The organism is Pantoea sp. AG702, from assembly GCF_003182295.1.
Taxonomy (GTDB): domain Bacteria; phylum Pseudomonadota; class Gammaproteobacteria; order Enterobacterales; family Enterobacteriaceae; genus Pantoea; species Pantoea ananatis.
This window is the reverse complement of sequence record NZ_QGTU01000001.1, coordinates 57,672-114,961: the sequence shown is the minus strand read 5'-3', so window position 1 is coordinate 114,961 and position 57,290 is coordinate 57,672. Positions and strand designations below refer to the sequence as shown.

Here is a 57,290-nt window from a genome sequence, read left to right as displayed (position 1 = left end):
ACGCTGGAAGAGATCGACTTTAACGGCAAGCTGGTTGCGCTGTTTGGCTGTGGCGATCAGGAAGATTACGCAGAGTACTTCTGTGATGCCATGGGAACCATTCGTGACATCATCGAACCTAACGGCGCCATCATCGTGGGCCACTGGCCGACCGAGGGTTACCACTTCGAAGCGTCAAAAGGCCTGGCTGATGACAACCACTTCCTGGGTCTGGCTATTGATGAAGATCGCCAGCCAGAGCTGACCAACGAACGCGTTGATAAATGGGTTAAGCAAATTTTTGATGAGCTGCAGCTCAAAGAAATCATTGAAGCCTGATCGCGCTGAGCTCAGTGTGGACGCAGGTTCACACTGGGCAAACGGCTTTTCCTATAAAAATAATAGCTACATTTTTGTAACTTTCCCCATTTAATCTGTAGAATACCCGCATCGATCATCTGCTTATTTCCCTGGAACTGAGATGACAAAACGCGAAATGCGACTCGTCCGCTTTCCATGCCATGCGCAGCGAACATCGCCGCTGGCGCATCGCAAGGACATCGGTTTTCATTTCAGCGCATCAGTTCTATAATGAGACGCAAATGAGAATGGCGGTCGATCGACATACAGGCTACGTGCCACAAGAGTGACTAAAGTAACAGGACAATATCCGCATGACTGACAACAATACCGCATTAAAGAAGGCTGGCCTGAAAGTCACATTGCCCAGACTCAAAATTCTGGAAGTGCTTCAGGAACCTGCATGCCATCACGTCAGCGCGGAAGATCTGTATAAACGCCTGATCGACATGGGCGAAGAGATTGGACTGGCCACGGTCTACCGTGTGCTTAACCAGTTCGACGATGCAGGCATCGTGACCCGCCACAACTTTGAAGGCGGTAAATCGGTGTTTGAGCTGACGCAGCAGCACCATCATGACCACCTGATCTGTCTGGATTGCGGTAAAGTGATTGAATTTAGTGACGAATCCATTGAGACGCGTCAACGTGAAATCGCGACCCGTCATGGTATTAAGCTCACCAACCACAGCCTGTACCTGTACGGCCACTGTGCACTGGGCGACTGCCGTGAAGACGAAACGCTGCACGACAAATAAGCGCTTTCGGGTATAAAGTAAAAAAGCCGATGTTCACATCGGCTTTTTTATTGCTGTCGCTCAGGTCACGAGCGTTTCCTGCAGGTAGCGCCAGCGTGGAACAGAGGTGGTGCAGTCCAGAATCGCCAGCGAAATACGGCTTTTATTTTCACCATTCATCATCTGCAGTTCGCGATACTGAATCGTCACTTCGTTCGCATGCTCAGAAAGAATTACATGCTCACTGGTCGCAATGCGCATCCCTTCCCTTGCCCCCTGCAGTCGTCGAAAAAGATCTTCAACCTGATCCAGATTCAGCTGTTTTCCCTGCGGCGTGACCATCTTAAAATCGGGATGAAAGTGCGAGAGCAGCAGATGAAAACTGTCGCCACCATCCCGACCATGATTAAAAATATGTTCAATAAGCTGATGTAACACGACAACGCTATGTTTGGCTTCCTGTGCAAAAAGTGTCATTTTTTCCTTTTAAACCCACAAACTGATACTTCAGAGGGTTAGCCTACCTGAAAAAAAAGAATTAACACTGGGAAATTTATTAAAAAAATTAAACTGAGAGCGGTTGCACAAAAATAAAATTAATACTCTGACTCTGCTCAGGAGAAACGTCGGTACTAAAAAAAATCGCCGCAATAAAAAAGGGCGATAAGTCGCCCTTTCGATTACTCTGCGGTCAACATCACAGAGAAATTATTCGCCGATTTTCGCCCAGGTATCGCGTAAACCTACCGTGCGGTTAAACACTAACTGTGAAGGGGTTGAATAAACGCTGTCGGCACAGAAGTAGCCTTCGCGCTCAAACTGGTAGGGCGCGCTGGCCACCGCATCACGCAGGCCGGGTTCAACGAAGCCCTGTTTGACTTCCAGCGAGTCGGGATTAATCGTGGTCAGGAAATCGTCTGCCGCGCCAGGATTGGGTACGCTAAACAGGCGATCGTAAAGACGGAACTCAGCGGGCAGCGCATGTTCAGCGGACACCCAGTGAATCACGCCTTTAACTTTACGGCCGTCAGCAGGATCTTTGCTCAGCGTATCCACATCACAGGTGCAGTAGATGCAGGTGATATTGCCTTCTTCATCTTTCGCGATGCGCTCGGCTCGGATCACGTACGCATTACGCAGGCGCACCTCTTTACCCAGCACCAGGCGTTTATACTGCTTGTTAGCTTCTTCACGGAAATCGGCCCGATCGATCCAGATTTCGCGGCTGAACGGCACGTCGCGCGTCCCCATCTCCGGTTTGTTAGGATGGTTCGGCATGCTAAGCACTTCGTTATGGCCTGCCGGCAGGTTTTCCAGCACCAGCTTCACCGGATCCAACACCGCCATCGCGCGTGGCGCATTTTCGTTGAGATCGTCGCGGATACAAGACTCCAGCGAGGCCATTTCAACAATGTTGTCCTGCTTGGTGATACCAATACGCCGGCAAAACTCACGGATTGAGGCCGCGGTATAACCACGGCGACGCAGGCCGGACACGGTTAACATACGGGGATCGTCCCAGCCTTCCACATGCTTCTCACTGACCAGCTGCGTGAGTTTGCGTTTTGACATCACCGCATATTCAAGATTCAGGCGCGAAAATTCGTACTGACGTGGATGAACCGGAATCGTGATGTTGTCCAGCACCCAGTCATACAGACGGCGGTTATCCTGGAACTCCAGTGTACAGAGTGAATGCGTAATGCCTTCCAGCGCATCGGAAATGCAGTGGGTAAAATCGTACATCGGGTAGATGCACCATTTGTTGCCGGTTTGATGATGCTCAGCAAACTTAATGCGGTACAGCACCGGGTCGCGCATAACGATAAAGCTGGAAGCCATATCAATTTTTGCACGCAGACAGGCTTTACCTTCTGCAAATTCACCGTTGCGCATTTTTTCAAACAGGGCAAGGTTCTCTTCCACGCTGCGATCGCGGTATGGGCTGTTTTTACCCGGCGCGGTTAACGTTCCCCGGTATTCACGAATTTCTTCAGGGGTCAGTTCATCAACATAGGCAAGTCCCTTTCCGATCAGTTCAACCGCATACTGGTAAAGCTGATCAAAATAGTCAGATGAATAACGAACGTCGCCACTCCACGAAAAACCCAACCACTGCACATCACGCTTGATGGACTCAACAAATTCCATATCCTCTTTAACCGGATTGGTATCGTCAAAACGCAGATTGCACTCGCCCTGATAGTCTTGTGCAATACCAAAATTCAGGCAGATTGATTTAGCATGACCGATGTGCAGATAACCATTTGGCTCTGGCGGGAAACGGGTATGCACACTGCTGTGCTTCCCGCTCGCCAAATCCTCGTCAATAATCTGACGAATAAAGTTAGTTGGGCGGGCTTCAGCCTCACTCATCTCAAAATCCTCAACGCGTAGAAAGGGTGGTTTATACCACGTAATATCCGGGTATGATCCACAAAGCGTTGCAGAGAAACAACCGTTTGTTGGGCGTTTAAAATAAAAAAGGCAGGAATCGCGTCCTGCCTTTTGTTGTTGATACAGCGAATTAGCCTTTAATTTCATACAGCGGGGTTTCACCCGCGATCACCTGGCCCTGCGTCAACAGCGTTAATCCTGCGAAGTCTTCAATATTGCTGACCACCACCGGACTTATCATCGAGCGGGCATGGGCGTTGAGATAGTCAAGATCCATCTCCAGCACCGGCTGACCTGCCGTGACCTGAGCGCCCTCTTCCACTAAACGGGTAAAGCCCTGACCGCCCAGCGCCACGGTATCCAGCCCCATGTGCACCACGATCTCCACCCCGTTTTCACTTTCCAGGCAGAACGCATGGTTAGTGTTAAAGATTTTCACCACGGTGCCCGCAATGGGGGCCACAACGCGCTTGTCGCTGGGTTTGATTGCCACACCGTCGCCGACCGCTTTACTGGCAAAGGCCTCATCCGGTACGGCATCCAGCGGCACAATTTCACCGCTCACGGGCGCCACTAAAGTCGCGATAACGCGTTTTTCACTGTTTAACACAGCCTGAGGTTTCACGTCGCTGGCCGCAGCGGGTGCGCTGGCGGTGCTGGCGGTAGCGGCTGCAACCGGGCCTTTCACCAACACTTTTTTCATGGCCATGGCGATACTTTCAGCCTGTGTGCCGACGATTATCTGAACGCTCTGCTTGTTCAGGCGGATGACACCTGAGGCACCCAGGCGTTTCGCCACGCCTTCATTAACCTGCCCGGCATCCTTCACATTCAGACGCAGACGCGTAATGCAGGCATCGATCGCGGTTAAGTTGTCTGAACCGCCCACCGCGCCAATGTAACGACGCGCCAGAGATTCGGTCGCGCTCTCACCGTTGTCGGTAGTATCCACATTCACGTCATAACCATCGGTTTCATCGCCAGCAACCGCCAGTTCACGGCCCGGCGTCATCAGGTTGAATTTTTTGATGGTGAAACGGAACACAACATAGTAGATAACGAAGAACACCAGCCCTTGCGGAATCAGCATGTACCAGTGCGTCGCCAGGGGGTTGCGGGATGAGAGCACCATGTCCACCAGCCCCGCGCTGAAACCAAAGCCGGCAATCCAATGCATGCTGGCAGCAATAAACACAGACAGACCGGTCAACACAGCATGGATGACATAGAGTACCGGTGCCACGAACATAAAGGAAAATTCCAGTGGTTCGGTAATGCCGGTAAAGAAGGCTGCAAAAGCCGCCGCCAACATGATCCCGCCGACCTTCGCCCGATTTTCAGGACGAGCACAATGGTAAATCGCCAGCGCTGCGCCGGGTAAACCGAACATCATGATAGGGAAGAAGCCCGCCTGATAACGGCCCGTGATGCCCGGAATAGCGGTGCCATTCGCCAGCGACTGCGCACCGCCGAGGAATTTAGGAATGTCGTTGATGCCCGCGACGTCGAACCAGAACACGGAGTTCAGCGCATGATGTAAGCCTACCGGAATAAGCAATCGGTTGAAGAAGGCATAGACGCCAGCCCCTACCGATCCCAGCTTCTGGATATGCTCACCAAAGCTCACCAGACCATTAAAGATGACTGGCCAGATATACATCAGGATGAACGCGACCAGAATCATCAGGAAGGAGACCAGAATCGGGACCAGACGACGGCCGCTGAAGAAAGAGAACGCTTTGGGCAGTTCAACATGGCTAAAGCGGTTGTAGACTTCGGCTGACAGAACCCCAACCAGAATACCGACAAACTGATTGCTGATTTTCCCAAAGGCCGCAGGGACGTCAGCCACCGGTATTTTCTGAATCATCGCTACGGCGGCAGGCGAACACAACGTCGTCACGACCAGGAAACCAACAAAGCCGGTGAGTGCGGCCGCGCCGTCTTTATCTTTTGACATACCGTACGCCACGCCAATCGCGAATAGCACCGACATGTTTTCAATGATCGCGCCACCGGATTTAATCAGCAAGGCGGCAAAGGCATTGCCCGCGCCCCAGCTGTCCGGATCGATCCAGTAGCCGATCCCCATAAGTATTGCAGCAGCAGGCAAAGTGGCGACCGGCACCATCAGCGCCCGTCCCACTCGTTGTAAATAACTTAACATTGACCCTTCCCCCTATGAACTGACTCTGTAGCTATGCTGCCGCTTAATGTTGTTATGTCAGCAGCAAGCCTCTTACGGCATTACACTCAATGCTGTGGAGTGTAATAACAATTTAATTCGCTTCACAAATTAATAGCTACTATCTGTGACAATTATCACCATAAATCGATTTTTAAGGTCACTCTCACTGGCTATAAAGGCAAACTTATTTTATGATGCGAAATATCAAGATGTGCGCTTTCTAACACCCTTTGCGCCTGCCACTTCAGGCCTGACCCGCGTATTAGCTGCACGTCTAACCGTTAACTCACATTCGAGGTGCAATATGAGACTGATTCCGTTATCCACCCCAACTCAGGTCGGCAAATGGGCGGCACGCCATATCGTCAATCGCATCAATGCGTTTAATCCCCGTGCTGACAAGCCTTTTATCCTGGGACTGCCCACGGGCGGAACGCCGCTGGAAGCCTATAAACACCTGATTGACATGCACAAAGCGGGCCAGGTCAGCTTTAAACATGTCGTGACCTTTAACATGGACGAATACGTTGGCTTGCCGAAAGAGCATCCGGAAAGCTATCACAGCTTTATGTACCGCAATTTCTTCGACCACGTTGATATCCAACCAGAAAATATCAATTTACTGAATGGTAATGCGCCAGATATTGACGCAGAATGTCGCCGTTATGAAGATAAAATTCGGACACTGGGTAAAATTCACCTGTTTATGGGCGGCGTTGGTAACGATGGGCATATCGCGTTTAATGAACCCGCCTCCTCTCTGTCTTCACGCACCCGGATTAAAACCCTGACGCACGACACGCGCGTAGCGAACTCGCGTTTTTTCAACGGTGATGTGGATCAGGTACCCAAATACGCGCTGACAGTCGGCGTTGGTACGCTGCTGGATGCCGAAGAAGTCATGATCCTGGTCACCGGGCACGTAAAAGCCCAGGCGTTGCAGGCTGCTGTTGAAGGGAACGTGAACCATATGTGGACGATTAGCTGCCTGCAGCTTCATCCTAAATCCGTGGTGGTCTGTGATGAGCCTGCCACCATGGAGCTAAAAGTCAAAACGGTGAAATACTTCCGTGAAATGGAAGCGGAAAATATGCAGGGCGTTTAACACAATCATTTCGTCACCTGCGGTTAGACGCGTTAACGGCAGGCAAGCCGGGAGAACAAGATGTACGCATTAGTGAACGGCCGTATCTACAGCGGCGATGACATTTTCGATCATCATGCTGTCGTCATCGCTGACGGCAAAATTGAGCAGGTTTGCTCTCTGGCAGCCTTGCCGCCAGAAATAGAACAACAGGATGTTGGGGGCGCGATTATCGCACCCGGCTTTATTGACCTGCAGCTTAACGGCTGTGGAGGCGTGCAGTTTAATGACGATATCCATGCCATCAGCGTGGAAACGCTGGAAACCATGCACCGCGCCAATGTTAAATCCGGCTGCACCAGCTTTCTGCCAACGCTGATTACCAGCAGTGACGAACTCATGGTGCGCGCCGTCGAAACAATGCGCGCCTTTTTGCAGAAGTATCCCCACTTTCTGCTGGGATTACATCTGGAAGGTCCGTGGCTGAACGTCGCCAAAAAAGGCACCCACAACCCTGCCCTTATTCGCCAGCCCGATCCGAAGATGGTCGATTTCCTGTGTGCGAACGCGGATGTGATTAGCAAGGTCACACTGGCGCCAGAAAGCGTCGGAAGCGCCGTGATTCGCCAACTCAGCGACGCCGGTATTGTGGTGTCTGCGGGTCATTCCAATGCCACCTTCGAAGAAGCCAAAGCGGGTTTTGCCGCCGGCATCACCTTTGCGACGCACCTTTATAATGCCATGCCGGCCTTTGCAGGGCGTGAGCCGGGCCTAATCGGTGCGCTGTTTGATGCGCCTGATGTATACTGCGGCATCATTGCGGATGGTTTACATGTTCATTACGCTAACGTTCGTAATGCCAAACGCATTAAGGGTGACAAGCTGGTCCTGGTAACCGATGCCACTGCGCCCGCAGGTGCCACAATCGATAAGTTTATTTTTGCTGGTAAAACAATATATTATCGTGATGGACTCTGTGTTGATGAACATGGCACGCTGAGCGGTTCAGCACTGACGATGATCGAAGCCGTGCAAAACAGCGTTGAACATGCAGGCATTCCACTGGATGAAGCGCTGCGCATGGCATCACTTTATCCGGCACGGGCAATGGGCGTAGAAAAACAGTCAGGCACTATCCAGGCAGGAAAACTCGCCAATCTGACCGTATTTACACGCGACTTTAAAATTATTAAGACGTTAGTCAATGGAGATAACGTCCTGAGCGAGTAAGCACTGAATGACTACTGGCGGCCAGACACAAATTGGAAATGTCGATCTTGTCAAACAACTGAACAGCGCAGCCGTCTACCGGTTAATCGACCAACAGGGACCGATTTCGCGCATTCAGATTGCGGATCTGAGCCAACTCGCGCCCGCCAGTGTCACCAAAATTACCCGCCAGCTTATTGAGCGCGGCCTGATCAAAGAGGTGGACCAGCAGGCGTCCACCGGCGGACGCCGCGCGATCTCCATCGTCACTGAAACCCGTCACTTTCACACTATCGGCGTGCGCCTTGGCCGCAACGATGCGACCTTAACGCTGTTCGATTTAAGCGGCAAATCACTGGCTCAGCAGGATTATCCCCTGCCGCAAACCACGCAGGACACGCTGGAGCAGGCGCTGTTCGATGCCGTTGCGCATTTTATTCAGCAGAGCGAAGCGAAAATTCGTGAGCTGATAGCCATTTCGGTGATTCTGCCTGGCCTGGTCGATCCGCATAATGGCGTTATCCGTTATATGCCGCACATTACGGTGGACCAGTGGCCTCTGGTGGCCAACCTGAAAAAACGCTTTAAGGTGACCAGCTTTGTGGGTCATGACATTCGCAGTCTGGCGCTGGCAGAGCACTATTTTGGCGCAACCCGTGACTGTGCTGATTCCATATTAGTGCGACTGCATCGGGGAACGGGCGCAGGGATTATTGCCAACGGACAAATATTCCTGGGCAGTAATGGCAACGTGGGCGAAATCGGCCATATTCAGGTCGATCCGCTCGGGGAACGCTGCCATTGCGGTAACTTTGGCTGCCTTGAAACCATCGCGGCGAATGGCGCCATTGAACAGCGCGTCAGAGAGCTGTTGAATAAAGGCTACCCCAGCATATTGACTCAGGATGCCTGCCAGATGCCGCACATCTGTCAGGCTGCGAACCAGGGCGATGCGCTGGCAAGTGAAGTTGTCGAATACGTGGGTCGCTATCTGGGTAAAGCCATTGCTATCGCCATTAACCTGTTTAATCCGCAAAAAATTGTGTTGGCCGGCGAAATTACGGAAGCTGAACGCGTGTTGCTCCCGGCCATAGAAAGTTGCATTAATACCCAGGCGCTGGCGGCCTTCCGTAAACATCTGCCGGTGGTGCGTTCACAACTCGATCACCGCTCCGCGATTGGGGCCTTTGCCCTGGCAAAACGGGCGATGTTAAACGGCATTCTGCTGCAACATCTTTTGGAAGACTAAGCGCGGCCTTACTCAGCGCGGCGCGTATCGGAACCCCTTTATGACGATTAAAAATGTAATTTGTGATATCGATGGCGTGCTGATGCACGACAATACCGCAGTGCCCGGCGCGAAAGAATTTTTGCAGCGCATCCTGGCGAAAGACATGCCATTGGTGGTGCTGACCAATTATCCTTCACAAACGGCGCGTGATTTGGCAAACCGTTTTTCCTCAGCGGGAATCGACATACCGGATTCGGTGTTTTACACCTCAGCCATGGCCACCGCGGACTTTTTACGCCGCCAGGAAGGCAAAAAAGCCTATGTCATTGGCGAAGGTGCGCTGGTACACGAGCTGTATAAAGCCGGTTTTACCATCACTGACGTTAACCCGGATTTCGTTATCGTCGGGGAAACCCGCTCATTCAACTGGGACATGATGCACAAGGCCGCTTTCTTTGTGGCAAACGGCGCGCGGTTCATTGCAACCAATCCCGATACGCATGCCCGGGGCTTTGTGCCCGCCTGTGGCGCACTGTGTGCCGGTATTGAAAAGATTTCAGGTCGCAGGCCATTTTACGTTGGCAAGCCCAGCCCCTACATCATGCGCGCCGCGCTGAACAAGATGCAGGCCCATTCAGAGGAAACGGTTATCGTGGGCGATAATCTTCGTACCGATATCCTCGCTGGTTTTCAGGCCGGTCTGGAAACGATTCTGGTGCTTTCGGGCGTATCCACGCTTACCGACATTGATGCGATGCCTTTCCGTCCTGACTGGATTTTCCCGTCTGTTGCCGATATCGACCTCTTTTGATTCATTTCTCTTATGACGCACTGCCAGATTCTGTGGTGCGTCTCACCTTTATGGCTCTCTGCGCCCGTTATCCTCGCTCAAAAAGCGTGCTGAAATTTCATTTCATTGCCGATTCAACAATAAAAACCCAATTCTGTTAGATAAAATTCAATATACCTCGCCACACAACAACATTTTCATCAGCAAAATACGATTCCTCTTGCATTGGGGACCGTAAATAACGCATTTTCTTATACATCACGCAGCCACAGGCTGCCGGACAAACGTAAAATTACATCGCCGCAGGTGAGTTCAGGAGTCAGATATGTGTTCTATTTTTGGTGTGCTGGATCTGAAAAGCGATCCCGTTGAGTTACGTAAAAAAGCATTGGAAAGCTCACGTTTGATGCGTCACCGTGGGCCGGACTGGTCAGGCGTTTACGCCGATGACCACGCCATTCTTGCTCATGAGCGCCTCTCAATTGTTGACGTGAACAACGGTGCACAGCCGCTGTATAACGCTGACCACACCCACGTACTGGCAGTCAATGGTGAGATCTACAACCATCAGGCCCTGCGCGCAAAATTGAGCGATCGCTACGCGTTTCAGACCGGTTCTGACTGCGAAGTGATTCTGGCGCTGTACCAGGAGAAAGGTGTCGATTTTCTTGACGAACTGGAAGGCATGTTTGCCTTCATCCTGTATGACAGCGTCAAAGGCACCTATCTGATTGGCCGTGACCATATCGGTATCATCCCGCTGTATATGGGCAACGATGAGCACGGTAACCTGTTTGTCGCCTCAGAAATGAAAGCGCTGGTGCCGGTGTGCCGTTCAATCAAAGAATTCCCGCCAGGAAGCTACCTTTCCAGCACCGACGGTGAAATTCGTCGTTACTGGCAGCGTGACTGGATGGAATACCAGAACGTTGAGAACAACGTGACCGACGCAGCAGAACTGAAACATGCGCTGGAAGAGTCAGTAAAAAGCCACCTGATGTCCGATGTTCCGTATGGCGTGCTGCTGTCTGGTGGTCTGGACTCGTCAATTATTTCAGCGGTAACCAAACGTTTCGCGGCCAAACGCGTGGAAGATCAGGATAAAAGTGACGCCTGGTGGCCACAGCTGCACTCGTTCGCGGTCGGTCTGGAAGGATCACCGGATCTGAAAGCGGCCAAACTGGTGGCAGAGCATCTGGGTACGGTGCACCACGAAATTCACTTCACGGTGCAGGAAGGCCTGGATGCGATTCGTGACGTGATCTACCACATTGAAACCTATGATGTGACCACGATTCGCGCCTCCACACCGATGTACCTGATGTCGCGTAAGATTAAAGCCATGGGCATCAAAATGGTGCTGTCGGGCGAAGGGGCTGACGAAGTCTTTGGTGGTTATCTGTATTTCCATAAGGCGCCAAACGCGAAAGAGTTCCATGAGGAGAACGTTCGCAAACTGCTGGCCCTGCATATGTTTGACTGCGCACGCGCCAACAAAGCGATGTCTGCCTGGGGCGTTGAAGCACGCGTGCCGTTCCTGGATAAGAAATTCCTGGATGTCGCCATGCGTATCAACCCACAAGACAAGATGTGCGGCAGCAACGGTAAAATGGAAAAACACATTCTGCGTGAATGCTTCTCCTCTTACCTGCCCGAAAGCGTGGCCTGGCGCCAGAAAGAGCAGTTCTCTGACGGCGTGGGTTACAGCTGGATTGACACACTGAAAGAAGTCGCGGCCAAACAAATCAGCGATCAGCAACTGGCGACGGCGCACTTCCGTTTCCCGTATAACACGCCGGGGTCGAAAGAAGCGTACCTGTACCGTGAAATCTTTGAAGAACTCTTCCCACTGCCGAGCGCTGCAGAGTGCGTACCAGGCGGGCCGTCTGTTGCCTGTTCATCGGCAAAAGCCATCGAGTGGGACGAAGCCTTCAAAAACATGGATGACCCGTCAGGACGTGCCGTGGGCGTTCACCAGTCTGCCTACAAATAAGTGCTATACTGAGTGACAATATGGCCCGTATACGGCCCATCTTTTTTGTTATTGCCGTTGTATTCACTGAAAAATTGCCGAATAAAGCATCACCCTGGTTATAAGCCAGACAAACAGGCGTTTGAAGGCAAAAAACGGCAAAAAACTTGTTGACGCTGTGTAGTCAACTCCGCATAATGCGCCCCGCAACGCCGATGAAGGTTGCGCGAAAAAAAGATGGCTACGTAGCTCAGCTGGTTAGAGCACAGCACTCATAATGCTGGGGTCACAGGTTCGATTCCCGTCGTAGCCACCATCTTTTTTCTGCGGGAGTGGCGAAATTGGTAGACGCACCAGATTTAGGTTCTGGCGCCGCAAGGTGTGCGAGTTCAAGTCTCGCCTCCCGCACCATTTCATGATTCGGCAGCATGGATGGGGTATCGCCAAGCGGTAAGGCACCGGTTTTTGATACCGGCATTCCCTGGTTCGAATCCAGGTACCCCAGCCAATTTCGATGTATCTCGCGGCTGCGAGTGGACGAATGGGATATCGCCAAGCGGTAAGGCACCGGTTTTTGATACCGGCATTCCCTGGTTCGAATCCAGGTATCCCAGCCATCATCGAAAGGCAGTACAATTTGGCTACGTAGCTCAGCTGGTTAGAGCACAGCACTCATAATGCTGGGGTCACAGGTTCGATTCCCGTCGTAGCCACCATTTTCTTGGGGTGTCGCCAAGCGGTAAGGCACTGGTTTCTGATACCAGCATTCCGGGGTTCGAATCCCTGCACCCCAGCCATTTTTAGACAATTTGATTTGACACCATTGGGGTGTCGCCAAGCGGTAAGGCACTGGTTTCTGATACCAGCATTCCGGGGTTCGAATCCCTGCACCCCAGCCAAATTAAGCAACAAAGCCCGCTTCTGCGGGCTTTGTTGTTTTTGTCTTTCGGTCAAACAGGCCACGCATCACCTCAAGGCAACGCGCAGCCGATGCTTACAATCCCAGTGCGTATCGCAAAACCTGACGCTTCAGCACGCCTGAATGCTCAGCGGCAATAAGCCCCAGATTGCGCACCAGCTTTAGCGGCCCAACCTGGTTACTGAAGGTAAAATAGAACAGGTCCATGCCACTCTGCATCAGTAGGTTATCGTTGCGCCGCTGGCGTTGATAACGCAGCAGTATGCGTTCGGATGACCAGTCCTCTGCTTTATCGCGCGCCTCAATCAATACGTCCATTAATGCATCGATATCCCGATAGCCCAGATTGACGCCCTGCCCCGCCAGAGGATTAATGGTGTGCGCGGCATCCCCCACCAGCGCCAGCCCTGGCATAACATAGCGCGAGGCGTGACGACGCACCAGCGGGAAGCCCCCGGCTGCATGGGCGTGAAAGCGTCCCAGCCGTGCCGGGAAATGCCGGGCAATTTCTTTTTCCAGCTGCGCCATCGGCATAGTCTGTAGCTGACGAATGCGTGCAGCGGAGTCGTACCACACCAGAGAAGCATGGTTGCCAAACAGCGGCAGAAACGCACGTGGCCCCTGCGGCGTAAAATGCTGCCAGGTGGCATCGCCAGCGGGATGTTCACAGGTGACGCTGACCAGCAGACAGGACTGCGCGTAGCGCCAGCCACGAATGCCGATACCGGCCATTTGCCGCACCTGCGAGTTGGCACCATCGGCCCCCACGACTAATGCCGTGCTGACCGCAGCCCCATTGCTCAATGACAGCGTCCAGCCGCCATTGCAGGGCTGGAGATCGTCCATCGTCGCCGGGCACAGCAGGGTGATGCCACGCTGCTCCATCTCTTCCCAAAGGGCGCGTTGCAACACATTATTTTCAACCATGTAACCGAGTTCAGGCAGCCCCAGCGATTCGGCGTCGAAATTGACCTGCGCCGTTTGCCACTCCCAGGTTTCAAGTTTGCGGTAAGGCGCACAGCGCATCGCCTCAACACGTTGCCAGACGTTGAGCTGTTTCAGGAGTGCCACGGAAGAGGATCCGACCGCGGAAATACGCACATCGGGCAGGCTGTGTGGATCAAAAGGAGGTGGCGTTGCCCGCTCTACAACCGCCACACGAAACTGGTGCTGCGTCAGACCACATGCCAGCGCGGCGCCGACCATGCCACCGCCCACTATCACCACATCAAACCGGTTATCCTGCATAACTTTTTTCCCTCTTATCTGCCGTCACTTGTCAGCGCGGTTGTCTTACGGCAAAGTGTACCGGAAAAATCAGACACGATCAGAAAAGCCCTCAGGCTGGTCACATCCGCAGCAAAGCATTACAATACGCCCCCAGCACTTCACTGCACTGATTTAATGGCTAGCTCGATGACAAAAAAACTGCATATCAAAACCTGGGGATGTCAGATGAATGAGTACGATTCATCTAAGATGTCTGACCTACTGAACAGCACGCACGGCTATACCCTGACAGAGGAAGCCGAAGAGGCGGATATTCTGCTGCTCAACACCTGCTCTATCCGCGAGAAAGCGCAGGAGAAGGTCTTCCACCAGTTGGGGCGCTGGAAAAAACTGAAAGAGCGCAACCCGGATTTGATTATCGGTGTCGGCGGCTGCGTTGCGTCACAGGAAGGCGATCATATTCGCCAGCGTGCGCCGTGCGTGGACATCGTCTTTGGTCCGCAAACCCTGCACCGTCTGCCCGAAATGATCAACACCGTGCGCGGCAGCAAAAGTCCGGTTGTGGATATCAGCTTCCCGGAAATCGAAAAGTTTGACCGCCTGCCTGAACCGCGTGCCGAAGGGCCAACCGCGTTTGTCTCCATCATGGAAGGCTGCAACAAATACTGTACGTTCTGCGTGGTGCCTTATACCCGCGGAGAAGAAGTCAGCCGTCCCTCAGATGATATTCTGCTGGAGATCGCCCAACTGGCTGCACAGGGGGTTCGCGAGGTCAACCTGCTCGGTCAGAACGTCAACGCCTATCGCGGCGCGACCTTCGATGGTGACGTTTGCACCTTTGCTGAGCTGTTGCGTCTGGTGGCGGCCATCGACGGCATTGACCGCATTCGTTTCACCACCAGCCACCCGATTGAATTCACTGATGACATCATTGAGGTCTATCGCGATACGCCAGAGTTGGTGAGCTTCCTGCATCTGCCCGTACAGAGCGGTGCCGACCGTATTCTGACGCTGATGAAGCGTGCGCATACCGCGCTGGAATACAAGGCCATCATTCGCAAACTGCGGGCGGCGCGTCCGGATATTGAAATCAGCTCTGACTTTATCATTGGCTTCCCGGGGGAAACCCAGCAGGACTTTGAACAGACCATGAAGCTGATTGGCGATATCAACTTTGATATGAGCTACAGCTTTATCTACTCCGCGCGTCCCGGTACACCGGCGGCAGACCTGCCTGACGACGTCAGCGAAGACGAGAAGAAACAGCGTCTCTATATTCTGCAGGAACGTATCAATCAGCAGGCGATGGCCATCAGCCGTCGTATGATGGGCAGCGTGCAGCGCATTCTGGTCGAGGGCATCTCACGTAAAAACGTGATGGAGCTGACTGGCCGCACCGAAAACAACCGTGTGGTCAACTTTGAAGGGCCCGTGGAGATGATTGGTAAATTTGCCGACGTGGAAATCGTGGACGTTTATACCAACTCACTGCGCGGCAAGCTGGTGCGTACAGAAGAGGAACTGGGCCTGCGTGTGGCGGAAAGCCCGGCGTCCGTTATCGCCCGTACCCGCAAGGAAAACGACATCGGCGTTGGCGTATTCCAGCCCTGATGCTTCGTTTTGTGCGGCGGCCCAGCATTCGCCGCCGCACATTCTGCTGTTTTGCACTTGGTTTATGCCAGTGCCGCCCAAATATCACTTCACAAGCTTGCGCCCCGGCGCTACCGCATAAATAATTTCGTTACGATGCATCCGCTTAACGCGTTTGATGCAGCAGCAAACCCTTTCAACTGGCCCTGAGTGACCCAAAGGATTCGTTTGAATATTGAAACCCGTGAAATCGCCCTTGAACCGGCTGATAACCGCCGTCTGATGAGCCTGTGTGGTCCGTTCGACGATAATGTGAAACAGCTGGAACGTCGTCTCGGCATTGAGATTAATCGCCGTGACAACCAGTTTAAACTGGTTGGTCGGGTGCTGTGTGTGAATGCCGCGGTTGATATCCTGAAAACGCTCTATGTCGATACTGCGCCAGTGCGCGGGGAGATCCCGGATATTGAGCCTGAACAGATTCACCTGGCGATTAAAGAGAGCCGGGTGCTGGAACAAACGGCGGAAAGCGTGCCGGACTATGGTAAGGCGGTCAACATTAAGACCAAACGTGGCGTCATTAAGCCACGTACGCCGAATCAGGCACAGTACATTGCAAATGTTCTCGACCATGACATCACCTTTGGCGTGGGTCCGGCCGGTACGGGTAAAACCTATCTGGCCGTGGCCGCCGCGGTCGATGCGCTTGAGCGTCAGGAGATTCGACGTATCCTGCTGACGCGTCCCGCGGTCGAAGCGGGGGAAAAACTGGGCTTTCTGCCGGGCGACCTGAGTCAGAAAGTGGACCCGTATCTGCGCCCTCTTTATGACGCCCTGTTTGAGATGTTGGGATTCGAGAAGGTCGAGAAACTCATGGAGCGCAACGTCATTGAAGTGGCCCCGCTGGCCTACATGCGCGGCCGTACGCTCAATGACGCCTTCATTATTCTTGATGAAAGTCAGAACACCACTATCGAGCAGATGAAGATGTTTCTGACCCGTATTGGCTTTAACTCTAAAGCGGTCATCACCGGTGACGTGACGCAGATTGACCTGCCGCGCCACACGAAATCCGGTTTACGTCATGCCATTGAGGTGCTGTCTGAAGTGGAAGAGATCAGCTTCAACTTCTTCCACAGCGAAGACGTTGTGCGTCATCCCGTAGTGGCACGCATTGTGACCGCTTATGAAGCCTGGGAAGAAGCCGATCAAAAACGCCGCGATCAGCAAGCGGAAGAGCGTAAACGTGATGCCCTTGCGGCCCAGCACAGCGCCCAGGAGAATTCATGAGCGACGTGATCCTCGATCTGCAGCTGGCCTGCGAGCAGACCGATAATTTACCGACTGAAAGCCAGTTCCAACGCTGGCTGGAAGCGGCGGTAACGCCCTTCCAGCCAGAAAGTGAAGTGACCATTCGTCTGGTGGATGAAGCCGAAAGTCATGAACTTAATCTGACCTATCGGGGCAAAGATAAACCGACCAATGTGCTGTCATTTCCCTTTGAAGCCCCGCCCGGCATTGAATTACCGCTGTTAGGCGATCTGATCATTTGTCGTCAGGTCGTTGAGCAGGAAGCGCAGGAGCAGGGAAAAACCCCAGAAGCCCACTGGGCGCACATGGTGATCCATGGCACGCTGCATCTGTTGGGTTATGATCACATTGAAGACAGCGAAGCCGAAGAGATGGAAGGTATTGAGACAGAGATAATGCTTGCTCTTGGTTATCCTGATCCGTACATTTCGGAGAAAGAAAACACCTGAGTATCTGATTCAGGCCACCCTGCTGCTGGTGAACAGGCCAGCAGCGTAATTTCCTTACCAGAGAGACCTTTAAAAACCGCCATGAGCGACGACCATTCTCAAAACAGCGATGCACCCAGTAGTAAAAAGGGATTTTTTTCCCTTCTCATCAACCAACTGTTCCACGGTGAACCTAAAAACCGTGACGAGCTACTGGGCCTGATCCGTGACTCCAATCAAAAAGATCTGATTGATCAGGATACCCGGGACATGCTCGAGGGCGTGCTGGATATTGCAGAACAGCGCGTGCGTGACATCATGATCCCCCGCTCCCAGATGATTACGCTGAAACGTAATCAGAACCTGGAAGAGTGCCTCAGCGTGATTATCGATTCCGCGCACTCCCGCTTTCCGGTCATCAGCGAAGACAAAGACCACGTTGAAGGGATCCTGATGGCGAAAGATCTGCTGCCGTTTATGAGCAGCGAATCTGAGCCTTTCAGCGTGGAAAAAGTCCTGCGTCCGGCGGTCGTGGTCCCTGAGAGCAAGCGCGTTGACCGCATGCTGAAAGAGTTTCGCTCCCAGCGCTATCATATGGCGATTGTGATCGATGAGTTTGGTGGTGTGTCCGGGCTGGTCACGATTGAAGATATTCTGGAACTGATCGTGGGCGAAATCGAAGACGAATATGACGATGAAGAAGATCGTGATATCCGCCAGCTCAACCGTCAGACTTATACCGTTCGGGCACTTACCCCGATTGAAGATTTCAACGAGGTATTTGGCACCCAGTTCAGCGACGATGAAGTGGATACCATCGGTGGACTGGTGATGCAGGGCTTTGGTCACCTGCCGGCGCGCGGCGAAAGCATCGACATCGATGGTTACCAGTTCAAAGTTGCCATGGCTGACAGCCGTCGTATCATCCAGGTTCACGTAAAAATTCCGGAAAATTCGGCGCAACCTCAACTGGATGACGAATAAATTTATGGCATTAGCCTCACTTTACCAGCAGCAGCGGGTCCGTCTGCTGCTGGCTTTACTCAGCGGTGCCTGCGGCACGCTGGCGTTTTCCCCCTATGATTTTTGGCCTGCCGCCCTCGTCTCGCTGTGTGGGTTGCAAATCCTTACGTTAAACCGCACCAGCCCGCAGGCCAGCGCCATAGGTTTCATCTGGGGGTTTGGCCTTTTTGGCAGCGGGATTAACTGGGTCTATGTCAGTATCGCTACCTTTGGCGGAATGCCAGGCCCGGTTAACGTATTCCTGGTGGTTTTGCTCGCGGCTTATCTGGCCGTTTATCCGGCGCTGTTTGCCGGACTGCTCAACCGCATTTGGCCGCGAACTACCCTGTGGCGACTGGCCCTGGCCGCGCCGGCGCTGTGGCAGATCACCGAATTTTTACGCGGCTGGATATTAACCGGCTTTCCGTGGCTGCAGTTCGGCTATAGCCAGATTAACGGCCCGTTAAAAGGGATTGCGCCCCTGGCCGGTGTGGAAACCATCACCTTCCTGCTGATGATCGTTGCGGGCTTACTGGTTTATGCTCTGCAGCAACGCCATCTTAAAAGCCTGCTGGGCGCGTTGGCATTACTGGCGGTATGCTGGCCGTTACGCTATCTGCATTGGTATCAGGCGCTGCCGAAGCAGGCGGTAAACGTGGCGCTGGTACAGGGTGATATTCCCCAGTCAATGAAGTGGGATCCGCAGCAGCTGCTAAATACCCTGCGCATCTACAGCGATTTGAGTCAGCCGCTGATGGGCAAAGCCCCCATTATTATCTGGCCTGAGTCGGCCATTACCGATCTGGAAAGCAACCAGCAGCCTTTCCTGCGTTCGCTGGATAATGAACTGCGCGCGCGCGGCAGCTCGCTGGTAACCGGCATCGTCGATTCACGGCTGGAACAGAATCGTTACCACGACTACAACACGGTCATCGTGCTGGGCGGCCCGAAACCCTATAACTACTACAGCACTAACCGCTACCAAAAAAACCACCTGGTACCGTTTGGGGAATTCGTGCCCATGGCCGATCTGCTGCGTCCGCTGGCCCCTTTCTTTGATTTGCCGATGTCCGCCTTTAGCCGCGGCGCTTATCTGCAACCTCAGCTTAATGTGGCGAATTATCATCTGACCACGGCCATTTGCTATGAGATCGTGTTGGGTGAACAGGTGCGCGCCAACTTCCGTCCGGATACCAATTTCCTGTTAACCGTTTCTAACGATGCCTGGTTTGGTCACTCGATTGGCCCCTGGCAGCATTTCCAGATGGCGCGTATGCGAGCGCTGGAGCTGGGCAGGCCACTTCTGCGCGGCACTAACAACGGCGTAACGGCCGTGGTGAATGCCGATGGCGATGTGGAGAAAGTGCTGCCCCAGTTCACCCGGGATGTTTTAGTGGATAACGTGACGCCCACCCGCGGTGAAACGCCCTATTCTAAAGCCGGCATCTGGCCGGTGTGGTTGGCCGCGCTGCTGAGCGGCGTTATTGCCTTTATCAGGCGTAACCGCTAATCCTCTGCGGCGAAGCGCTGTTTCGCCGCCTCTTCATCTGTCTGCCTCTGCCTCTGCCTCTGCCTCTGCCTCTGCCTCTGCCTCTGCCTCTGCCTCTGCCTCTGCCTCTGCCTCTGCCTCTGCAGTAAAACGGCCATTTCACCCAATTGTCATTATGTTTTGGCACGATGATTGCAAAATGTTTCTGTATTCATCGACATTCGGGCCAGTTAACGGACGAGACGCACTAAAAAGAGTCCAGATGCGCACCTTTTACGTGCAATGGCGATTATTTGCCTTTTTTTGGTGCGAATGACATCGCAAAAAAGAAACTTTTTTGTTTCATTGAGTTAACAATCCGCTATGTTAGTGAATATTCTTAGCGCAGTCGCGCGAAGGGATAACAAAAAAAGCAGCGCAAAATACACACAACATCACACAATCAGTACAGGGTAGATCCTGTGCACTTTCCACATGAAGGAGTTGGAACATGCAATTACGCAAAGTGGCATTATCTCTTCTGCTGTTAAGCGCAGCGGCGGGAGCGGCCCAGGCGGAAGATCTGAGCGGTACCCTGAAGAAAATCAATGACAATGGCGTCATTGTCATCGGGCATCGTGAATCATCAGTTCCCTTTTCATATTACGACAACCAGCAAAAAGTCGTTGGCTATTCTCAGGCGTATTCAAACGCTATCGCAGAAGCCATTAAAGCCAAGTTAAATAAGCCCGATCTGCAAATCAAAATGATCCCGATCACCTCACAAAACCGTATTCCCCTGCTGCAAAACGGCACATACGATTACGAATGTGGCTCTACCACTAACAACCTTGAGCGCCAGAAACAGGCGGCGTTCTCCGATACCATTTTTGTTATCGGCACCCGTTTGCTGGTTAAGAAAGGCAGCCCGATCAAAGATTTTGACGATTTGAAAGGCAAAACCGTCGTAGTGACCTCGGGTACCACGTCAGAAGTGCTGCTGCACAAACTGAACGACGAGAAAAAGATGGATATGCGCATCATCAGCGCCAAAGACCATGGTGATTCATTCCGCACGCTGGAAACCGGTCGCGCCGTGGCCTTTATGATGGATGATGCCCTGCTGGCAGGCGAACGCGCCAAAGCGAAAAAGCCGGATGATTGGGTTATCATCGGTACGCCACAGTCTAAAGAAGCCTATGGCTGTATGCTGCGTAAAGACGATCCGCAGTTCAAAGCCCTGGTCGATGACACCATTGCCAAAGCCCAGACCTCCGGTCAGGCAGAGAAATGGTTCGACACCTGGTTTAAACAGCCTATTCCGCCAAAAAACCTGAACATGAACTTTGAACTGTCTGACGACATGAAAACGCTGTTCAAAACGCCGAATGACAAGGCACTGAATTAACAACGATAACAAGGGCGGCCTCGTCGCCCTCTCGATTGCTGAAACCGCGGCGTGGACAGACAGCCTGAACGGGTCGTTCCCCCGAATCAGGCGAAATTAGCCGCTCATCAATCTTCAGGGTAGCTCTGCTACCCTTTTTTACCGGAGCTCGTTATGGGTATCGATTGGAACTGGGGCATATTTCTCGAACAGGCCCCGTTCGGTAATACCACCTATCTCGGCTGGCTGTGGTCCGGTTTTCAGGTGACGATTGCCGTCTCCTGTTGTGCCTGGATTATTGCTTTCTGTGTGGGTTCATTTTTCGGCATTCTGCGTACTGTGCCTAATCGTCTGTTATCAACGATAGGAACCTGCTATGTAGAACTGTTTCGTAATATCCCCCTGATTGTTCAGTTCTTCTTCTGGTATCTGGTTGCGCCAGAGTTGGTAGGACAGGATCTGGGGATGTGGTTTAAGTCGGAGCTGGATCCCAATCTGCAATTCTTTATCTCCTCTGTTGTCTGTCTGGGACTGTTCACCGCTGCCCGTGTGTGCGAGCAGGTGCGTGCAGCCATTCAGTCTTTACCGCGTGGACAAAAGAATGCCGGGCTGGCCATGGGGCTGACGCTGCCCCAAACCTATCGCTATGTGCTGTTGCCCAATGCTTACCGGGTAATCGTGCCGCCAATGACGTCAGAAATGCTTAATCTGGTGAAAAACTCGGCTATTGCCTCGACGATCGGCCTGGTGGATATGGCGGCTCAGGCCGGCAAACTGCTGGACTATTCCTCGCACGCTTACGAATCCTTTACGGCGATTACCCTGGCTTACGTGGGAATTAACCTGGTGATTATGGTACTGATGGGCCTGGTCGAACGCAAAGTGCGCCTGCCTGGCAACGTGGGAGGCAAATAATGTACGCATTTGACTGGAGTTCGATTCCTCCCAGCCTGCCTTATCTGTTCAGTGGCCTGATGATCACCTTTAAGATCACCCTGACGGCCGTTGTGTTTGGCATCCTGTGGGGCACCCTGCTGGCGGTGATGCGCCTGTCCACTTTTAAACCTGTCAGTTGGTTTGCCAAACTGTATGTCAACCTGTTCCGCTCAGTGCCGCTGGTGATGGTGCTGCTGTGGTTTTATCTGGTCGTTCCCAGCTTTTTACAGCAGGTGCTGGGGATTTCGCCCAAGACCGACATCCGCCTGATCTCAGCAATGGTGGCCTTTTCCCTGTTTGAAGCCGCCTACTATTCTGAAATCATTCGTGCCGGGATTATCAGTATCGCGCGTGGGCAGTCCAGCGCTGCGCTGGCGCTGGGAATGACGCAGTGGCAGTCGATGAGGCTGGTTATTCTTCCTCAGGCGTTTCGCGCCATGGTGCCGCTGTTACTGACGCAGGGCATCGTCCTGTTTCAGGATACCTCGCTGGTTTATGTATTGAGTCTGGCTGACTTCTTCCGTACCGCTTCCACCATTGGCGAGCGTGACGGTACCCAGGTAGAAATGATTTTGTTTGCTGGTCTGGTCTACTTTGTGATCAGCCTGAGCGCGTCGCTGTTGGTCAGCTATCTAAAAAGAAAAAGGACGGTTTAAATGATTAACCTGAAAAACGTTTCCAAGTGGTATGGTCAATTTCAGGTGCTAACCGACTGCTCTACGGAGGTTCAGACCGGTGAAGTGGTGGTGGTATGTGGACCGTCAGGTTCCGGCAAATCAACCCTGATTAAAACCGTCAATGGCCTGGAGCCGATCCAGCAGGGCAGCATTACGGTAAACGGCACAGAGGTAAACAATAAAAAAACCAATCTGGCCACGCTGCGCAGCAAAGTCGGCATGGTGTTTCAGCATTTCGAACTGTTTCCTCACCTGAGCATTATCGACAATCTGGTACTGGCGCAGGTCAAAGTGCTGAAGCGTGATAAAGCCGCCGCCCGTGATAAAGGCCTCAAGCTTCTGACTCGCGTCGGTCTGTCTGCCCATGCGGAAAAGTTTCCCGGTCAGCTCTCTGGCGGTCAGCAGCAGCGTGTCGCCATCGCGCGTGCGCTGTGCATGGATCCCATTGCCATGTTGTTCGATGAACCCACATCGGCGCTCGATCCTGAAATGATCAACGAAGTGCTGGACGTGATGGTGGAACTGGCGCAGGAAGGCATGACCATGATGGTTGTTACGCACGAAATGGGCTTTGCCCGTAAGGTAGCCAACCGGGTCATCTTTATGGATGAAGGCAAAATTATCGAAGACACGAATAAAGACGACTTCTTTAATAATCCGCAGTCAGAACGGGCGAAGGATTTCCTGGCAAAAATTCTGCACTAAAAAACAGGCGGGCACCCTGCCCGCCTGCTTCTTTTACGGCTCAAAAGGCTGACGATAAAACTGATCGTGGTGACATTCCGGGCAGCGCGACAGGGTTTCTGGCGTATAAATCGCCCGGGTAAAATGGCATTTTTCGCAGACCAGGTTGCCCAGGCCCACCACCTCACCACTTTGGTAAACGCCGTGGTGTTGCAAATCCTGAAAGACTTCCCGCCATTCCAGCTGACTTTTATCGGTGATGTCCGCCAGTTCTTTCCAGATACTTTCCCGGATCACGCGCATAAAGACCGAGTCCGCCACCGGTTCTTCTGCTTCGGCATAGTTACGACCAAACTCCGCCAAATCGCGGCGCACCGACGCCAGCGCCCGATCGATTTCGTCCGGTGTCAGATCGGAGTGCGCACGTAAATGACTGCGTCTATCTTCTACCAGCGTATCCAGATCGCGATCGCCGTGGCGAAGACGTTCGGTTAATACCGCCAACGACTCATGATACTCCTGTGCCACTTTATTCATTTTATTCTCCTTTTTGCGCTCGGTACCTGTACTAAGTTTAGCTACTTTGTCACATTTGCCCGGTTCCCTGGGTAAGGAATGGTAAAAGAGTGAAAGCACTGACGCTTTGACGATAAATCGCCTCTGCAAAAGTGGGAAGTGTTGTTGATGCGCGGCCTTATGGGTATGCTATGCGGATCGTAGAGTCAGCAAAGTGTCATTTATTAAGGACCACAGTCAGCCATGCAAGAGCAATACCGCCCGGAAGAGATTGAATCCCGCGTTCAGCAGCAGTGGGATGAAAACGAAACGTTTAAAGTGACTGAGCAGGAAGGCAAAGAGAAATATTATTGCCTGTCCATGTTGCCCTATCCTTCTGGCCGCCTTCATATGGGTCACGTTCGTAACTACACCATCGGCGACGTCATCGCGCGTTATCAGCGCATGCTCGGCAAAAATGTGCTGCAGCCTATCGGTTGGGATGCGTTCGGTCTGCCTGCGGAAGGCGCGGCGGTAAAAAACAACACCGCGCCCGCCCCCTGGACTTATGACAACATCGCGTATATGAAAAACCAGCTTAAACTGCTGGGCTTTGGCTATGACTGGAGCCGCGAACTGGCGACCTGTCAGCCAGAGTATTACCGCTGGGAACAGTGGTTCTTTACCAAACTCTATGAGAAAGGCCTGGTTTACAAAAAAACCTCGGCGGTGAACTGGTGCCCGAACGACCAGACGGTACTGGCCAATGAGCAGGTTATTGACGGCTGCTGCTGGCGCTGTGACACCAAAGTTGAGCGTAAAGAGATCCCACAGTGGTTTATCAAAATCACCGATTACGCCGAAGAGCTGTTAAACGATCTGGATACGCTGGAAGAGTGGCCTGAGCAGGTCAAAACCATGCAGCGTAACTGGATCGGCCGCTCTGAAGGCGTGGAAATCACTTTTGACGTGGCGGACAGCCTTGAGAAAGTCACGGTTTATACCACGCGTCCAGATACCTTCTACGGCGCGACCTATGTCGCCGTGGCCGCCGGTCATCCGCTGGCGCTGCAGGCGGCTGCCAGCAATCCTGCCCTCGCTGACTTTATTGCCGAATGCCGCAATACCAAAGTGGCCGAAGCCGATATGGCCACCATGGAAAAGAAAGGCATGGCCACTGGCCTGTCTGCGGTGCACCCGTTAACAGGTGAGGCTGTTCCTGTCTGGGTCGCGAACTTTGTGCTGATGGAGTACGGCACGGGTGCCGTGATGGCGGTTCCGGCACATGACCAGCGTGACTGGGAGTTTGCCACGAAATACGATCTGCCGATCAAGCCGGTGATCCTGAACCTGGACGGCAGCGAGCCGGACGTAAGCACTGGCGCGATGACCGATAAAGGCACGCTGTTTAACTCCGCAGAGTGCAGCGGTCTGGATCACAGTGCCGGTTTCAACGCCATTGCGGATGCGCTGGCGGCGAAAGGTGTTGGCGTACGTAAAGTCAATTATCGCCTGCGCGACTGGGGCGTTTCCCGTCAGCGCTACTGGGGCGCGCCCATTCCAATGGTGACGCTGGAAGATGGCACCGTGATGCCCACGCCAGAAGATCAGCTTCCGGTTATCCTGCCTGAAGATGTGGTCATGGACGGCATCACCAGCCCGATTAAGGCCGATCCCGAGTGGGCAAAGACCACCGTGAACGGTCAGCCGGCCCTGCGCGAAACCGATACCTTTGACACCTTCATGGAGTCTTCATGGTATTACGCGCGCTACACCTGTGCGGACTATAAAGATGGCATGCTGGACCCGGCTGCAGCGAACTACTGGCTGCCAGTGGATCAGTATGTGGGCGGTATCGAACACGCCATCATGCACCTGATGTATTTCCGTTTCTTCCATAAGCTGCTGCGCGATGCCGGCCTGGTAAACTCGAATGAGCCTGCCAAACGTCTGCTGTGTCAGGGCATGGTATTGGCGGATGCATTCTACTATCTGGGCGTCAACGGCGAACGTAACTGGGTTTCCCCGGTGGATGTCACCGTCGAGCGTGATGAGAAAGGCCGCATTACCAAAGCCGTGGACACCCAGGGCCGTGAGGTGATCTACGCAGGCATGAGCAAAATGTCGAAGTCGAAAAACAACGGCATTGACCCACAGTTGATGGTTGAGCGCTACGGCGCCGATACCGTACGTCTGTTTATGATGTTTGCCTCACCGGCCGACATGACGCTGGAGTGGCAGGAATCCGGTGTTGAAGGCGCGAACCGCTTCCTGAAGCGCGTCTGGAAACTGGCCTATGACCATTCACAGAAAGGCGCGACTGTCGCTCTGGACGTTGCCAGCCTGAACGATGATCAGAAAGGCTTACGTCGCGATCTGCATAAAACTATTGCCAAAGTGTCCGACGATATCGGCCGCCGTCAGACCTTTAACACCGCGATTGCCGCCGTGATGGAACTGATGAACAAGCTGACGCGTGCACCACAGGACAGCGAACAGGATCGTGCACTGATGCAGGAAGCGTTACTCGCCGTGACGCGTTTACTGTATCCGTTCACGCCTCATGCCTGCTTCGTACTGTGGCAAACGCTGGGCGGCCAAGGCACCATCGACAATGCAGAATGGCCGGTTGCCGATGACGCCGCGATGGTTGAGGACGCCTTATTGGTTGTCGTGCAGGTTAACGGTAAAGTCCGTGGTAAAATTACCGTGGCAGCCGATGCTACCCAGGAACAGGTTCAGGCTCGTGCGGCTGAGGAACCATTAGTGGCGAAATACCTTGATGGTGTTAGCATTCGTAAAGTCATTTATGTACCGGGCAAACTGCTTAACCTGGTTGTAGGTTAAGTTCAGGAGGAACTGTGCGACATCCGATTATCAGGTTGTTTGTCATGCTGGCGGTGGTGATCACCGCCGGCTGTGGTTTTCATCCGCGCGGCACCACTCAGGTGCCAACCGAACTGAGAACGCTGATTTTAGACAGTGGTGACCCTTATGGCCCGCTGACGCGTACCGTGCGCCAGCAGCTGCGGATTAACAACGTCAATATTGTTGAGGCGACGCAGAAAAACAGCCTGACCGTCCCGACGATGCGTCTTGGTGGAGAAGCACAAAGCCGCAGTACCGCATCCGTATTTATCAGCGGTACCACAGCGGAGTATCAGCTGACGATGTCGGTTTCTGCTCAGGTGCTGATCCCCAATAAAGGGATCTATCCGATCAGCGCAACCGTCTACCGCTCGTTCTTTGATAACCCGAACGCGGCGCTGGCGAAAGATGCTGAGCAGGACATGATTATGCAGGAGATGCGTCAGCGCGCTGCCGAACAGCTGGTTCGTAAGCTGCTTACCGTGCATGCCGCGCAGATGGAAAATCAGCAGATGCCCTCTACATCGACGGTTTCAAAAGCGGTTCAGCCTGCTGCCGGGGTCTCTTCCTCTGCGGCAACCAAGTCGAAATGATCAGGATTTATCCGGAACAACTCAGCGCGCAGCTCCGTGAGGGGCTGCGCGCCTGTTATTTATTAACCGGTAATGAACCCTTGCTGTTGCAGGAAAGTGCAGATGCGATTCGGGCCAGTGCCCTGGCACAGGGCTTTGAAGAACATCTGAGTTTTACACTGGATGCGCAGACCGACTGGGACAGCCTGTTTATGAGCTGCCAGTCGCTGAGCCTGTTTGCCCAGCGTCAAACGTTAACGTTGCAGTTCCCGGAAAATGGCCCTAACGCGGCGATTGCCGAGCAGTTGATCAAGCTGGCCCCGCTGCTTCACGCCGATATTTTGCTGATTTGCCGAATGGCGAAGCTCAGTAAAGCCCAGGAAAACAGTGCCTGGTTTAAAGCGCTTTCCGCTCATGCCGTGCTGGTCCCCTGCCAGACACCCGAACAGGCTCAGCTCCCCCGCTGGGTTGTCAGCCGAGCAAAAACCCTCAAGCTCGATATCGATGATGCGGCCGTCCAGCTGTTGTGTTACTGCTATGAAGGTAATCTGCTGGCTCTGGCCCAGGCGCTTGAACGGCTGTCACTGCAATGGCCCGATGGCAAACTGACCCTGCCGCGCGTTGAAGCCGCCGTCAGCGATGCCGCTCACTTCACGCCCTACCACTGGGTGGATGCGCTACTCGGCGGCAAAAGCCGCCGCGCCTTGCACATCCTGCAGCAGTTAGAAAGAGAAGAGAGCGAAGTGGCGATATTGCTCCGCACCCTGCAGCGCGATTTGATGACCCTGCTGCATCTGCAACGGCATCAGTCGCAACAGCCGCTGCGTACGCTAATGGATCAGCAGCGTATCTGGCAAAACCGTCGCAACCTGTTTACGGAAGCACTTCAGCGCCTTGATGCCTCCAGGCTACAGCAGGCCATTCATCTGTTGATGCAAATCGAACTTACTCTAAAGCAGGATTATGGTCAGTCGGTCTGGCCGCAGTTGCAGACGCTGTCGATGTTGATTGCCAATCGCGCTTTCCCTGCGAGCCTCGCCCATGTCTGATTTACACGCGCTGTTTGGCGGTACCTTCGATCCTGTGCATTTTGGTCATCTGCGCCCGGTGGAAACGCTGGCCGGGCAGATTGGCCTGTCGAGGATCACACTGCTGCCCAATAATGTGCCGCCGCACCGGCCCCAACCAGAGGCCAGTCCGCAGCAGCGGGTTGAAATGCTCGAGTGCGCTATTCGCGATTTGCCGCTTTTTGACATCGACACGCGGGAATTACAACGTGATACGCCCTCGTGGACGGTCGATACCTTAGAAGCGCTGCGTGCCGAACGGGGTGAACAACCTCTGGGTTTTATTATTGGTCAGGACTCTCTGCTGTCGCTGGAAAAATGGCATCGCTGGCAGGAGCTGCTTAGCCTGTGCCATCTTTTGGTCTGCAAGCGACCGGGCTATCCGACGGAAATGGCGTCTCCAGCAATGCAACGCTGGCTGAACAGCCATGTAACACAAGACAGCCAGCAGCTTCACCAACGTCCTGCAGGGGCGATCTGGCTGGCGGAAACCCCGCTTTATGCAATATCGGCCACCGAGATCAGACAGCGCCGCCATCAGCACCTCGCCTGCGACGATTTATTGCCCGCCTCTGTGATAACCTACATCGACCGCGCCGGCTTATATCGCGACTGATATGGGCGTGATATACTGCGCCGCTAAATTTTTTGGCTGTCTTCCGGGTTTCAGCCAGCCCGCTATCACCAGTTTTGAAGGGGAACCTTTTGCAAGGTAAAGCACTCCAAGAGTTCGTTGTTGATAAGATTGATGATTTGAAAGGCCAGAACATCGTGACTCTCGACGTTCAGGGCAAATCGAGCATCACTGATTTCATGATCATTTGTACCGGTACCTCAACGCGCCACGTGACCTCTATCGCGGAACACGTCGAGCAGGAATCCCGTGCCGCTGGCCTGATGCCGCTGGGCGTGGAAGGTAAAGCCGCCGCTGACTGGGTCGTTGTGGATTTGGGCGAAGTGATCGTGCACGTCATGCAGGAAGAGAGCCGTCAGTTGTATGAACTGGAAAAGCTCTGGGGTTAAGCGGTGAAATTGCAGCTTGTTGCCGTCGGCACCAAAATGCCTGACTGGGTTCAGACCGGTTTTATGGAATACCTGCGTCGGTTTCCCAAAGACATGCCGTTTGAGTTAACGGAAGTCCCTGCGGGGAAACGGGGGAAAAATGCCGACATCAAACGCATTCTGGAAAAAGAAGGCGAAGCGATGCTGGCAGCGACAGGTAAAGGCAACCGCATTGTGACGCTGGATATCCCCGGACAACCCTGGGAAACCCCACAGCTGGCGCAGCAGCTGGAACGCTGGAAGCAGGATGGCCGTGACGTCAGCCTGTTGATTGGCGGACCTGAAGGATTAGCGCCGGCCTGTAAAGCGGCGGCGGAACAAAGCTGGTCTCTCTCAACGTTAACGTTGCCTCATCCGCTGGTGCGCGTGCTGGTTGCAGAGAGCCTCTATCGTGCATGGAGCATTACGACAAATCATCCTTATCATCGTGAATAACCGATAAGCTCACTCCAGACATTACAAGTAGCGGATGAAATTACAAAGCAACGCCTTTCGCGATTACAGCGCCGAACAAAAAGTCTTTGTCCGCAGGGCTTTTATCGCTTTTGTCGGCATCTTACTGCTCTCCTCCGTGCTGGTGGTTAATCTCTATCACCTGCAGATTTTACGTTTCGACGACTACAGTACCCGGTCAAATGAAAACCGCATTAAGCTGGTGCCGGTCGCGCCCAGCCGCGGCATTATTTATGACCGTACCGGCACGCCGCTGGCCCTGAACCGTACGATTTATCAGGCAGAACTGGTGCCGGAAAAGGTCGACGATTTAAAACAAACGCTGCAAAACTTACGCCCGGTGCTCGAACTCACCGATGACGATATTGAGGCGTTTGAAAAAGAGCGTAAGCGCTCACGTCGCTTTACCTCTATCCCGGTAAAAACCGGCCTTAATGAGGTGCAGGTTGCACGCTTTGCCGTGAACCAGTACCGCTTTCCCGGCGTGGAAGTCAAAGGCTACCAGCGCCGCTACTATCCCTTTGGGCAAACCCTGACCCACGTTGTGGGCTACGTATCGAAAATCAACGATCGGGATGTGGCGCGTCTGGACAAAGAAGGTAAATGGCCAAACTATGCGGCTACGCACGATATCGGTAAACTCGGTATCGAAGCCTATTACGAAGACCTGCTTCACGGTAAAACCGGTTATGAAGAGGTTGAGGTAAACAACCGTGGCCGGGTTATTCGTCAGTTGCACGAGCAATCCCCGCAGGCCGGGCGCGATATCTATCTGACCATTGATCTGAAACTGCAGCAGTACATCGAAACGCTGTTAGCCGGCAGTCGTGCCGCAGTGGTGGTCAGCGATCCCCGCACCGGAGAAATTCTGGCCATGGTGTCCACGCCCAGTTACGATCCGAACCTGTTTGTTGACGGAATTTCCAGCAAAGACTATCGCGGATTACTGAGCGATGAAAACCGTCCACTGTATAACCGCGCTATTCAGGCCGCCTATCCGCCAGCCTCAACGGTCAAACCCTATGTCGCCGTTTCCGCGCTCAGCGCAGGCGTTATCAACCGAAATACCAGCCTGTTCGATCCCGGCTGGTGGCAACTGCCCGGCTCTGAAAAACGCTATCGCGACTGGAAAAAGTGGGGCCACGGTCGTCTGAACGTCACCAGATCGCTGGAAGAGTCTGCGGACACCTTCTTTTATCAGGTCGCCTATGACATGGGCATCGATCGCCTGTCGGAGTGGATGACCAAATTCGGCTACGGTGAACGTACGGGCATTGATTTACCCCAGGAGAGCGCGGGTAACATGCCGACGCGTGACTGGAAAATGCGCCGCTTTAAAAAGCCCTGGTATCAGGGTGACACCATTCCTGTTGGTATCGGTCAGGGCTACTGGACGGCAACACCATTGCAGATGAACAAAGCGATGATGATCCTCATCAACGACGGGGTTATCAAAGTGCCGCATATGCTGCGCGCCACGCGCGAAGGCCGCACCCTGGTGCCTTATCGTCAACCGCCTTCCCAGCCGATAGGCGATATCCACTCGGGCTACTGGGAAATTGCCAAAGACGGGATGTATGGCGTGGCCAATCGCCCCAATGGTACGGCTCACAAGAGCTTTGCCGATGCGCCATACAAAATTGCCGCGAAATCGGGTACGGCTCAGGTCTTCGGTCTGAAAGAGAACGAAACCTATAACGCACACAAAATCGCAGAACGCCTGCGTGACCACAAGCTGATGACCGCGTTTGCCCCCTACGATAAACCGCGTGTCGCCGTGACCATGATTCTGGAAAACGGCGGAGCCGGACCCGCCGTAGGCACGGTAATGCGTCAGATACTGGATCACATCATGTTAGGTGACAATAATACTGTCCTGCCGGATGCGGCCCCCACACCGCCAGGCTACGAAGGTGAATAATCATGTCGATGAATGACAGCCCGCAGAAGCGGTCAATATGGATGCGCATGCATATTGATCCGCTATTTATGCTGATTATCCTCGCGCTGCTGACCTTTAGCGCCATTGTTATCTGGAGCGCCAGCGGGCAGGATCCCGGCATGATGGAGCGTAAGCTCGGCCAGATCGCCATGGGGCTGATCATTATGCTGGTGCTGGCCCAGGTCCCGCCCCGGGTATACGAAGGCTGGGCGCCTTACCTGTATATTGTCAGTGTCATCCTGCTCGTCGCCGTGGATGCCTTTGGCCAAATCAGTAAAGGGGCGCAGCGTTGGCTGGACCTGGGTTTTATCCGCTTCCAGCCCTCTGAGATCGCTAAAATCGCCGTTCCTTTAATGGTCGCGCGCTTTATCAACCGCGACGTGTGCCCACCGACCCTGAAAAACACCGCCATCGCTCTGGTGCTGATTTTCCTTCCTACGCTGTTAGTGGCCGCGCAGCCTGACCTCGGAACCTCGATTCTGGTCGCGGCCTCGGGATTATTTGTGCTGTTCCTCTCTGGCATGAGCTGGAAGCTGATTGGTATCGCCGTCCTGTTAGTTGCGGCCTTTATCCCCATATTGTGGTTCTTCCTGATGCATGACTATCAGCGAGACCGCGTGATGATGCTGCTCGATCCCGAAAGCGATCCGCTTGGCGCGGGTTACCACATTATTCAGTCTAAAATCGCTATTGGCTCTGGCGGACTGCGCGGTAAAGGCTGGCTGCATGGGACGCAATCACAGCTGGAGTTCTTACCGGAGCGTCACACCGACTTCATTTTCGCCGTGCTGGCAGAAGAGCTGGGACTGGTGGGCGTGCTGTTGCTGCTGGTGCTGTACCTGCTGTTGATTATGCGTGGACTCATCGTGGCTGCCCGTGCGCAAACCACCTTTGGCCGGGTGATGGCCGGGGGGTTAATGTTGATTTTATTCGTCTATGTTTTCGTTAACATTGGTATGGTTAGTGGTATCTTACCGGTGGTTGGCGTTCCGTTGCCGCTGGTCAGCTACGGCGGCTCGGCGCTTATTGTGCTTATGGCGGGATTTGGCATCGTAATGTCGATCCACACACACCGAAAAATGTTATCTAAAAGTGTTTAAGAGGTCGCAGATGCGTAAGGACTGGCTTGGCGTTGTATTGGCTTCAATGGTTTTAGCTGCATGTTCTACCCAGGAACCGCAACAACAAAGTGCGCCCCCCCAGCCTGCCTATAACGGCCCGGTGGTAGAGATTCCTGGCGTTGAGCCTCGTTATGAGCCGGTCAATCCGTCGACCAATCAGGACTACAGCGTCAACGGTAAAAACTACCGTATCATCAAAAATCCGGCCAACTACAGTGAAGTGGGGCTGGCCGCCTGGTACGGTGAGGAAGCCCAGGGTAATCGTACTGCGACGGGCGAGACCTTTGATCCCGATGCCCTGACGGCTGCCCATCCAACGCTGCCCCTGCCCAGCTACGTTCGCGTGACAAACCTGGCAAACGGCCGCCAGATTGTGGTGCGGGTTAACGATCGCGGCCCGTATACGCCGGGACGCATTATCGATCTGTCCCGTGCGGCAGGTGACCGCCTGAATATCTCCAACAATTCCCGCGTGCGGGTTGATTACATCAGTGTCGCACCGGATGGCACGCTTTCCGGGCCCGGCACCATCGGCACCGTGGTCGCGAAACAGAGCTATGCCCTGCCTGCGCGTCCGGACCTGAACGGTCCGGTCATGAGCAGCCCACAAGGCATGAGCGGTGGCAGTCAACCCATCATGAACGGTAGCAGCCAGCCGCAGACCGCCCCGGCGGCTGAACCCGAGGCTCAGGATATTTCACCCGTCAGCAATGCGACGCTGCAAAGCAATAATGCTATGGGCGCGCCGGTGCAAAGTAGCGGCTTCCTGGGCGCGCCGCAGCCGTTACCCAGCGGCGTGCTGGAAAGCAGTGAGCCCGCTGCCAGCCCCCCTGTCGCAGCCGCGCCTGTTGCCGCTGCGCCGGTTGCGGCCAGTGCCGCCGCATCACCCCGCCAGCCCGCCGCCAGTCAGAGTGCCTCATCCCTTTCAGGCTATGTCGTTCAGGTGAGTGCCATTAATGATGCAGCACGTGCCCGGCAGTTAGTTAACAGTTTACGCCAGCGCTTTGGCGTTCCTGGCGCTGTGGAAAACGCAGGCAATGTGTACCGCGTGCAGCTTGGTGGTTATAAAACCCGTGCAGAAGCCGTGGCCTTACAGCAACGGCTGAGCAGCGAAGGCCAGAGTGCGGCCTTCGTTACCACCGCAGGTCGTTAATCGACAGAGGTTACCGTGACAGGTAACCTCTGCTAACAACTCATTCACTAAGCCGGATGTCTGAAAATCAGGCATTTGTTATGATGAGTGACTTTTTTAAACCTTAAACCCATGGATGTTGTCGTCCCACACATGAACACGCTGAAACCTTCTCGTTTGTTAAAACGCCTGACAGTGGGATCACTGATCGCCTTCTCCCTCAGCCATGCTGCCATCGCTGATGATGTTAATCTCAAGACCATGATTCCCGGCGTACCGGACATTGATGCCGAAGCTTATGTCCTCATCGACTACAATTCAGGCAAAGTGCTGGCAGAGAAAAACGCGGACGCACGCCGCGACCCGGCGAGCCTGACGAAGATGATGACCAGCTACGTCATCGGTCAGGCAGTTAAAGCAGGAAAAATCCACCAGGACGATATCGTTACCGTCGGGCAGGATGCGTGGGCGACCGGTAATCCGGTATTCAAAGGTTCATCCTTAATGTTCCTGAAGCCTGGCGACCGCGTTCCGGTTTCCCAGTTAACGCGCGGTATCGTTCTGCAGTCCGGTAATGATGCCTGTGTGGCGATGGCCGATTATGTCGCCGGGAGTCAGGATGCCTTTGTTGGCCTGATGAACAACTACGTGAAAGCGCTGGGTCTGCAAAACACGCATTTCCAGACCGTTCATGGCCTGGATGCGGAGGGTCAATACAGCTCAGCACGCGACATGGCACTGATTGGCCAGGCGCTGATCCGTGATGTTCCTGAAGAGTACGCGGTTTATAAAGAGAAAGAGTTCACCTTTAACAATATTCGTCAGATGAACCGTAATGGTCTGTTATGGGATACCAGCCTGACCGTTGACGGCATCAAAACCGGTCACACTGCGTCAGCAGGTTATAACCTGGTGGCCTCTGCGACAGAAGGACAGATGCGTTTGATCTCTGCCGTGATGGGCGGTCATACCTTCAAAGGCCGCGAAACGGAAAGTAAAAAGCTGCTGACCTGGGGTTTCCGCTTCTTTGAAACCGTCGCACCGCTGAAAGCCGGGAAAGAGTTTGCCTCTGAGCCCGTGTGGTTTGGTAACAGCGATCGCGTCCAACTGGGCGTTGAAAAAGATGCTTATCTGACCATTCCACGCGGCCGGATGAAAGATCTAAAAGCCAGCTATGTCCTCACCAATACCGAGCTGCATGCGCCACTGAAGAAAAACCAGGTGGTTGGCAGTATCAATTTCCAGCTCGATGGCAAAACTATCGATCAGCGTCCTCTGGTGGTGTTAAATGAAGTCTCTGAAGGCGGCTTCTTCAGTCGTATCGTTGACTATATCAAACTGATGTTCCACCACTGGTTCGGTTAATGGTGCATGGCGGTTGAAAAACCGCCACTCTGTCCCCATTACAGGTTAATATGATGCTCCCGCTTCGGCGGGAGCCTGTTTTTTATGTACCGGAGTGATTATGAAAACCAAACTGAATGAACTGCTCGAATTCCCTACCCCATTTACCTATAAAGTAATGGGGCTGGCACAGCCGGAGCTGGTTGATTTGGTGCTTGAGGTCGTGCAACGCCATGCACCCGGCGATTACAGCCCAGAAGTGAAACCCAGCAGCAAAGGTAACTATCACTCGGTAAACGTCACGATCAATGCCACCCACATTGAGCAGGTCGAAACCCTGTACGAAGAGCTGGGCAAAATTGAAATCGTGCGGATGGTGCTGTAACGCTGTCAACACCGGTCAGCGGGTCAGGCTGCGCAGATAACGCGCTGACCCGTATTTTCTGCCTTACCGACCCAGCCGCTCTGTACTCATCCTCTCATCCCGAAGGCGTTTAACTTCATCGCCGCCAGCGTTATACTCAGCGTCTCCCCTCTTTAACGGATACTCGTTTTGTCTGCAGACACGCTTCTTATTCGCCAGTTTGGGTTATGTGACTGGCAATCGACCTCAGACGCCATGCACCACTATACCGATCAGCGCGATAGCGAAAGCCGGGATGAAGTCTGGCTGGTGGAACATTATCCGGTCTTTACACAGGGCCAGGCGGGAAAAGCCGAGCACCTGCTGATGCCCGGCGATATTCCTGTGGTACAAAGCGATCGTGGGGGGCAGGTGACCTATCACGGGCCAGGACAACAGATCATGTATGTTCTGATTGATGTGAAACGCCGTAAAACCGGCGTGCGTCAGCTGGTGACCGCCTTAGAAGAAACGGTCATTGCCGTACTGGACCGCTTTGGCGTGGCGGCGCGGGCCCGACCCGATGCGCCAGGCGTCTATGTTGGGGATGAAAAAATTTGCTCGCTGGGGCTGCGCATTCGTAAGGGCTGCTCGTTTCACGGGCTGGCATTAAATGTGGCGATGGACCTGTCGCCATTTTTACGGATTAACCCGTGCGGCTATGCCGGAATGCACATGACGCAGCTGCAACACTTCCGGCCTGAAGTCACGTTAGGCGATGTTCAGCCGTTGCTGGCCGAAACCTTTGCCCGCCAGCTGGGTTATCAGCAGGTTGAATGGCATCAGGATGAAAACCCACGCTGAGTTAACGGTGAATGCGTATTTACAAATATGTAACTTATCGGTGGTGTCTTTGGCTGCTTCCTGGCCGTTGAGATGATATAATTTTTGCACTTTTTTCAAATAAAGTTGAAAGCCGCCTTCTCTGATTGAGTGAGACAGCTTTCAAATCGCAATCCGACCGGAACCTGCTGATTTATGAGTAAACCAATTCAGATGGAACGCGGCGTCAAATATCGTGACGCAGACAAAATGGCGCTGATCCCGGTGAAAACCGTGGCCGTCGACCGGCAAGAGATTCTACGCAAGCCGGAGTGGATGAAAATCAAACTGCCGGCGGACTCCAGTCGTATTCAGGGCATTAAAGCCGCAATGCGTAAAAACGGGCTCCACTCCGTTTGTGAGGAAGCCTCCTGCCCTAACCTTGCTGAATGTTTTAATCACGGCACAGCGACCTTTATGATCCTGGGCGCGATCTGTACCCGCCGTTGCCCGTTCTGCGACGTGGCCCACGGTCGTCCTAACGCACCCGATGCAAACGAACCGGGTAAACTCGCCCAGACCATCGCCGACATGGCACTGCGTTATGTGGTTATTACCTCGGTGGATCGCGACGATTTACGTGACGGCGGCGCTCAGCATTTTGCCGACTGTATTACGGCTATCCGGGAAAAAAGCCCCAGCATCAAAATTGAAACGCTGGTGCCTGACTTCCGTGGCCGCATGGATCGTGCGCTTGAAATTCTGACTGCCACACCGCCAGATGTATTTAACCACAACCTCGAGAACGTGCCTCGCGTGTATCGCCAGGTACGGCCGGGCGCAAACTATGAATGGTCACTGAAGCTGCTGGAACGGTTTAAAGAAGCCCATCCCGAGGTACCGACAAAATCCGGTTTAATGGTAGGCCTGGGAGAAACTAACGCTGAAATCGTCGAGGTCATGCGTGACCTGCGTCGTCATGGCGTGACAATGTTAACTCTGGGTCAGTATCTGCAGCCCAGCCGCCACCATTTGCCTGTTCAGCGCTATGTCAGCCCGGCGGAATTTGATGAAATGAAAGAAGAGGCACTGGCGATGGGCTTTACCCATGCTGCCTGCGGTCCTTTTGTCCGTTCGTCTTACCATGCCGACATGCAGGCAAAAGGCCTGGAAGTGAAATAACCGTTCGCCTGCTGGCTGCCTTAAAAAGCAAAAAACCAGATTGCCCGCAATCTGGTTTTTTTATGGCTGTCAGAAATAAAAATTAACACTTTTCTAAAACTGACGCCGCGTTAATCTTTATGAGAAACGCGTTCCGCAGGGGTTTCTTCTGCCGTGGTGCGCGCTGCACTGGTGTCTTCGTCTTTCATGGCCTTTTTAAAGCCTTTGATTGCGGAGCCCAGATCGCCACCCAGAGAACGTAACTTGTTGGTGCCGAAAAGCAGTACGATAAGCGCACCGATAATCAGCAGCTTGGCAATACTGATACCTTCCATATATAACCTTTATAATCTGGCGAATAACGGTAACGCTTATTTAGGCGCAGTTTAGCGCTAACCTCAAGCGTAATCTGTAACAGATTAAGATCGCGCAGCGGCGCCGTCAGGTTTCAGGCCCAATCGGGTAGCGATGATCCCTGCCCCCGGTTAGCGCGTTCCATCCAGTTCGGGCCGGCTAAAACGGCGGTTATCCAGCACCGGCAGCATTGCGCGCGCTGTTGCGATTCTTTGTGGATCGAGCTCGGCAAAAATAAGTGCCTGGGACTCGGCCGCCCGGCTTATCGGTACGCCAAGGGGATCGACCACCATGCTATTGCCAATATTACGCATACCGCACTCGCCTACAGCCACCACATAACAGGTATTTTCCAGCGCGCGCGTGCGGGTAAGTAAATCCCAATGCATCTCTTTTAGCGCCCCTTTGACCCATGCGGAGGGTAAGACCAACACCTCGGCCCCCTCCAGCGCCAGACGCCGCGACAGCTCGGGAAAACGCACATCGTAGCAGGTCATCAGCCCGACTTTCATGCCCGCAACGTCCACCAGCGGCGGAATCTCTTGTCCGGCTTCAACCCGCTTTGATTCCTGCATCGCGAACGCATCGTACAGATGCAGCTTGCGGTATTCTGCCACGATCTTGCCATCACGAATGACCACCAGCACGTTAAACACTTTGCGCTCACTGCCCGGCATATGCATTCCCAGCACGGTAGTCAGCCCATGGCCCTTGCTGGCGCTAAGCAGTTGCGACAGAAACGGCCCGTCAGGCGGCTGAGCGGCTTCCAGTATGAAATCGGGATTAGTGATATCGGTGGCCAGCACCGCTTCTGGCAGAACCAGCAGATCGGCCCCGGCACGGCTGGCCTTGTCCATCATGTCCTGGCAGGTTATGGCGTTTTCCTGCCAGTCACGCTGAACCGCAAATTGCCCTAATGCGACTTTCATCGTGGGTTCTCCCTGAAAGCAGTACTGCCGTGATACAGGCCCTTTGGTAACCTTTCAATGCTCTTACAAAGGCTGAAGGGCTTTCACATGGTAGCGTGGTGATTCAACATAGCCTTCACGGCCATAAAACTGGTTAGCTTTAAGACGTGAAGCATGACAGTGAACTTCCATGCGGTCGCAGCCGTGCTGCGCTGCCAGGGCTTCTGCATGCTGGAGCAGTTTCTGGCCCACACCTTTGCTGCGCTCACCGTCCGCGATGCAAAAATAGCTGATACGGGCAAAATCCCCTGCCAGCGCCAACTGAGGGATAAAATGCAGGGAAAGGAATCCCAGTACATGATTACCCTGTTCTGCGATCAGCAGCTTTTCATTGGGATCCGTCATAAGCTGGGCCAGACGTTGTTCAATAAAATGCTCTGTACCGCCATAACCGAGTTCACTTAACAACGCGCTCAGTACGAAGCTGTCTTTCGCCTGAGCCGGACGAATATCCATCCTGGCACCTCTTTATCTGTTATGCGGAGAGTCAGTTATAACCTGAGACGCGCTAAAATGCTCCCCCTGCGAGTTGTTATGATTATGTTACAAGGATTATCTGTGACTCGCGCCGCAGTTTACTGGCGGTTATCGTGCTGCAGTAGCCTGTCTGGCGCCGTGTGCCAGCGTGATATCGAAAAGCGCGAGAGTGCCTGAGGGCGTGATGTGCAGGAAATGATCCGGGGACGAGGCAGCGGCAGCACTGCAATTGCGCCTTAAAGCCGTTTCATCCTTCAGCCAGAAATGTGACGCATACCGGCATAAAAAAACCCGCCAGAAGGCGGGTTTTTAGAATTCTGACTGTTAACTTACAGACTGATAACGTTAGCAGCAGATGGGCCTTTTGCGCCGTCAGTGATTTCAAACTCTACACGCTGACCTTCAGCCAGAGTTTTGAAGCCATTGCTCTGGATCGCAGAGAAGTGTACGAATACATCTTTGCTGCCATCTTCAGGAGTAATGAAACCGAATCCTTTAGATTCATTAAACCACTTAACGTTACCTTTAATCTTAGACATCTATATTACCTTTACATGAAAAATGGACACTAAACTGTGTCGCCATCTAGTACAGCAATTGCTGAGGGTTTTGTCCAGCCTGATTTGATGAAAAAGTGATAAATATCGCTATTATTTACCCTTTGGTTACTTTTTCACTGGCTCCAGAGCTTAAAACTGCCAGCGCAGCCAGGCAAAATACACGTTACCGTTGTTGTAAGTGCCTGGAATATAAGTCATTTGAAAGTTCAGCGAACCATAACCTATTGACGCCAACGGTAATATGGCCGGAACGGGATAGTATCCCCAGTTATGCCGTGCCGTTACCCCTGCGGTATAGCCCAGACCATAGTGAAAATTTTGATCCTGCAAAGGTCGCCAGGTGGCCTCCCAGCCATAACCGCCAAACGGTTCCCACTTGTTGAAAGAATCTTTGAACGCCATCAGGTAAAGGCCGTGCCAGTTCCCTTTCTCATCGTAACGCGAAACGCCACCACCGGCGCCCCAAGGACGTTCGTTATATCTGTGAATATGCTCTTCATCATACGTCCAGCGGTTGTGCCAGGTGATGGCGGGCACATAAACATCAATTGCATCAGGCTGTTGCCAGGTTTGCTGGACGTTGCCGGTAAAGGTATCCCAGCCTGATTTAATCTCTTGGGAGAGCATAGCGGCCTGGAGGGAAAAAGAAAAAAACAGCGCCAGTAATGGAGCTGATAACATTGTTAAAAGGTACCTGTTCACTTCGGTATTACCTGTCTCTTATTGATTGAACGCAGTGTTCCATGCTGAAAATCAGCAACGGGAAGACCCGCCTGACCCGAAATTTAAAAAAAAATGCTCAGGGTATTCAGCATGTAATTATCATTGACGTAATAAAGCACGAGCAATTTTAGCGCAAAAAAGATGAACCAAGCCCAAACAGCAAGAACTTTCAACATTTCCACTAAGTTCTGTAGTTTTCACAACCAAACTCAACACTTACGCAACATCACGTCGCGCCTTCATACAGGCGCCGAACGGGGCGAGCAGTGATAAACAGCGACTTTTACCATCACACCACCTCAGGTAAACCACATAAAGAATGATTAAGGGTCAGGGTAATGCCAGTAAAAATGCGCTCGCTTAACCAGGTAGCAGGTAGCAGGTAGCAGGTAGCAGGTAGCAGGTAGCAGGTAGCAGGTAGCAGGTAGCAGGTAGCAGGTAGCAGGTAGCAGGTAGCAGGTAGCAGGTAGCAGGTAGCAGGTAGCAGGTAGCAGCATGAAAATCTTACCGGCTCGCGGTGTCAAGAGAAACGCTCGCTGGTCGGGCTGCGGGCACCCGTCAAGATGCCCGTCGAATCAGAAAATCAGTTTGAATACCCCTGTCAGGGTCAACAGTCCCACGATAAAAATAATGGCGATAATCCACAGAATTATTTTCATTTCCTCTCCCTTACCATTAAAAAACATTCCCATAACAGTATAGGCAAAATTCAGCGATGTGCTTTTTGCTTATTGCCTTCTCAACTATGAAAGCAACATTCAGCTTTAATTGTTATTTTCTGTGAGAAGCATCGCATAGCGGCCTTTTTGTCATCCCTGTCGCTTCGTTTTCAGAATCATCTCTGGCTAAAATTTAGGCGGACAGGACAACTCGACGGTTTTGACACTAAAAATGCAAAGCAGGGAGAGAGACCTTATGAGTAGCATTAATACCAGCATGGGCCGCTACAGCCTGAAGGCAAAAGACAGCGGTGAACAAATCAAAGGTTTTTTCGCCATTAATGATGAAGGCGGCACGCAACTTACCCGACAGGAATTTGCGGAGCATTACCTTGATGATGTGGTGAATAACGTGATTTATCCGGTTACCGGAGGTAACCGGGAGATCGCCCGCGCACTGCGAGAACAGATGGTAAAAGCGGGCTTTGAAGCGTCAGATTAACGGCAGGGGCCGCCATGTTTGCGCGGCCCTTTTGTCACGTGCAGGCGCCTTTACACCACGTAAGAAAGTAGCAAGCATCCCACTAAACCACACACTGATATAATCGTTTCCAGTGCTGACCAGGAGCGGATGGTTTCGCCTATCGTCAGGTTGAAATACTCTTTAAACAGCCAGAATCCTGGATCGTTAACGTGTGAAAAAATCACACTGCCCGACCCCACGGCTATCACCATTAATTCAGGACTGGCACCGCTGGTTACAATTAACGGCGCGACAATGCCTCCGGCGGTAATCGCCGCCACGGTTGCCGAGCCAAGCGCGATACGCAGCACAGCAGCAATAGACCAGGCCATAAACAACGGCGACAAATTGGTGGCATGCATCATATTGGCAATGTATTTATCCACGCCGCTGTCCACCAGAACCTGCTTGAAGGCCCCGCCGCCCCCGATAATCAGCAGCATCATGGCAATAATTTTGATGGAATCGCTTAACGTGTCCATCACCTGTTCCATGCTGCGCCCGCGGTTCAGACCAAAGGTGAAGATCGCAATCAGCACGGCAATTAGCGTCGCCATAACAGGATCGCCAAAGAACTCGGCATAAGGCAACAGCGCATGTCCCTTGGGCAGCACCATCTCCGCTACCGCACGCAGTGCCATCAGGATGACCGGAACAAGCGATGTCCAGACGCTGACGCCAAAGCCTGGCATTTCGGTTTCACTAAAGGTTTTGGGGTTGTAGAGCCCTTCAGGGATAGGCTTATCAATGCCTTTGAGGAAACGCGCGTAGACCGGCCCCGCCAGGATAACGGTCGGAATGCCCAGTAAGGTACCAAAAAGCAGGGTTTTTCCCATATCGGCGTTAAACAGCGTCGCTATTGCCGTTGGGCCAGGATGAGGCGGTAAAAAACCATGGGTGACAGACAACGCCGCCGCCATAGGAACGCCAACAAACAGCAGCGGTACCCGTGCAGAAGCCGCAACGCTAAACACCAGCGGCAGCATCAGCACAAAGCCCACTTCGTAGAACAAGGCAAAACCAACGATAAAACCGGTCAGCACCAGCGCCCACTGGATGTGCCTTGTGCCAAATTTATCGATCAATGTGGTGGCGATACGTTGTGCACCACCACAGTCGGCCAGTAATTTACCGAGCATGGCACCAAATCCCATGATCAGCGCCAGTCCGCCCAGCGTCCCGCCGACGCCGTTTTTAATCGAAAGAATGACTTTGTTGACCGGCATGCCCTGCATGATCCCTACCGCCAGGGCGACCAAAATCAGTGCGATAAAGCCGTTGAGTTTAAAGCGAATCATCAGCAGTAACAGTAATGCCACGCCAATCGCCACATAGAGTAATGGCATAATTTTTCTCCACCTGATGCTCTGAATCTTTTCAGTGCCGCTTTGTTATCGTCGTCCCGGAGGACGCGCAAAATTGGGGCGCTGCCATGGTCGTAACATTTTGACAACCCCTGTTACCGATAACATGTTAAGGGTAACATCCGTGTTAAAGCATCACTCCACGTCGTTGAATTTGCGTTTTGCGAAGACGATCAACTTTTGCTCCCCTCGCTATAAGAAAGTTTCGCGGGGCCGATCGCCCGCTTTTCGTTACACTCAGATTTTAGCGAAGATATAAAAGGATGCGCTGGTGAGTGACAATCTGAGTGAGCTGTACAGCAATCAACAAACCCTTTTCGGCCAGGGAAGCCTTAACAAACTGATTCCCCTGTTGGCCGCCCAACCCCAGGCTACCCTGCTCTTTTGCGGCCGTTCGTTCTTACAGGGCGACGCCTATGCCCGAATTAAAACCACGCTGAACGATCACATTGTGGGTTATGAAATTGTGAGCAACGAGGCCTCGCCTGCCGATATTGATGGCTGGGTGGCGCGCTGGCGCGGCCATGTCGATCGGGTTATCGCCGTAGGAGGCGGCAGTGTTCTGGATGCCGCCAAGGCCTTCAGCGCCATGATTCAGCACCCGCTTCCCACCGCCCGCTACCTGGAAAAAGTCGGAGACACGGCAGTCAGCGCCGTTACCTTGCCGCTCATCGCGATTCCCACCACGGCGGGCACCGGCAGTGAGGTCACGCAGAACGCCGTCGTAACTGACCAGCGGGATATCCAGATAAAAGCATCGTTGCGCCATCCGGTGTTCGTGCCACAGGTCGCGATTCTCGATCCTGACTTGCTTAAGGGCGCCCCCGATAAGGTGCTTGCCACCTGTGGAATCGACGCGTTTACCCATTTATTTGAAGCCTATCTTTCCAGCAAGGGCAACCTCTTTACGCGCCAGTTAGCCCTTACCGGACTGCGTCAGTTTATTCAGGGATGGCCTCGGCAAAACCAGCAAGACGAAACCGGCGATCGCGCGCGTGAGGCGATGATGATGGCGTCCTGGTTGGGCGGTGTCAGCCTGAGCAGCGCGGGGCTGGGCGTCATTCACGGCATCGCCGGAGAGCTGGGCGCGATTAAACCCTTCCATCATGGTGAAGTGTGCGGCAGGCTGCTGTTCACGTTTCTGGATCATCTTGCAGACAGCCAGCATGCGCGCCAGCGTCAGCTCATGGATGAAATGCATGCGCAGCTTTTTGACGAGGAGACCGATTCACCCGCGCGCTATCTTAAAGCCTGGCTACAACGCTCAGCCATTATGACGTTCTGGCAGGAGGGGCCAACGTTAAGCCCGTCGGATATCGACTGGATCCTGGCCCGGGCCAACAGTAAAAACAGCCTCGTCAGCTACAGCAAAGATGAGATGCGCGACATGATTACGCGCGCCTGGCCGGTCAGCGCGTAAGCGTAGTGCGGGCGGTGTTTTAGCCCGCACATTCCCCCTGTTCCGCCCCGCTAAAGGGCGTTTCACCTGCAAGCATTTGCTCGATCACCTGTAGCACACCTTCATCATTATTCGCGGGTGCCAGGAAGCGCGCGGCGTCTTTAACCCGCTGCGGCGCATTGCTCATCGCGAAACTGAAACCCGACTGCTGCAGCATCTCGAGATCGTTACCGCCGTCGCCAAAGGCCAGTACCCGATCGTGAGAAATGCCCCAGCGCTGCGCCAGCAGGTTCAGGCCGTTAGCTTTATGCTGACCAGGAACGATTAAGTCAACCGAACCGTGCCCGCTCGATGTTGCCGCCGCCGAACCTTCGTGCAGGCGCTGGATATCCGCCATTAAAGGCTCGACATACTCATCCGACAGATTAAGGGCAAACTTAAGTATCCTGTCGTCGGCAACCTCATCAAGAGAACGAATGGGCCTGAGCCGGTGGCAATAATGCCGCATCTTGACCAGCCACTTCTCATCCATCCCTTCGAAGTAGTAGGCGCTCTCACGTCCGCAGAGCAGATAGCGCAGATCAGGATAGTGGCCATTTTCAAGCGTATCGAGTACCGCATCAATGTCATTACGGCTAAAAGAACCGCAGAACAGTTCTTGATCACGATCGATAATTAACGCGCCGTTTTCTGCGACAAACGCAATCTCACTGGCGATCTCAGGGAAAAATGAGCGGAGTTGATGGTATTGATTGCCGCTGGCCACGACAAATTTGATATGTCGCTGAGTGAGCTGGTGGTAACAGGCGAGGAAACGCGCGCGGTTATACTGCTTTTTGTCATCCAGAAAGGTGCCATCCATATCAACAGCAACCATCTTAACCATGGTCATCAGAACTCCTTAGCCGGTAAACGTTCAGGATTAACTGTCAGAATAGCCTGGTAACGGGCGTTCGGTGCATAAAAAAGGGATGGCATCGGCCATCCCTGTGTCGCTATTGAAACGCGTTATTCAGGATCAGCGAGGTAATAATGCCGGTGGCGGCGGCAATCAAAACATAGTTACCGTCGATGTCGGCCCAGTGCTGACCCGGCGGCGGTTCTCTCAGACCACGCTCACGCCAGTCATCAACCCGATAATCTTCACCGCAGTACTCTCGCGGTACAGGGCCACCACGGCGAAACTCATGACCGCGCCAGGCAAAGCGATCGTGATGATAATCGCGCCGCACATCTGGCGGTGGCGGGCCAGGCCGGTGGCCGGGAGGTCCATCGCGATCCAGGCCTGGCGGGCCATCGCCGTCGGGACCGCGGCCAGGATGATGCCACGGACCGTCTGGGCCGCCAGGCCCCTGTGCCAGCCCAGGGCTGCTGTACATCGTGCTGTATGCTAAAAGGGCGATAATCAAACCTGATTTTATTTTTTTCATGGTACTGCCTCCAGTGGTAACGGCGACTCAGCGCCGTTGCCATTACTATTGTCGTAACTGGAAGAAATAAGAATGACCAAAACTCTTAAAAGTCAGCGCGCTAACAGGCGCGGACGGCGTCTCTCTCTCGTCAGGCACGCTGCATCAGGCGTGAAACACAGATACCTTGCGGAAAATCGTTTGGGGACTCAAACCTGGCGAGGCATCAAAATAAAACCCCGATCCTGAGATCGGGAAGTTATCGTCAAAGCCAGTAAACTGGAAAATGCCCCTTAAGAGAAAAAGGGAGAAGCAAAGCAGACAACACCACATCACAAGTGTCGGGATGAAATAATAACCTCTGGTTAATGACAGTTGGATGAAAAACGGCTCGGATATATTTTACATGCCGGTTTGATCCAATAAGAAATACACCGCTGCACATCGCAAACCTGAAAACGGGTGTTCAGTTTTATCCGTTCAGGCGCGCTTTACGCCTGAACGGATGACCATCAGGGGTAACTCAGCAGCACAGGCGCATCCGGTAATTTTGTAAACCTGCGGATGATTTGATGGTAATCCGCCACCGGATCGAGCTGACTAAACTGCTTTGGATACAAATCTTTTGCCAGAATCTCCATCCCGATAATGTTGTAAGGATGGTTGTAGAAGTGGTGATAGATCCCGTAGGTGCGCCCCTGTTTTACCGGCTCAATCTGCGCTAATCCTGTACGCTTCAACAACGTCGTAAAGGTTGCCGCCACCGCTTTCCTGTCCGATCCGTAACCGAACGGCAGTACATTACTGTTGGAACGTTTTGACCCCGTCATGATGTAAACGTCCGGCTTCATGGCAATGATTTTCTCAAGGGAAACAAAACCTGCGTTACCCGGCAGCAAAGTCGATCCGATATTTTTGCCGCCGACCGCTTCCACCAGTCCACCCCAGCCGCTGTGGCTATGCGTAAAGCAGCAGCTGTCGCTGTTGCCGGCTATCGGTTCGATAAAGACGGTGGGTTTGGTTTTAACCTGGTCAATGCCCTTCTGCAGATTCTGCCAGTGCTGCTGGTAAAAATCGGTGTAGGCCTTCGCCTCGGCTTCACGGTTCAGCACTTTACCCAGCAGCGTAATACCCGGCACGGTGTTTTCTTTAGGATGCAGTTCATAGTCAACAAACACGACCGGGATGTTCAGGCTTTTGAGCGTGGTCAGCACTCCCGACTGCATCAGCGCAGGTTTGGCACGCAACTGCGCAATCATGATATCCGGTTTCTTTGCCAATACGCTTTCGAGGTTCACCTGCCCCTGATCGTTGAAGCCCATATCCACAATCTTCTCAGCCTGCGGCCAGGTTTTCTTCAGCAGCGCCCAGGTTTGCGTATCCTGTTTCTTTGGCAGGTTATTCCATGCCACAACCCGTTTAAAAGGGTTATCCCGGTCCAGCAGCGCCAGCGTCATGATGTCTCGCCCGTCCTGGAGAATGACGTGCTGAGGTTCTTTCTGCAGCGTAATCGTCTGTCCATCCACATCCGTTACGGTCAGAGGATAGGTGGTGGCCGAACAGACCGTTGAGGCCAGCAACGTGGCTGCAAAAATACCGAATTTCATGTTTATTAACCCTGTTGAGAAATAAGAATTATTCTCGTTAACTTTACCATGCTAATTCGTAACAAATATAAACCTTTGTTTAATGAATACGTCTGAACGCTGTCCCAGGTTGGCGCCGTCCCGGCATAACGATCGGACGGCGCCTTGATATCAATGAGAATTACGCCTTAAGCAGCGAATAAAAAATGGCCGAAATGGCGATCAGACCGGCGAGCATCACAAACAAATTACTGAGTTTGCCACTGTATTGACGCATAGCGGGCACCCGCTGGATAGCGTACATCGGCATCAAAAACAGAATTACGGCAATGATCGGGCCGCCCAGCGTTTCAATCATTTTGAGGATATTGGGATCGAGCGTTGCCACCAGCCAGGTTGTCAGCAGCATAAACACGGCCGTCAGACGATTCAGCCTGTCAGGGGCTATCGCTTTGCCCCGGCTACGGAGCGCTTTATTAACCATGCCGTTGAACCCTTCACGTGCGCCCAGATAGTGGCCAAGGAATGACTTGGTGATCGCCACCACGGCTATCAACGGCCCAATCCAGGCGATAAGCGGCGCATTAAAATGGTTGGCAAGGTAGGACAAGATCGAAATGTTTTGCGCTTTAGCGGACTGTAAGTCTTGCGGCGAGAGGCTGAGTACGCAGCTGAAGACAAAGAACATCACGGTAAGCACCATCAAAAGGTGCGCGCAGGCCAGAATCCGGGAGCATTTTCGCTCGGCCTGCTCGCCGTACTCTTGCCGCTTCGCCAGGGCGAACGAGGAGATGATTGGCGAGTGATTAAACGAGAATACCATGACCGGCAGGGCAAGCCACAGCGTCATCCACAGGTTGCGCCCGCTGCCCGTATTGAGGGTTTCCAGTGCGGCCCCGTGCCAGTAAGGAATCAGACAACACGCCATCAGCATCAACACGGCGACAAACGGATAAACCAGGACGCTCATCGCTTTCACAATCATGCTTTTGCCAAAGCGCACCACCGTCATCATGCCGATAATCAATATCAACGACAGGAGCGCACGCGGCGGCGGCACCAGGCCCAGCTGATTCACCATCAGGCTTTCAACGGTATTAGTCATGGCTACGCTGTACATCAGCAAAATAGGGTAAATGGCAAAAAAATAGAGCAGCGTAATCAGTTTGCCCGCCCCTGCGCCAAAATGCTCTTCAACCACGTCGGTGATATCCCCTGCCGGATTGCTGCCAGAGAGGACAAAACGCGTTAAGGCCCGATGGGCAAAGAAGGTCAAGGGAAACGCCAGCACCGCCATAACGATCAAGGGTAACAGTCCCCCCATGCCCGCATTGATCGGCAGAAACAACACGCCCGCACCGATAGCGGTGCCATATAAACCCAGCATCCAGACGGTATCCGTTTTCCGCCAGCCAGTTTCATCATTAACGTGAGGGGTTTCCAGCGTGCGGGTTTGCGAGGTTTTCATCAGATCTTCCAGAATATGCATCAGCCTGAATCAAGGCTTGCAGCGGGTAAAGGGTTGGCGTTTTTCGCCATCAACGCATGTGTGCAACCTGCCAGATTTAGCCCGCCCCGTCAGGACGTAATCGATTGCGCCCCATTTTTTACACTATCTGACGGTAAAAATTCAAGTTAAGCGCCATATCGTGCACCTGTCCGGCAAAAACAGGGGAAAACGTGTGATGACGGCGTTACGGCCTGCCCCGTCCGCCATAGTTTGCGGATACCGCTCTGCTTACCCATTTTTTCCTCACTACACTTCAATCACCTTTAACGTTTTGGACAGGACAGTGCGCTCAACCGCGCTGTTAATGCAGCCGCCGCCCGATCGGCGGTTGCCGTCCAGTGATTTACAGGAGTCGACTCTATGAAAGCGTTAACCTATCACGGCCCTCATAAAGTCAGCGTTGATAACGTTGCCGATCCCGGACTGGAAGCCGCCGATGATATTATTCTGCGCGTAACGGCCACGGCGATCTGTGGCTCTGACCTGCACCTTTATCGAGGAAAAATTCCCGGTACCGATCATGGCGATATTTTCGGCCACGAGTTCATGGGTGAAGTGGTGGAAGCCGGCAGTGCGGTAACGGCCGTGGCAAAAGGCGACCGCGTGGTGATCCCGTTTGTTATCGCCTGCGGTGACTGCTTTTTTTGTCATCTGCATCAGTATGCCGCGTGTGAAAACACCAACAGCGGCAAAGGCGCGGCGCTAAACCGCAAAAGCATTACGCCGCCGGCGGCCCTGTTTGGCTACAGTAAACTCTATGGCGGAGTGCCCGGTGGTCAGGCAGAATACGTGCGCGTGCCTAAGGCCAACGCCGGCCCTTTTAAAGTGCCGAACACCCTTTCAGACGAAAAGGTTCTGTTCCTGTCCGACATTTTGCCTACGGCCTGGCAGGCGGTGAAAAATGCCGAGATTAAACAGGGATCGAGCGTCGCTATTTTTGGCGCAGGTCCTGTGGGCCTGCTCAGTGCCGCCTGTGCCCGACTGGAAGGTGCAGAGCAGATCTACATGATCGATCACAATGACTACCGGCTGAATTTTGCCAGAGAGCGCTACGGCGTGATCCCCATCAACTTTGATAACAACGACGATCCCGCCGCCTGGATTATTGAGCACAGCGCGGGACACCGCGGTGTGGACGCCGTGATTGACGCGGTGGGTTTTGAAGCCAAAGGCAGCATGACCGAAACAGTGTTAACCAACCTGAAGCTAGAAGGCAGCAGCGGCAAAGCGTTACGTCAATGTATCGCTGCAGTTCGCCGTGGCGGCATTGTCAGCGTGCCCGGCGTGTATGCGGGATTTATTCATGGTTTCCTGTTTGGCGATGCGTTTGACAAGGGCCTGACCTTTAAAATGGGCCAGACGCATGTGCATGCTTACCTGCCCGATCTGTTGAATCTGATTGAAAAAGGGCATTTAAAACCGGAAGAAATCGTGACGCATCATATGCCGCTGGAAGATGCCGCTCGCGGTTATGAGATTTTTGAAAAGCGTGAAGAAGCGTGCCGCAAGGTTATTCTGGTGCCTGGCATGATGCCAACCCAGGCCACGCTGTAAAAACATGGGCGGGAGATTCCCGCCCATGTTTTTTATCTGTGGGATTTGGCCTGTGCGTATGCGGCGTCCAGATCCAGCCGCTGCCAGAATGCCTGATCGGCGCCCGGTCCACCCAGCGGATAACCGGCAGATAAGGCACTTTTCACCATCAGTTTACGGCGCTGTTTTGCGGACAGCTTTGGTAAGGCCGTTTCCAGCAGCACCTCGGCCCCGTCCGGTACCCGCAGTTTGGCCGTGTTCCCGGCGACCTTGGGCAGGTTATAGCTCATCGTAAAGCGATAAAACGGCTTCATGCTGCCATTGCCGTAAGGATCGTCGCTACCGGCAGGTTTGGCGCACGCCGCCAGGGTTGTTCCACACTCTTTTTCCAGCGCGCTACGCAGTTGTTGACGGGCATCATTGAATAACGTCCGATAAGCGGCATCGTTCAGATAATGGGCAACGTTGTATTGCGCCACCATGCGCGAGCCCATCACGTCGAGCGGATAGTGCACGCCCAGAACCAGCCGTGAATAGCCGTAGCGTGCGCCGCGTTGCAGTAAGGCTTCAAACCGCTCCGGCACCATCTCGGCCAGCAGCAGCGCATCGGTATAGCCCGTGTTGGTGTGCCCGCTGGGGAACGAGCCGCCATCGGCCGTGTAGGGATGATTGTCTTTGATCACCGTATCATCCGGCACCAGATGAATCGTATTCCCTTTGTGCAGGAAAGGACGCGGATAGTTAAAATGTTTTTTTGCTTCACCGGTACTGACTTCACTGGCTTTGATCAGGGCTGCCGCCTTATTGATTTCGCCTTTGTCATAGGCGGCCAGGAAGGCTTTACCTAAACGCGGCCCGAGGGCATCGGCGAGAAAATAGAGATAGCTGATCCCCTCTGCGTCCGCCAGCGCCTGATGTCGCTCGCCCTGAGTGGCATTGAGATTAATTGATGTCACCGTGGCACGATTGGCGTCCAGTACCGCTTTCGGCAGCGTGCTGAACCCTGATAACAGGGCAATACCTGCCTTTTGCAACGCATTCCCCTGGAAATCATAACCACTGGCTTTCAGCCACTGGTAGTCAGCGAGTTTATCACTCTGCTTCGCCTGCTTGAGTTGGTCACGGCTGAGCGCAGGCGCGCCATGTTGTATGGCCGCACGCTCTGCCGCCAGCGCCTGTAATTCAAGTGCGTTAAAAGCCGGGCTGGACGATCCCTGCGAGGTGTTGTTTGCCAGCATGCTGGCCTCGGACAACGAAATTGCCTGTGCCTGCTGCGCCACCAGCAGTGCCGCCGCAATCAGCGTGAATTTCATTTTCATTATTATTCCTTTGATGTCTGATTATCTCTGACCTTGCCGGTTGTCACGCTAGCATTGCCCTATGACATTTTTATTTCAGCTGCTATGCCAGAGGTTTACCCCCAAAGCGCGTTGCGCGCTGAAAAAACCACCGCGAACGGGCAGCAAAAACGGCCTAACCCGCTACGCTAGTGTAGGATTGACCGGTGTTATTCACAGATAACGAGGTCTTGCCCAATGGCGATGTCAAGACTACGCCCCGCCACCTCTTTACGACGTTGTGAGGGCGTTACCGCACGAATGCCATCTGACATTGATTAAAAAACAGAATTGATCGTTGATTACCGTTGCGACATTCATACACTCTCGGGTTGCGAATGGCCGCATCGGCGTGCGTGCTTATTAAGGGATGTTTACATGAGGTTATCCAATGCGCTTTAAAGGACTTACTGTCGGGTTTTTCCTTCTGATTTTAGCAATGGCCACCATTGCCTTTTTTGAAGTATTAGCGCCCTACTTTTCGGCCATTTTGTGGGCAGCGGTGCTGGCCGTCATCTTCCACCCGCTCAAAAGGTATCTGCGCGGCAAACTGGGCGATCGTAACGGTCTTGCCTCACTGCTGACGCTGGTTTGCATCTGCCTGATCGTTTTCACCCCGTTAGCGATCATCGCCTCATCCATGGTGGTGGAGGTGAACACGGTTTATCACAAGCTGCAAACCAACTCCGCCCAGTTTCCGGTGGTCTTCGCCGATTTGTTACAGCACCTACCGGGCTGGGCTAAACATTATCTGGCTGAAAATAATCTGGACAATGCTACGCAGATTCAGCAGAAGCTGTCGGCATTTGCCCTTAAGGGCGGTCAGTATCTGGCGGGCAGCGCCTTTATCATCGGTAAAGGTACGTTCAGTTTTACCGTTGGCTTCGGCATCATGCTTTACCTGCTGTTCTTCCTGCTGAAAGATGGTTCCTATCTGGTGCATCTCATTCTGGAAGCACTTCCGCTGTCTACCTACGTTAAACATCATCTGTTTATGAAATTTGCTGCGGTGTCACGCGCAACGGTGAAAGGCACGGTCGTCGTTGGCGTCGTGCAGGGGATTCTGGGCGGGCTGGCTTTCTGGTTTACCGGCATCGATGGCAGCCTGCTATGGGGCGCATTGATGGGCTTCCTGTCACTGGTTCCTGCGGTCGGTTCCGCCATCATCTGGGTTCCGGCGACCATTTTCTTCTTCGCCACCGGTGCGCTGTGGAAAGGGTTGTTCCTCGTTGGCTTCTTTGTCGTGGTTGTCGGCCTGGTAGATAACATTCTGCGCCCGCTGCTGGTGGGCAAAGACACCAAAATGCCTGACTACCTGATTCTGATTACGACGCTGGGTGGGATGGAAATCTACGGCATTAACGGCTTCGTGATTGGCCCGGTGATCGCCGCGCTGTTCATTGCCTGCTGGAATCTGCTGTCCGGACGCGATAACCGTGAAAACATCGAAGAGATCGATGAAGAGTTTATTGAAGAAGGAAAAAAACAGTCTGATACAGCACAACAGGATGCGGCAGAAGCAGAGGCCGCAAAGGCCGAGGCCTTAGAGGCGAAAACGGTTCCGGCCGAGCCGGCTCGAAAATAAGCCATAAAAAAACCCACCATCGGTGGGTTTCTTCACACTAAAGCGGCTTAGTTAGTCGCTTTATTTTTCAGGTCTTCAGCACCCTGCTTGGTTTTATCCCAGCCTTTCTCGGTGCCTTCTTTGGTTTTGTGCCAGCCTTTCTGCGTGCTTTCAGAAATTTTGCTGGAGGTCGAGTTGCTCTTGCCTTCTGCGGCATGCTCAGACTTCAGCTTCAGCTCTTCGCCTTTATGCTCGGTCTGATGCAGTTTTTCTTTAGCGGTATCTGCGCCTTTGTGCGCTTCAGCGACAGTTTCATCCGTTGTGGTAGCAGCGAAAACTGGCGAGGCCAGTAAAACAGCAGACAGTGCAATAATTGCTTTCTTCATCGTAATTCCCTCTTGTGTGAAATTTGTCGTCTTGCGTGATTATCCTGGCACAGGAGACCAAAGAACGATTTAAGAATAGACCTGAAATGAAATATGGCGAACCTGACTGGTTAAAAGTCCATCAGCCGCATAATCTTTTCTACCACAAATCCAGCTGCTGGCTGCCCGGCGAAGGTGATTTGGCGGCGGCTCTGGCCTTACGTACGCGCGGCACAGGCGCGGGTTGCGCCATCGCCTGATGGATCCAGTGCATAATCACCGCGACCACATAAGCCTGATGTTTATCATCCAGCGCCTGATGCTGAGCAATCCCGTGCCATTTCGCCAGACAGCCACGACAACAGGTCGCGGTGGCGTGCTGCGCGATGAAAACCGGATGGCCGCGCATTGGCGTCTGTTTACCGTCATTAGGCGGTGCGCTGGCAGCCAGCCGCTGCTGGACAAACGTGGCCGCATGGGCTGCCACATCGGCCTCTCCCTTCGTCAGGCAGTAGTCATATTCCGACCGCCCCAGACGGAAACGCTGACGAAAAGGCGATTGGGCTAAGCGCTGAAACAGCGCGTCAAAGGTGTTCATCACTGGCGCATCACCGGATTAACTTTTTCTGCCTGACAGATAGCGAACGCCTCGGTCGCCAAACGTCTCGCGGTGCGGCTGCCCTGCATGCAGGTGAAAAATATCGCCTTCGTGATAGGTGGTCGCCTGATTTTCGGTGTACAAGGTAATATCGCCACTCAGGATCAGAGCCATTGCCTCAAAGGGATGTTCATGATGATCCAGTTCGCTATTTGCGCCCCGCTCCACAATAACCGGCTCTGCAAACCCTTTTTCTGCCAGAAGGGTTCGAAATTGCTGTTCTGTCATTTGTGCTCCCGTGAGTCGTGCCATTTTCTGTCAGTGTAGACAATCCTGGCGCAGTTCGTCAGGGCCATCCCCCGTCCAGAGCTTACGTAAAGTAGCGCAAGCAAGGTTGTAAGAGATAATCCCGCATGTGTACTTTCTGGTTACTTCATCACTAACATTTCATTAAAAATGGACGAAGCATGCAGCAAAGGGTAAAGACGGCATTACTTTTAATCAACCAGCGCTCACGTAAAGGTCGCATTGATGCCGCGCGCGCCACGCAGCTGCTGCAGCAATCCGGTTTGATTCTGCTAGAACCCGCTTACGACGACAGCCGTCCTTACGCTGAGCTCATCACCGCGTATGCCAGCCAGGTGGATCTGGTGATTGTCGGCGGGGGCGACGGCACCCTCAATGCGGCGGCAGCGGGCCTTATGCAGACCGGCTTACCCTTAGGCATTTTGCCCCTTGGCACCGCCAACGATTTTGCACGTACGCTCGGGATTCCGCCTCAGCTGGAGCTGGCTGTCAGCATCATTTGCCAGGGACACGTACGCTTTGTGGATTTGGGTGAGGTAAATGGTCATTTGTTCCTGAACGTATCCAGCATCGGTTTTTCGGCAGAGCTGGCGCGGAACCTTACGGCTCAGGCCAAAAAACGCTGGGGCGTGCTGGGTTATGCTTTTGCAGCACTGCGCATCTTGCGGCAAAGCCGCCCCTTTAGTGCGACGTTACATCATGAGGGACAGGCTATTGCGATCAAAACCGTTCAGGTTTCGGTCGGTAACGGACGTTTTTACGGCGGTGGCATGACCGTAGAGCAAAGCGCGGCCCCGGACGATGGGCTGCTGGACGTCTACAGCCTGGAGTTGAAAAGAAGCTGGCAGTTGCTGGCGCTCTTCCCCTCTTTGCGGCGCGGCACCCAGGGCCGCTGGCGTAACGTACGCACCTTCAGCACCACGGCACTCACACTGCATACGCGCCGTCCGCACTACATTAACGCCGACGGCGAAATTATTGGGCAAACGCCAGCGCAGTTTTGCCTGATTAATGATGCGCTCAAGGTGCTGGCCCCTGAAAAGCGCCACCCTTAACGGGCAACATCAGCAGGCTGAGGTTTTAGCATAGCGACCAGCGCCATGCCCATCAGTCCCAGACCGATAAGCACCAGAAAATAGTAGTTCAGCAAATGCCACAGCCAGATACCGGCCACGCCGCCCACCAGAAAAGCAAGAATCGTGTAGGTATGCAGTCGCAGGCGTTCCAGATAGAGTGGCGCATCTTTGGGTGATTCTTTTCGCCGGAGGACATCAAACAGCATGGCCAGTTCGATGCCAATGTCTGTGGAGGTACCGGACACGTGCGTCGTTCTGACGCGCGCATTCGAGATACGCGTGACCACCGCATTTTGCAGCCCCATTAAAAAGCTCAGGCTCAGGATCAGCACCACACCGGATGCAGCAATGGGATAGCGAGCCTCAATCACGCCCAGCGCCACCAGCGCAATGCCTTCTATAAAGATATTCACCGCGTAAATAGTACGAATTTTGCGTCTGCGTCCGGCATTAATAATTAATGTGGAAAAGAGCGCGCCCACAATAAACATGCAGACGATAAACAGGAAAAACAGACCGTTGTGAAACTTTGCCTTGGCCAGAAAATCGGATAGCGAAGAGACGTTACCGGTCATATTGGCGGAAAAGAATCCTACAATCTCAAACGCGGCGGTATTTAAGGCGCCCGCCACGGCGGCAAGGGTGCAGGCAAGACGGCTATCAGCGATATACGTCCGTTCTGTTTCTGTGCTGATAAGCATAAGATCCACTCTGCAAGACAACCCACTCAGGTTGGCCGATTTTACGCCAGCCGCCTGTTATCGTGAAGAAACGCCGGAATAATTTTTTAGGCGGTCTTCACGAATGGGCCTGGTAATACGCGATTAAGGCCAGCAGGTTAACGATGACCGCTGGCCTGTCTGGATGTCACAGCCGAATTTTCTTTAGTCCTTCAAGCGCTTGTTGCAGATACGCTCGCGGACAGGCCAGATTTAGCCGGATAAATCCTTTACCTTCGGGTCCAATTGGATACCCCATGAAGGGGCATGAGAAGTTGAAAAGCAGAGCGAAGATACCT

At 53.3% G+C, this 57,290-nt stretch carries 54 protein-coding genes and 7 tRNA genes (1 of these 61 only partly in view); 41 read left to right on the top strand and 20 right to left on the bottom strand.

From position 1 onward, the window contains the following. Nucleotides 1-318: the 3' portion of a flavodoxin FldA gene (fldA, locus tag DFO57_RS00555; RefSeq protein WP_006118431.1), read on the top strand. It extends 213 nt beyond the left edge of the window; only the last 318 of its 531 coding nucleotides appear in the window; its start codon lies beyond the left edge, outside the window; it ends in the stop codon at nt 316-318. A gap of 335 nt (nt 319-653) precedes the next feature. Next, nucleotides 654-1,097 carry a ferric iron uptake transcriptional regulator gene (gene fur / locus DFO57_RS00550; protein ID WP_013025040.1) on the top strand — a complete coding sequence of 148 codons (444 nt, stop codon included), beginning with the start codon at nt 654-656 and terminating at the stop codon, nt 1,095-1,097. Nucleotides 1,098-1,157: 60 nt separating this feature from the next. Here fur and DFO57_RS00545 read toward each other — a convergent pair whose 3' ends face one another. The 3 genes from DFO57_RS00545 to nagE form a co-directional block, all read right to left on the bottom strand. Then, the gene (locus tag DFO57_RS00545; RefSeq protein ID WP_013025039.1) at nt 1,158-1,553 is read right to left on the bottom strand and encodes a hypothetical protein; all 396 of its coding nucleotides are present in this window, start codon (nt 1,551-1,553) and stop codon (nt 1,158-1,160) included. Nucleotides 1,554-1,784: 231 nt separating this feature from the next. Further along, nucleotides 1,785-3,452: a glutamine--tRNA ligase gene (glnS, locus tag DFO57_RS00540; protein ID WP_014606305.1), complete on the bottom strand. Its 1,668-nt coding sequence runs from the start codon at nt 3,450-3,452 to the stop codon at nt 1,785-1,787. Between the two features lie 151 nt (nt 3,453-3,603). Next, on the bottom strand, nt 3,604-5,640 hold the full coding sequence (gene nagE / locus DFO57_RS00535) for an N-acetylglucosamine-specific PTS transporter subunit IIBC (protein WP_014593180.1): 2,037 nt from the start codon (nt 5,638-5,640) through the stop codon (nt 3,604-3,606). Between the two features lie 325 nt (nt 5,641-5,965). Here nagE and nagB point away from each other — a divergent pair, with 325 nt between their 5' ends. The 12 genes from nagB to DFO57_RS00475 all read left to right on the top strand — a co-directional run bounded on the left by nagB (nt 5,966) and on the right by DFO57_RS00475 (nt 12,846). Next, nucleotides 5,966-6,766 carry a glucosamine-6-phosphate deaminase gene (gene nagB, locus DFO57_RS00530; RefSeq protein ID WP_014593179.1) on the top strand — a complete coding sequence of 267 codons (801 nt, stop codon included), beginning with the start codon at nt 5,966-5,968 and terminating at the stop codon, nt 6,764-6,766. A gap of 60 nt (nt 6,767-6,826) precedes the next feature. After that, nucleotides 6,827-7,975 (top strand): N-acetylglucosamine-6-phosphate deacetylase, encoded by a 1,149-nt coding sequence (gene nagA, locus DFO57_RS00525; RefSeq protein WP_042678141.1) that lies wholly within the window; start codon nt 6,827-6,829, stop codon nt 7,973-7,975. 7 nt (nt 7,976-7,982) lie between these two features. Then, nucleotides 7,983-9,203: an N-acetylglucosamine repressor gene (locus DFO57_RS00520; RefSeq protein ID WP_013025034.1), complete on the top strand. Its 1,221-nt coding sequence runs from the start codon at nt 7,983-7,985 to the stop codon at nt 9,201-9,203. Between the two features lie 40 nt (nt 9,204-9,243). Continuing rightward, on the top strand, nt 9,244-9,996 hold the full coding sequence (locus DFO57_RS00515; RefSeq protein WP_013025033.1) for an HAD-IIA family hydrolase: 753 nt from the start codon (nt 9,244-9,246) through the stop codon (nt 9,994-9,996). A 304-nt stretch (nt 9,997-10,300) separates the two neighbouring features. Next, nucleotides 10,301-11,968 (top strand): asparagine synthase B, encoded by a 1,668-nt coding sequence (gene asnB / locus DFO57_RS00510; RefSeq protein ID WP_013025032.1) that lies wholly within the window; start codon nt 10,301-10,303, stop codon nt 11,966-11,968. Nucleotides 11,969-12,186: 218 nt separating this feature from the next. Beyond that, nucleotides 12,187-12,263: transfer RNA gene (locus tag DFO57_RS00505), tRNA-Met, on the top strand. A gap of 10 nt (nt 12,264-12,273) precedes the next feature. Continuing rightward, nucleotides 12,274-12,358: transfer RNA gene (locus DFO57_RS00500), tRNA-Leu, on the top strand. Nucleotides 12,359-12,380: 22 nt separating this feature from the next. Then, nucleotides 12,381-12,455 (top strand) — tRNA-Gln (locus DFO57_RS00495). A 34-nt stretch (nt 12,456-12,489) separates the two neighbouring features. Further along, nucleotides 12,490-12,564: transfer RNA gene (locus DFO57_RS00490), tRNA-Gln, on the top strand. Nucleotides 12,565-12,586: 22 nt separating this feature from the next. Then, nucleotides 12,587-12,663 (top strand) — tRNA-Met (locus DFO57_RS00485). 6 nt (nt 12,664-12,669) lie between these two features. After that, nucleotides 12,670-12,744: transfer RNA gene (locus tag DFO57_RS00480), tRNA-Gln, on the top strand. A gap of 27 nt (nt 12,745-12,771) precedes the next feature. After that, nucleotides 12,772-12,846, top strand: a tRNA-Gln gene (locus tag DFO57_RS00475). A gap of 95 nt (nt 12,847-12,941) precedes the next feature. Here DFO57_RS00475 and ubiF read toward each other — a convergent pair. Continuing rightward, complete coding sequence (ubiF, locus tag DFO57_RS00470; RefSeq protein WP_014593176.1) at nt 12,942-14,114, bottom strand: 3-demethoxyubiquinol 3-hydroxylase; 1,173 nt, start codon at nt 14,112-14,114, stop codon at nt 12,942-12,944. A 168-nt stretch (nt 14,115-14,282) separates the two neighbouring features. Between ubiF and miaB the strand changes: the two genes are divergently transcribed. The 9 genes from miaB (at nt 14,283) to DFO57_RS00420 (ending at nt 23,600) form a co-directional block, all read left to right on the top strand. Then, complete coding sequence (miaB, locus tag DFO57_RS00465) at nt 14,283-15,707, top strand: tRNA (N6-isopentenyl adenosine(37)-C2)-methylthiotransferase MiaB (RefSeq protein ID WP_014606307.1); 1,425 nt, start codon at nt 14,283-14,285, stop codon at nt 15,705-15,707. Nucleotides 15,708-15,914: 207 nt separating this feature from the next. Then, on the top strand, nt 15,915-16,976 hold the full coding sequence (locus DFO57_RS00460) for a PhoH family protein (protein ID WP_014606308.1): 1,062 nt from the start codon (nt 15,915-15,917) through the stop codon (nt 16,974-16,976). Next, nucleotides 16,973-17,446: an rRNA maturation RNase YbeY gene (gene ybeY, locus DFO57_RS00455; RefSeq protein ID WP_013025028.1), complete on the top strand. Its 474-nt coding sequence runs from the start codon at nt 16,973-16,975 to the stop codon at nt 17,444-17,446. Before DFO57_RS00460 ends, ybeY begins: the two co-directional genes overlap by 4 nt. Nucleotides 17,447-17,527: 81 nt before the next feature. After that, nucleotides 17,528-18,409, top strand: a complete 882-nt coding sequence (gene corC, locus DFO57_RS00450) for a CNNM family magnesium/cobalt transport protein CorC (RefSeq protein ID WP_014593173.1) — start codon at nt 17,528-17,530, stop codon at nt 18,407-18,409. 4 nt (nt 18,410-18,413) lie between these two features. Further along, on the top strand, nt 18,414-19,937 hold the full coding sequence (gene lnt, locus DFO57_RS00445) for an apolipoprotein N-acyltransferase (protein ID WP_026021048.1): 1,524 nt from the start codon (nt 18,414-18,416) through the stop codon (nt 19,935-19,937). A 469-nt stretch (nt 19,938-20,406) separates the two neighbouring features. Continuing rightward, nucleotides 20,407-21,303, top strand: coding sequence for an amino acid ABC transporter substrate-binding protein (locus tag DFO57_RS00435; RefSeq protein ID WP_013025024.1), 897 nt, complete (start codon nt 20,407-20,409; stop codon nt 21,301-21,303). Between the two features lie 153 nt (nt 21,304-21,456). Further along, nucleotides 21,457-22,197, top strand: a complete 741-nt coding sequence (locus tag DFO57_RS00430; RefSeq protein WP_013025023.1) for an amino acid ABC transporter permease — start codon at nt 21,457-21,459, stop codon at nt 22,195-22,197. Beyond that, entirely contained in the window at nt 22,197-22,874 is a 678-nt protein-coding gene (gltK, locus tag DFO57_RS00425) for a glutamate/aspartate ABC transporter permease GltK (protein WP_013025022.1), read from the top strand. The genes DFO57_RS00430 and gltK overlap by 1 nt, the downstream gene beginning before the upstream one ends. Beyond that, complete coding sequence (locus DFO57_RS00420) at nt 22,875-23,600, top strand: amino acid ABC transporter ATP-binding protein (RefSeq protein WP_013025021.1); 726 nt, start codon at nt 22,875-22,877, stop codon at nt 23,598-23,600. Nucleotides 23,601-23,633: 33 nt separating this feature from the next. Here DFO57_RS00420 and DFO57_RS00415 read toward each other — a convergent pair whose 3' ends face one another. Continuing rightward, nucleotides 23,634-24,116, bottom strand: coding sequence for a zinc ribbon-containing protein (locus tag DFO57_RS00415; RefSeq protein ID WP_014606311.1), 483 nt, complete (start codon nt 24,114-24,116; stop codon nt 23,634-23,636). Between the two features lie 222 nt (nt 24,117-24,338). Here DFO57_RS00415 and leuS point away from each other — a divergent pair, with 222 nt between their 5' ends. From leuS to lipA, 13 genes are all read left to right on the top strand, one after another. Continuing rightward, a complete protein-coding gene (leuS, locus tag DFO57_RS00410) occupies nt 24,339-26,921 on the top strand; it encodes a leucine--tRNA ligase (protein ID WP_014593168.1) in 2,583 nt (860 codons plus the stop codon). Nucleotides 26,922-26,935: 14 nt separating this feature from the next. Then, nucleotides 26,936-27,535: an LPS assembly lipoprotein LptE gene (gene lptE / locus DFO57_RS00405; protein ID WP_014606312.1), complete on the top strand. Its 600-nt coding sequence runs from the start codon at nt 26,936-26,938 to the stop codon at nt 27,533-27,535. Continuing rightward, nucleotides 27,532-28,563 (top strand): DNA polymerase III subunit delta, encoded by a 1,032-nt coding sequence (gene holA / locus DFO57_RS00400; protein ID WP_014606313.1) that lies wholly within the window; start codon nt 27,532-27,534, stop codon nt 28,561-28,563. The genes lptE and holA overlap by 4 nt, the downstream gene beginning before the upstream one ends. After that, entirely contained in the window at nt 28,556-29,197 is a 642-nt protein-coding gene (gene nadD, locus DFO57_RS00395) for a nicotinate-nucleotide adenylyltransferase (protein ID WP_089517495.1), read from the top strand. The genes holA and nadD overlap by 8 nt, the downstream gene beginning before the upstream one ends. Nucleotides 29,198-29,286: 89 nt before the next feature. Next, nucleotides 29,287-29,604 (top strand): ribosome silencing factor, encoded by a 318-nt coding sequence (gene rsfS / locus DFO57_RS00390; RefSeq protein ID WP_014606314.1) that lies wholly within the window; start codon nt 29,287-29,289, stop codon nt 29,602-29,604. A 3-nt stretch (nt 29,605-29,607) separates the two neighbouring features. Continuing rightward, entirely contained in the window at nt 29,608-30,078 is a 471-nt protein-coding gene (rlmH, locus tag DFO57_RS00385) for a 23S rRNA (pseudouridine(1915)-N(3))-methyltransferase RlmH (RefSeq protein ID WP_013025014.1), read from the top strand. A gap of 34 nt (nt 30,079-30,112) precedes the next feature. Further along, on the top strand, nt 30,113-32,017 hold the full coding sequence (mrdA, locus tag DFO57_RS00380; RefSeq protein ID WP_013025013.1) for a peptidoglycan DD-transpeptidase MrdA: 1,905 nt from the start codon (nt 30,113-30,115) through the stop codon (nt 32,015-32,017). Nucleotides 32,018-32,025: 8 nt separating this feature from the next. After that, the gene (mrdB, locus tag DFO57_RS00375) at nt 32,026-33,138 is read left to right on the top strand and encodes a peptidoglycan glycosyltransferase MrdB (RefSeq protein ID WP_024471157.1); all 1,113 of its coding nucleotides are present in this window, start codon (nt 32,026-32,028) and stop codon (nt 33,136-33,138) included. A gap of 10 nt (nt 33,139-33,148) precedes the next feature. Beyond that, on the top strand, nt 33,149-34,312 hold the full coding sequence (rlpA, locus tag DFO57_RS00370) for an endolytic peptidoglycan transglycosylase RlpA (RefSeq protein WP_029569790.1): 1,164 nt from the start codon (nt 33,149-33,151) through the stop codon (nt 34,310-34,312). A 132-nt stretch (nt 34,313-34,444) separates the two neighbouring features. Continuing rightward, entirely contained in the window at nt 34,445-35,656 is a 1,212-nt protein-coding gene (gene dacA / locus DFO57_RS00365) for a D-alanyl-D-alanine carboxypeptidase DacA (protein WP_019106261.1), read from the top strand. 100 nt (nt 35,657-35,756) lie between these two features. Beyond that, on the top strand, nt 35,757-36,020 hold the full coding sequence (ybeD, locus tag DFO57_RS00360; RefSeq protein WP_006118404.1) for a DUF493 family protein YbeD: 264 nt from the start codon (nt 35,757-35,759) through the stop codon (nt 36,018-36,020). A 168-nt stretch (nt 36,021-36,188) separates the two neighbouring features. Next, complete coding sequence (lipB, locus tag DFO57_RS00355) at nt 36,189-36,842, top strand: lipoyl(octanoyl) transferase LipB (protein ID WP_041930726.1); 654 nt, start codon at nt 36,189-36,191, stop codon at nt 36,840-36,842. Between the two features lie 174 nt (nt 36,843-37,016). Then, nucleotides 37,017-37,982 carry a lipoyl synthase gene (gene lipA / locus DFO57_RS00350; RefSeq protein WP_013025007.1) on the top strand — a complete coding sequence of 322 codons (966 nt, stop codon included), beginning with the start codon at nt 37,017-37,019 and terminating at the stop codon, nt 37,980-37,982. A 110-nt stretch (nt 37,983-38,092) separates the two neighbouring features. On the opposite strand, the gene tatE is transcribed toward lipA, so the two are convergent. The 5 genes from tatE to pagP all read right to left on the bottom strand — a co-directional run bounded on the left by tatE (nt 38,093) and on the right by pagP (nt 41,022). Then, nucleotides 38,093-38,296 (bottom strand): twin-arginine translocase subunit TatE, encoded by a 204-nt coding sequence (gene tatE, locus DFO57_RS00345; RefSeq protein WP_013025006.1) that lies wholly within the window; start codon nt 38,294-38,296, stop codon nt 38,093-38,095. Between the two features lie 150 nt (nt 38,297-38,446). Further along, nucleotides 38,447-39,244: a deaminated glutathione amidase gene (locus DFO57_RS00340; RefSeq protein WP_078828544.1), complete on the bottom strand. Its 798-nt coding sequence runs from the start codon at nt 39,242-39,244 to the stop codon at nt 38,447-38,449. 63 nt (nt 39,245-39,307) lie between these two features. Then, on the bottom strand, nt 39,308-39,739 hold the full coding sequence (locus DFO57_RS00335; RefSeq protein WP_013025004.1) for a GNAT family N-acetyltransferase: 432 nt from the start codon (nt 39,737-39,739) through the stop codon (nt 39,308-39,310). 350 nt (nt 39,740-40,089) lie between these two features. Continuing rightward, nucleotides 40,090-40,299: a transcription antiterminator/RNA stability regulator CspE gene (cspE, locus tag DFO57_RS00330; protein ID WP_006118399.1), complete on the bottom strand. Its 210-nt coding sequence runs from the start codon at nt 40,297-40,299 to the stop codon at nt 40,090-40,092. Between the two features lie 150 nt (nt 40,300-40,449). After that, the gene (gene pagP / locus DFO57_RS00325) at nt 40,450-41,022 is read right to left on the bottom strand and encodes a lipid IV(A) palmitoyltransferase PagP (protein ID WP_029568529.1); all 573 of its coding nucleotides are present in this window, start codon (nt 41,020-41,022) and stop codon (nt 40,450-40,452) included. A 936-nt stretch (nt 41,023-41,958) separates the two neighbouring features. On the opposite strand from pagP, the gene DFO57_RS00310 reads away from it, so the two are divergent. After that, nucleotides 41,959-42,204 carry a hypothetical protein gene (locus DFO57_RS00310; RefSeq protein WP_014606320.1) on the top strand — a complete coding sequence of 82 codons (246 nt, stop codon included), beginning with the start codon at nt 41,959-41,961 and terminating at the stop codon, nt 42,202-42,204. Nucleotides 42,205-42,254: 50 nt separating this feature from the next. Here the strand turns inward: DFO57_RS00310 and gntT are convergent, their stop codons facing one another. Further along, nucleotides 42,255-43,571, bottom strand: coding sequence for a gluconate transporter (gntT, locus tag DFO57_RS00305; RefSeq protein WP_013025000.1), 1,317 nt, complete (start codon nt 43,569-43,571; stop codon nt 42,255-42,257). Nucleotides 43,572-43,860: 289 nt separating this feature from the next. On the opposite strand from gntT, the gene DFO57_RS00300 reads away from it, so the two are divergent. Continuing rightward, nucleotides 43,861-45,009 (top strand): iron-containing alcohol dehydrogenase, encoded by a 1,149-nt coding sequence (locus DFO57_RS00300; protein ID WP_013024999.1) that lies wholly within the window; start codon nt 43,861-43,863, stop codon nt 45,007-45,009. Between the two features lie 19 nt (nt 45,010-45,028). On the opposite strand, the gene DFO57_RS00295 is transcribed toward DFO57_RS00300, so the two are convergent. From DFO57_RS00295 to DFO57_RS00280, 4 genes are all read right to left on the bottom strand, one after another. Beyond that, nucleotides 45,029-45,880 carry a Cof-type HAD-IIB family hydrolase gene (locus tag DFO57_RS00295; RefSeq protein WP_078828543.1) on the bottom strand — a complete coding sequence of 284 codons (852 nt, stop codon included), beginning with the start codon at nt 45,878-45,880 and terminating at the stop codon, nt 45,029-45,031. Nucleotides 45,881-45,983: 103 nt separating this feature from the next. Further along, nucleotides 45,984-46,418 (bottom strand): RcnB family protein, encoded by a 435-nt coding sequence (locus tag DFO57_RS00290; RefSeq protein ID WP_013024997.1) that lies wholly within the window; start codon nt 46,416-46,418, stop codon nt 45,984-45,986. 491 nt (nt 46,419-46,909) lie between these two features. Further along, on the bottom strand, nt 46,910-48,004 hold the full coding sequence (locus DFO57_RS00285) for an ABC transporter substrate-binding protein (RefSeq protein ID WP_013024996.1): 1,095 nt from the start codon (nt 48,002-48,004) through the stop codon (nt 46,910-46,912). A gap of 160 nt (nt 48,005-48,164) precedes the next feature. After that, on the bottom strand, nt 48,165-49,451 hold the full coding sequence (locus tag DFO57_RS00280) for an HAAAP family serine/threonine permease (protein WP_078828858.1): 1,287 nt from the start codon (nt 49,449-49,451) through the stop codon (nt 48,165-48,167). Between the two features lie 402 nt (nt 49,452-49,853). On the opposite strand from DFO57_RS00280, the gene DFO57_RS00275 reads away from it, so the two are divergent. Then, nucleotides 49,854-51,047: a zinc-dependent alcohol dehydrogenase gene (locus tag DFO57_RS00275; protein ID WP_014606326.1), complete on the top strand. Its 1,194-nt coding sequence runs from the start codon at nt 49,854-49,856 to the stop codon at nt 51,045-51,047. Between the two features lie 32 nt (nt 51,048-51,079). Here DFO57_RS00275 and DFO57_RS00270 read toward each other — a convergent pair whose 3' ends face one another. Next, a complete protein-coding gene (locus tag DFO57_RS00270; protein WP_110014974.1) occupies nt 51,080-52,345 on the bottom strand; it encodes a phosphatase PAP2 family protein in 1,266 nt (421 codons plus the stop codon). A gap of 409 nt (nt 52,346-52,754) precedes the next feature. On the opposite strand from DFO57_RS00270, the gene DFO57_RS00265 reads away from it, so the two are divergent. After that, on the top strand, nt 52,755-53,948 hold the full coding sequence (locus DFO57_RS00265; protein ID WP_013024992.1) for an AI-2E family transporter: 1,194 nt from the start codon (nt 52,755-52,757) through the stop codon (nt 53,946-53,948). Between the two features lie 47 nt (nt 53,949-53,995). Here the strand turns inward: DFO57_RS00265 and DFO57_RS00260 are convergent, their stop codons facing one another. From DFO57_RS00260 to DFO57_RS00250, 3 genes are all read right to left on the bottom strand, one after another. After that, nucleotides 53,996-54,313, bottom strand: coding sequence for a hypothetical protein (locus DFO57_RS00260; RefSeq protein WP_013024991.1), 318 nt, complete (start codon nt 54,311-54,313; stop codon nt 53,996-53,998). A gap of 139 nt (nt 54,314-54,452) precedes the next feature. Further along, complete coding sequence (locus DFO57_RS00255; RefSeq protein ID WP_029568526.1) at nt 54,453-54,890, bottom strand: DUF4186 domain-containing protein; 438 nt, start codon at nt 54,888-54,890, stop codon at nt 54,453-54,455. 18 nt (nt 54,891-54,908) lie between these two features. After that, the gene (locus DFO57_RS00250) at nt 54,909-55,178 is read right to left on the bottom strand and encodes a cupin domain-containing protein (RefSeq protein ID WP_029568525.1); all 270 of its coding nucleotides are present in this window, start codon (nt 55,176-55,178) and stop codon (nt 54,909-54,911) included. 179 nt (nt 55,179-55,357) lie between these two features. On the opposite strand from DFO57_RS00250, the gene DFO57_RS00245 reads away from it, so the two are divergent. Then, nucleotides 55,358-56,251 (top strand): lipid kinase, encoded by an 894-nt coding sequence (locus DFO57_RS00245; RefSeq protein ID WP_014606330.1) that lies wholly within the window; start codon nt 55,358-55,360, stop codon nt 56,249-56,251. Here DFO57_RS00245 and DFO57_RS00240 read toward each other — a convergent pair. Beyond that, nucleotides 56,248-56,973, bottom strand: a complete 726-nt coding sequence (locus DFO57_RS00240; RefSeq protein WP_014606331.1) for a YoaK family protein — start codon at nt 56,971-56,973, stop codon at nt 56,248-56,250. The genes DFO57_RS00245 and DFO57_RS00240 overlap by 4 nt on opposite strands. Nucleotides 56,974-57,290 lie beyond the last annotated feature (317 nt).

Excerpts from the sequence above, each read along its gene's own strand:
- DFO57_RS00290 (WP_013024997.1), bottom strand. The coding sequence starts at position 46,418 with ATGAAAAAAATAAAATCAGGTTTGATTATCGCCCTTTTAGCATACAGC.
- nagE (WP_014593180.1), bottom strand. The coding sequence starts at position 5,640 with ATGTTAAGTTATTTACAACGAGTGGGACGGGCGCTGATGGTGCCGGTC.
- corC (WP_014593173.1), top strand. The coding sequence starts at position 17,528 with ATGAGCGACGACCATTCTCAAAACAGCGATGCACCCAGTAGTAAAAAG.
- leuS (WP_014593168.1), top strand. The coding sequence starts at position 24,339 with ATGCAAGAGCAATACCGCCCGGAAGAGATTGAATCCCGCGTTCAGCAG.
- nagA (WP_042678141.1), top strand. The coding sequence starts at position 6,827 with ATGTACGCATTAGTGAACGGCCGTATCTACAGCGGCGATGACATTTTC.
- rlpA (WP_029569790.1), top strand. The coding sequence starts at position 33,149 with ATGCGTAAGGACTGGCTTGGCGTTGTATTGGCTTCAATGGTTTTAGCT.
- DFO57_RS00240 (WP_014606331.1), bottom strand. The coding sequence starts at position 56,973 with ATGCTTATCAGCACAGAAACAGAACGGACGTATATCGCTGATAGCCGT.
- DFO57_RS00255 (WP_029568526.1), bottom strand. The coding sequence starts at position 54,890 with ATGAACACCTTTGACGCGCTGTTTCAGCGCTTAGCCCAATCGCCTTTT.
- miaB (WP_014606307.1), top strand. The coding sequence starts at position 14,283 with ATGACAAAAAAACTGCATATCAAAACCTGGGGATGTCAGATGAATGAG.
- DFO57_RS00265 (WP_013024992.1), top strand. The coding sequence starts at position 52,755 with ATGCGCTTTAAAGGACTTACTGTCGGGTTTTTCCTTCTGATTTTAGCA.
- mrdB (WP_024471157.1), top strand. The coding sequence starts at position 32,026 with ATGAATGACAGCCCGCAGAAGCGGTCAATATGGATGCGCATGCATATT.
- DFO57_RS00260 (WP_013024991.1), bottom strand. The coding sequence starts at position 54,313 with ATGAAGAAAGCAATTATTGCACTGTCTGCTGTTTTACTGGCCTCGCCA.
- ubiF (WP_014593176.1), bottom strand. The coding sequence starts at position 14,114 with ATGCAGGATAACCGGTTTGATGTGGTGATAGTGGGCGGTGGCATGGTC.
- lipA (WP_013025007.1), top strand. The coding sequence starts at position 37,017 with ATGAGTAAACCAATTCAGATGGAACGCGGCGTCAAATATCGTGACGCA.
- cspE (WP_006118399.1), bottom strand. The coding sequence starts at position 40,299 with ATGTCTAAGATTAAAGGTAACGTTAAGTGGTTTAATGAATCTAAAGGA.
- DFO57_RS00520 (WP_013025034.1), top strand. The coding sequence starts at position 7,983 with ATGACTACTGGCGGCCAGACACAAATTGGAAATGTCGATCTTGTCAAA.
- DFO57_RS00420 (WP_013025021.1), top strand. The coding sequence starts at position 22,875 with ATGATTAACCTGAAAAACGTTTCCAAGTGGTATGGTCAATTTCAGGTG.
- DFO57_RS00295 (WP_078828543.1), bottom strand. The coding sequence starts at position 45,880 with ATGACCATGGTTAAGATGGTTGCTGTTGATATGGATGGCACCTTTCTG.
- DFO57_RS00335 (WP_013025004.1), bottom strand. The coding sequence starts at position 39,739 with ATGGATATTCGTCCGGCTCAGGCGAAAGACAGCTTCGTACTGAGCGCG.
- DFO57_RS00270 (WP_110014974.1), bottom strand. The coding sequence starts at position 52,345 with ATGAAAATGAAATTCACGCTGATTGCGGCGGCACTGCTGGTGGCGCAG.
- DFO57_RS00435 (WP_013025024.1), top strand. The coding sequence starts at position 20,407 with ATGCAATTACGCAAAGTGGCATTATCTCTTCTGCTGTTAAGCGCAGCG.
- nadD (WP_089517495.1), top strand. The coding sequence starts at position 28,556 with ATGTCTGATTTACACGCGCTGTTTGGCGGTACCTTCGATCCTGTGCAT.
- mrdA (WP_013025013.1), top strand. The coding sequence starts at position 30,113 with ATGAAATTACAAAGCAACGCCTTTCGCGATTACAGCGCCGAACAAAAA.
- glnS (WP_014606305.1), bottom strand. The coding sequence starts at position 3,452 with ATGAGTGAGGCTGAAGCCCGCCCAACTAACTTTATTCGTCAGATTATT.
- DFO57_RS00340 (WP_078828544.1), bottom strand. The coding sequence starts at position 39,244 with ATGAAAGTCGCATTAGGGCAATTTGCGGTTCAGCGTGACTGGCAGGAA.
- DFO57_RS00545 (WP_013025039.1), bottom strand. The coding sequence starts at position 1,553 with ATGACACTTTTTGCACAGGAAGCCAAACATAGCGTTGTCGTGTTACAT.
- DFO57_RS00250 (WP_029568525.1), bottom strand. The coding sequence starts at position 55,178 with ATGACAGAACAGCAATTTCGAACCCTTCTGGCAGAAAAAGGGTTTGCA.
- holA (WP_014606313.1), top strand. The coding sequence starts at position 27,532 with ATGATCAGGATTTATCCGGAACAACTCAGCGCGCAGCTCCGTGAGGGG.
- lnt (WP_026021048.1), top strand. The coding sequence starts at position 18,414 with ATGGCATTAGCCTCACTTTACCAGCAGCAGCGGGTCCGTCTGCTGCTG.
- DFO57_RS00515 (WP_013025033.1), top strand. The coding sequence starts at position 9,244 with ATGACGATTAAAAATGTAATTTGTGATATCGATGGCGTGCTGATGCAC.
- gntT (WP_013025000.1), bottom strand. The coding sequence starts at position 43,571 with ATGCCATTACTCTATGTGGCGATTGGCGTGGCATTACTGTTACTGCTG.
- DFO57_RS00285 (WP_013024996.1), bottom strand. The coding sequence starts at position 48,004 with ATGAAATTCGGTATTTTTGCAGCCACGTTGCTGGCCTCAACGGTCTGT.
- DFO57_RS00310 (WP_014606320.1), top strand. The coding sequence starts at position 41,959 with ATGAGTAGCATTAATACCAGCATGGGCCGCTACAGCCTGAAGGCAAAA.
- DFO57_RS00415 (WP_014606311.1), bottom strand. The coding sequence starts at position 24,116 with ATGAATAAAGTGGCACAGGAGTATCATGAGTCGTTGGCGGTATTAACC.
- DFO57_RS00275 (WP_014606326.1), top strand. The coding sequence starts at position 49,854 with ATGAAAGCGTTAACCTATCACGGCCCTCATAAAGTCAGCGTTGATAAC.
- DFO57_RS00430 (WP_013025023.1), top strand. The coding sequence starts at position 21,457 with ATGGGTATCGATTGGAACTGGGGCATATTTCTCGAACAGGCCCCGTTC.
- gltK (WP_013025022.1), top strand. The coding sequence starts at position 22,197 with ATGTACGCATTTGACTGGAGTTCGATTCCTCCCAGCCTGCCTTATCTG.
- dacA (WP_019106261.1), top strand. The coding sequence starts at position 34,445 with ATGAACACGCTGAAACCTTCTCGTTTGTTAAAACGCCTGACAGTGGGA.
- DFO57_RS00245 (WP_014606330.1), top strand. The coding sequence starts at position 55,358 with ATGCAGCAAAGGGTAAAGACGGCATTACTTTTAATCAACCAGCGCTCA.
- asnB (WP_013025032.1), top strand. The coding sequence starts at position 10,301 with ATGTGTTCTATTTTTGGTGTGCTGGATCTGAAAAGCGATCCCGTTGAG.
- ybeY (WP_013025028.1), top strand. The coding sequence starts at position 16,973 with ATGAGCGACGTGATCCTCGATCTGCAGCTGGCCTGCGAGCAGACCGAT.
- tatE (WP_013025006.1), bottom strand. The coding sequence starts at position 38,296 with ATGGAAGGTATCAGTATTGCCAAGCTGCTGATTATCGGTGCGCTTATC.
- ybeD (WP_006118404.1), top strand. The coding sequence starts at position 35,757 with ATGAAAACCAAACTGAATGAACTGCTCGAATTCCCTACCCCATTTACC.
- fur (WP_013025040.1), top strand. The coding sequence starts at position 654 with ATGACTGACAACAATACCGCATTAAAGAAGGCTGGCCTGAAAGTCACA.
- DFO57_RS00280 (WP_078828858.1), bottom strand. The coding sequence starts at position 49,451 with ATGAAAACCTCGCAAACCCGCACGCTGGAAACCCCTCACGTTAATGAT.
- nagB (WP_014593179.1), top strand. The coding sequence starts at position 5,966 with ATGAGACTGATTCCGTTATCCACCCCAACTCAGGTCGGCAAATGGGCG.